Here is a 57,671-nt window from a genome sequence, read left to right as displayed (position 1 = left end):
TGAACGAGGTTTCTCTTCTGCTTCTTTGTTTTCTTCGTCAAGATATGACTGTGGTAAGCATGATGTCTCTTGATCTTACCTGTACCGGTGAAACGGAATCTCTTCTTCGCGCCGGAATTTGTCTTTACTTTTGGCATTTTTGTTTGTTTTTAAATTGTTATTAATAGAGGTGGTAAAGTATATACCAAGACTTTACGCACACATTTCTGTCTTTATTCCCCGGCCGTCTCAGCCAGTTTTTTCAGCGCATCGCCACCTTTGGCATTGGCGAGCAGACCGTTTTTCTCAGCGGCAGCTTCCTGTTCCTGCTTGGCGGCCTGACGGGCAGCATCCTGCTCGGCCTCGCGGTCGCGTTTCTGCTGACTCTTTTTCTGTATGCCAGCCTTCTTCGGAGCGAGATAGAGGAACATCTTCTTGCCTTCGAGAGCCGGCATCGACTCCACCTTGCCATACTCCTCCAAGTCGTTGGCAAAGCGCAGCAACAGCACCTCACCCTGTTCCTTGAAAAGGATGGAGCGACCGCGGAAGAACACATAGGCACGCACCTTGTTGCCTTCCAGCAGGAATTCACGCGCATGCTTCAGCTTGAACTGATAGTCGTGCTCGTCGGTCTGAGGGCCGAAACGAATCTCCTTCACCTCTACCTTCACCTGCTTCTGCTTCATTTCCTTCTGCCGTTTCTTCTGCTGGTAGAGAAACTTGGAATAGTCGATGAGACGACAAACCGGCGGCTGGGCATTCGGGGAGATTTCCACAAGGTCGACCCCTTCCTGGCGAGCCATGTCAAGCGCCTTACGAGTAGGCAAGACTTCTGACCCGTTATCACCAACCACACGAACTTCCCTTACGCGAATCTGCTCATTCACGCGGTACTGACTCTTCATTCTGTCATTCTTCATCCAACTATATTCTATTTAGCGGATGCAAAGGTAATGGTTTTCCGTGAAATAGCCAAAAGTTTCCGATATTATTTTTCTTCTGTATCCCGACATCCCGTCAGAACACATATGAGAGGCTGAAGTTCATGATTCCCCGGTCGTAGTCGTCCACGAACTGATAGTAGGTTTCCGCGTTCAGGTGCAGGTTGCGGGTAATGTTGTACTGCAAGCCGCCTCCGAGGTTCACGCCCACATTGGTTTCTGAATGGTCTACGAGGCCGTTATCGAAGTCATGCCCCGTTATGGTCAGTCCTCCCAGCGGATAGAGCTTGAACTTATTGGTGATGTGGAAGATGTAATGCAGGTTCGCATTCACATCCCATGCCGAATGATCATCAGACTCCGGATAATAGTTCAGCGCCAGTTCTGGCCTGAAATGATTATCGATGTTATATCGGCCTACCAGTCCGACGCCCACATTCGGGTCGTCGAAGCCATAATTTAATTTCACGCCAAACTCAAAGGTTTCCCTCTGTGCAAAGCCGCTCGCGCTCACAAGAGCGAGGGCAAATAATAAAAATAACTTTTTCATAATCTTTCCTTTCTGATGAATAACGATGCAAACTTACACAAAAATCACGAACTCCGGCCACTCCTATAAAGTTTTTTATCTTTCTTTAGGGGAAATACATATTTTAAATCAAGCCCGCACCACTGTCTCCCGACCGCCGACGGCATGGAAAACCGCCTCTTTACTTTTGGAAAACGGCCAGAAGTTTTGTATCTTTGTATGTCAATTTCTAACACACACATCACATGGAAAACAAAACCTTAACGACCGGAATCAGCCTCCGGCATCAGCCGAAGAGCTGGAAGCACTGCTTCAACGAAAACTGTAAACAGAAAGAAAACTGCCTCCGCCATCTGACGGGAGCCGCCCTGCCCGACGACAAACTGTGCGGAATGGCCGTCTACCCCACCGCCTGTAAAGGCGGCGCATGCCCTTTCTTCCGGGAAACCCGAACGATAAACGGCGCGTGGGGGTTCGCCAACCTGTTCAGGAATGTGAGGGAAAAAGACCACGCGGAGCTGCGCCGACGAATGAAGGAATACCTCGGGAGCAACGGCACCTACTACAAATATGAGCACGGCACGCTGCTCCTCACCCCGGATCAACAGGCCTGGATAATCGCCCTCTTCCGCGAGTTCGGATACGAGGAAGGGCTCGCGTTCGAGCACTACGAAGCCGCCGTGGACTTCCGTAGCGGCAACTCGTAGGATTACACACGGCGTGTAATGCCGTTACAAGCAGCGTGTAACAACATTACACGCTGCTTGTAACATTCCCCGCAGCAGCAAGCCGCACACAGAATAAGCCCCGGCAGCTCCATGAGAGCCTGCCGGGGCTTATCGTATAAAGGGATAATAGTTATTCTTCGGCGAGCTTCAGTTGCTCGGCCACCTCGCCGTTGATACGCTGGGCAAAGTCTTCCATCTTCATCGTAGACTGCTCGCCTCCGCCCTGCTTGCGCATGCTGACAAGACCTTCGGCAGCCTCCTTCTCCCCCACGACGACCATGTAAGGCACGCGCTTGAGCTCGTTGTCGCGTATCTTGCGCCCTATCTTCTCGTTGCGGTCGTCCACGAAGGCACGCACATCGCGGCTGTCGAGATATTTGCAAACCTCGACCGCATAGTCGTTATACTTCTCCGAGATGGGCAGGATGGCCACCTGGTCGGGCGTAAGCCAGAGCGGGAAATGACCTGCCGTGTGCTCGATGAGCACGGCGGTGAAGCGCTCGAGAGAGCCGAAGGGGGCACGGTGAATCATCACCGGCGTCTGCTTGGAGTTGTCCTCGGCGGTATACTCAAGCTTGAAGCGCTGCGGCAGGTTGTAGTCCACCTGTATCGTGCCCAGCTGCCAGCGGCGACCGATGGCATCCTTCACCATGAAGTCGAGCTTCGGACCATAGAAGGCAGCCTCTCCGATCTCCTCGCGGGCGTTCATTCCCTTTTCCCTGCAGGCCTCCCGGATGGCGTTCTCGCTCTCCTCCCAGGTCTCGTCGGAACCGATATACTTCTCCTTGTCGGCAGGGTCGCGCAGCGAAATCTGAGCCTCGTAGTTGTCGAAGCCGAAGATGGTGAACACTTTCTGGATGATGTCGATTACATTCTCAAACTCCTGTTTCACCTGTTCCGGACGCACGAAGATATGAGCATCGTCCTGCGTGAAGTTGCGCACACGGGTCAGTCCGTGCAGCTCGCCGCTCTTCTCGTAGCGGAACACCGTGCCGAACTCGGCAATGCGCAGCGGCAGATCCTTGTAGGAGCGAGGCTTGCGGGCGTAGATCTCGCAGTGATGGGGACAGTTCATGGGCTTGAGCATATACTCCTCATCCTCCTCGGGCGTGTGGATGGGCTGGAAAGCGTCCTTCGAATAGTGGGCATAATGCCCGCTGGTAACATAGAGGCTCTTGCCTCCGATGCCCGGGGTGATAACCTCCTGATAATTATAAGGCTTCAGCATCTTGCGCAACAAGTCCTGCAAGCGCAGGCGCAGTGCCGTTCCCTTGGGCAGCCAGATGGGCATTCCCTTGCCCACGCGGTCGGAGAACATGAAGAGTTCCATCTCCTTGCCTATCTTGCGATGGTCGCGTTTCTTGGCCTCCTCGAGCATCACGAGATACTCGTCGAGCATCTTCTTCTTGGGGAAGGTGATGCCGTAGATGCGCGTCATCTGCTCGCGCTTGGCGTCTCCGCGCCAGAAGGCTCCGGCCACAGAGGTAATCTTGATCGCCTTGATCTCGCCCGTCGACATGAGGTGAGGACCCCGGCAGAGGTCGGTGAAGTTGCCCTGCGTGTAGGTGGAAATCGTTCCGTCCTCCAAGTCCTGGGCTATGTGCTCGCACTTATACTCCTGTCCGTCGGCCTCAAACTCCTTCAGGGCGTCGGCCTTGGACACATCCTTTCTCACCACGGGCTCGTCTTTCTTGGCCAGCTCGCGCATTTTCTCCTCAATCTTGGGGAAGTCGTTCTCGGAAATCGTCGTCCCTGCGGGCGGCATTACATCGTAGAAGAAGCCGTTCTCAATGGCTGGGCCGAACCCGAACTGGATGCCGGGGTAAAGCTCCTGAAGAGCCTCTGCCAGCAAATGGGCGCTGGTGTGCCAGAAGGTGTGCTTGCCCTCCTCGTCCTCAAACTTATAGAGGGCGATGGTGGAATCCTTCACGATGGGACGGTTGAGCTCTACCGTCTCGCCATTGACACCGCACGATACAACGGCGCGGGCGAGAGCCGGCGAGAGGCTCTCGGCGATTTGTAACCCCGTTACGCCCTCTTCGTACTCACGAACAGAGCCATCAGGAAAAGTGATTTTAACCATAATACAAAGTAGTTTAATTCTAATCAAATGCAAAAATAACACTTTCTGTCGAGACAAAGGCTATTTTCCGTGAATAATTCCACATTTTTTATTCCGCACGAAGATTTTCCCCGGAAATCCTGATGGGAATCGGGAATTAATCGATACCTTTGTATCTACTTAAGCAACAACCATCACAATTCGGACAATATGAAAAGGCAAATCCTACTTATCGTTGTCATGCTGACGGCTTCCATCCACCTGCAGGCACAACTGAGAGACAAACGAGTATCCCTAATTCCGCGCATCGGCGTGAACATAGCCGACCTCAAACATGTATACGGGTCGGCTGCAGGATCAGGAGCGGCGGAAACAGCTCCGCTGGAAACCAAGATGAAGGCCGGGCTGCTGATAGGCTGCGACCTCGAAATAGAACTTGCCCGCCCGCTCCTGATGGACATCGGGCTATACTACAGCCAACAGGGGTGCAACTTCAAGGATGGTCGCAAGGCTGCTCAAGTAGACTATCTAAATATCCCCGTACTGCTGGGCGTTCAACCCGTGGAAGGACTTATCATCAAGGCTGGCCTTCAACCGGGCTTCAATCTCACAGATAAGAATATTGACAAGGCTACAGTGAGCAAAATCACTCTGGGCATTCCGGTGGGTGTGTCATATGAATACAAGCATGTGGTACTGGATGCCCGCTATGTGATTGGCACCTCACTCATCAAGGCCGACGCAGACCCCGTGGTTAACCAAGTGGCCTCCATCACGCTTGGCTACCGCTTCTCTTTAGGTAAAATGAAAGATGAGCGGCCCAAGACAAAGTATTACATGCCTGCCTCCGACGGCAATTACTAATCCTTCTCAATGCCTCGCCGCCTGCTATCAGGACGGATTTTCGAAACAATCCTCCACCCCGTGGGCAATCCTATGCTGTTCAAGGCTGTGCAAAGAAGACTGCGCAAAGAGGGAAATCCTACCGCCGAGAAGCAGGAAAGCCCCGCATCAAAACTTGTTTGACACGGGGCGGACACTATAAAAAGATTACCGATTGCCGCCAGAAGCGGCGTTTTAAAAGAAGAATTACTTTATCCTATCCGTCAACTTCTTGGGAAGCCGCGGCATCGCACCGCTCTGCGTGCACACGAAGGCACTCACATCCACTGCCAGCTTGTGGGCATCGGGGATGGGCATGCCGGCAAGGATGGCCGAGGCGAAGGCTCCGGTGAAAGAGTCGCCCGCACCCACGGTGTCGGCAACCTCCACCTTGGGCGTTTCCTGGAAGGTCTTCATGTTCGGCGCGAAGACATAAGAGCCGTTGACGCCGCAGGTGAGCACGAGCATGTCGAGATTATACTTGCCCAGAAGGAGCCAGCACTTGTTCTCCATGTCGAGTCCCGGATAGCCAAACATGCGCCCGATGGACACCAGCTCCTCGTCGTTGATCTTGAGGATGTTGCACTGTCTCATCGAGTCGCAGATGACCTCCCGCGTATAGAAATTCTGCCTGAGGTTGATGTCGAATATCTTCAGACAGTCCTTCGGAGTGGCATCCAGAAAGCGGTGGATGGTCTGCTTGCTCACGCTGCTGCGCTGGGCAAGCGAGCCGAAGCACACGGCACGGCAGTTCTTTGCCGCATTTTCTATCTCGGGCGTGAAGGGAATGTGGTCCCATGCCACGCCTTCCTTGATTTCATAGGTAGGCACGCCCTGCGCGTCGAGCTCCACTTGCACGGTGCCCGTGGGATAGTCTACGCGCGGCATGATATACTTTACCTGCTTGCTATCGAAGGCGGCCAGCGTCTCGTCGCCCAAGGCGTCGGTGCCGACGGCACTGATTGCGTAGGTGTCATGACCGAACTGGCCGGCATGGTAGGCAAAGTTTGCGGGTGCTCCACCAAGTTTCTTGCCTTCGGGAAGACAGTCCCACAACGCTTCGCCGAGGCCTACAATTACATGTTTCATAGTGATTCTTTATTTTTTGTTCATTCGTGGAATATAGCTGAAAAGATAGATTACGCCGACGGCCATGACCAGCACGGCACCCATCTGCCCCATGAGGTCGCTCACCCGGCCCATGATCAGCGGGAACACGGTGCCGCCGAAGAGACCCATAATCATGAGTCCGCTCACCTCGTTCTGCTTCTCAGGCACGCTCTGCAAGGCACGGGCAAAGACCATGGAGAAAACATTGCTGTTGCCGTAACCGACGAGGGCTATGGCCGTGTAGAGCACCGCCTTGGTGGTTCCTACCGAAAGGCCGACCATGGAGAGCGCCATCATGGAGACAGAAATGATGAAGAACACCTTGTTGTTCATCACGCGCAGGAAGAACGAGCCCGTAAGACAGCCTATGGTGCGGAAGATGAAGTAGAGCGTGGTGGCAAAGGTGGCGTCGCCCACCGACACATTCAGCCGCTCCATGAGGATGCGGGGAGCCGTGGTGTTGGTGCCCACATCGATTCCCACATGGCACATGATGCCGAGGAAGCTGAGCAGCACGATAGGCATGCCCATCAGCTTGAAGCACTCTATGAAGGTGCTGGGCTTGCCCTGGGCAGGCTTCTCCTCGATAGGCGTGGCGAGCAGCCACAGCGTGGACAGCGTGCCTATCACCGCGAAGATGGGGAAAAGGATGCGCCAGCTAAGTCCCAGGGTGGGAATGGCGGCGGCGAAGCCCCAGCTGAAGATGGTGGGAGCCGAGATAGAGGCGATGGCCTTGACGAACTGCCCGAAGGTGAGCGTAGACGCGAGGTTGCCGCCCTTCAAGACCGTGGCCACCAGCGGGTTGAGCGAAGTCTGCATCAGGGCGTTGCCGATGCCCAGCAACGAGAAGGATATCAGCATCACGAGATAGGACTCGCCGAAGATGGGAGGAATGAGGGAGACCACTGTAACGAGGAGACTGAGCAACACGGTCTTCTTGCGCCCGATCTTGTTCATCAGCATGCCCGTGGGCACGGAGAAGATCAAGAACCAGAAAAAGACGAGCGACGGGAAGATGTTGGCCTCGGCATTGGTGAGCGCCAGGTCTTCCTTCACATAGTTGGAGGCACTGCCTACCAGGTCTACGAAGCCCATGCAGAAGAAGCAGAGCATGACCGGTATGATGGCGAACTTGTTTACTTTAGACATGTTTATGTTTTTAGCTTAAAGGGTTTTGTTTTCTTTTCTATGATGTTTTTTGCCCGTGCGGGCGGTTGCCGCTTTCATTTCAAGGCGTGAATCTTCACCTTGCAGCCCTTGGCGGCTATCCTGTCATACGGCTCGGAGGGGAACACGAGGTTGGTCATGGCCATCTTGCCGTCGGCATCAAAGGCTTCTATACTGCTGTGGTCGACGAAGATCTGCATGGCCTTGACGGCGCCGTAGGTAGGTGCCACGGTCGTACACTTGAAGTCGGTGCTGAAATCGGAGAGGCCGCTTGCGTCGCGATTCATGCTGAATGTCTCGTCCATGCCGTTGTAGGTCATCACCACGCGCTCGCCCTTAGCGTTGCTCAGGGTGATGGAAGCGTTGGTTTTCACATCCGTTACCTCCAGATAGGCCGCGGGAGAAAGCTTGGCAGAAGACTTCGCCACAAACGAGACAAACACCTCCGGCGAGGGCTTCACGCTTACATAGTACTCGCCCCGATAGGTGAAGAGGCCAAGGTCGCGCGGCAGGCCGTTGGCTGAACGGAACTGGCGCGTGGGCACCTGGTTGGCATACTGCCAGTTGCTCATCCACGGCAACACGATGTGGCGGCCGTCGGGAGCGTTGTCGAAGGCCACCGTGGCATAATGGTCTTTCCCATAGTCCATCCACTTGGTAACGCCAGGGGCGGAGTCGCAGGTAAACTTGTGCCCGTCGAATGTGCCCACGAAATACTGCGTGGCAGAGCCTCCGAAAGGTCCGCCGGGATTGATGTTGCACACGAGCACCCACTTGTCGCCCATCCGCAGCAGGTCTGGACACTCCCATACGCCGCCGTGGCTTCCGTAGCCTTCGCCGAAACTGCTCTCGTATTTCCACTCCTTCAGGTCCTTCGAACTGTAGATGTTCATCTGCTGCCCGGCAGCGAGGATAAGGTTCCACTGCCCCAGCTCGTCGTTCCAGAAGGCGTTGGGGTCGCGGAAGTCTGGCATATTGCTCGTGATGACGGGGTTGCCGGCATACTTCGTGAAGTTTTTCCCGTCATCAGTGCTATACGCCATGCTCTGCGTCTGCGACGCCCCGGCCGAGGTATAGAAAGCTACGACGGCATCTTTGCCGAATCCCGCCGTATTCGCCTTGTCCACTACGCAGCATCCGCTAAAGATGGTGCCGAGGGCATCGGGCGTGATGGCTTCCCCTTCATAGGTCCAATGGGTGAGGTCGGTAGAGGTGCTGTGCCCCCAGGTCATGTTCTCCCATTGCGACCCATAGGGGTTATACTGGAAATAAAGATGCCAGACGCCGTCCTTATAGAACATGCCGTTCGGGTCGTTCATCCATCCGTAGAGGGGCGTGTGATGATAAGCTGGGCGATACTTCTCGCGGTTTGTCGTGTCGAAATTGTCTGCCACCTTCATTTCCTGCCAGCAGGCAAAGTCGCGGATGACACCCGTGGTACGCGTATCGCCGGGAAACTGGATGTCGAGCAGCAGGTCGCCGCCGAACTCGCTGAGGTCGAGAGGCACCTGGTAATCGGTCTTGTTGATGGCCAGTTTACAGTTGAACTCCTTCACGAGCCGGTTGTCCTTCAAGACGCGAATGTGGGCGATGCCCTCACTTTCCTCCACGGGGAGGAGAAGATACTTCTCGGTTGTCTTGACGCGCTTCATTGCATGGTTCTGACTCAGGAAGGTCTGTGCGTGCGACAGCGATACGCCGGCGAGGAGGCAGAGTGCCATGGTTTGGATTTTTCTCTTCATGTAGATTTGTTGATAGTTATAGGATTCCTTCTGCAAAGATAGTGATTCCTTTTCGTTTTGAAACGCAAAACCACCCATTCAATGGCATTTTTGTTGCATGAAACAGAAACGCCACTGGATGAACGATTTCTTCTTATTCCTTATTAATTAGTATTATGTCCATAAGTGAAGCAGACTTATCAATATTCGCTGACGGTAAGGTTGCTAACGGTGATGCTTCCTCCATAGGCATTGATGCTCCAGCAGTTCTTCGCAATGCCGCTGATACGCTGGGTGTAAGCACAAACATCGTTGATGTACATCGTGATAACGCTGTTGTCGGTGTAGAGGGTAATGTTGTAGGTATTGTCGGACGGACGGCTGAAAGGATAGCCGTCGATGCCCTCGATGAACCCCTTTCCCTCGGGACCCTCTTCCTCGAAGTTTACCTTGCGGGTGTTCTCATTCTCAGGATTCACCACCATGGTATAGTACTTCTTTGATTCGGAGCCGCGGACAAGCGAGATGCCAAACTTGTCGGTAGCGCTGCCAGTCTTCACAGTGAACGACAGTTTGTTGTGAGCACCCAACCGGCCGAAGAGCGCATAGGCATCGCCTGCAAGAGCATAGCTATCGCCCGACTGGCTTACCCCCCGCTGAGCCTTCAAGGCCACATCCTTTGCCTGATTGTATTTAGCGTCAATGGCCTCGACCTTCCCCAAAGTGAGCGTTCCGTCAGAGTGCTGGATGACCTTGTGACAAACGAGTGCACCGCCCCAGTTAGGCTCGGATGTGCCGACATTGATGTTTTGCTCATAGATATTGGCTCCCGTGCGATAGGGACACCACCCCCAGATGTAGCGGTTGGTGCCGTTAGAAGCCGTCTTGCCGGCATAGAATGCCCGGCTGTCGAGCACTCCTTCATGGCCGTCCTTGGGCCAGTTAGCTCCGGGATCGTTGAAACAAGCCTTCAGGGCATCCCACGACTTGGCCATCATGTATTTCACCTTACGGCTCCATGTGCTCTTATAGGCTTCGCTATAGACGAGATACCACCAGTCGCCCATCTTGAAGATGTCGGGGCACTCGCACATGCGATCCCAGATCATGGGGAACTGCGACTCATACTTCCAGCTCTTCAGGTCGGCAGAGGTGAACTCGGCAAACTTCAGGTTGCTGGCAATGACCATGTGCCAAAGGCCGTCGTCTCCCTTGAATATCTGAGGGTCGCGGAAGTCAACGGAAGAGAATCCGTAGTCGTCGCCCTTCAGCATCCAGGCGTTGTCTCTGGTCCATGTCTTGAAATCGGGCGAAGTGGCACGCATGACAGCTTCGGTGTTCTTGCACCTCGGGTTGTGGCCAGTATAGTAGATATAATAAAGTCCGTCGCTCTCGTTATAGACGCAGCAACCTGTTCCAAGTGCCGCATCCTGGGCCTCGGCGGAAGCATTCACGGGCAGCACCTCGCCTATCGACTCATAGTTGGCACCGTCGTTTGTGGCAACGCCCCAGATGGGATGATAGCGATAACTGTCGTTGATTTCATAGTCCTGCAGGTAGAGCACCTTGAAGTGGGCTGCCTTCTGATCATAGAAAGGCATCGGGTCGCCCACGCGTCCGATAGCGGGCTTATAGTAGGTGGCGAAACCTTTCTCTTCGGTAGAGGTGAAGAACTCGGTGGTACCAGCCCAGTCTTTCTCAGGATCGGCAGCAAAATTGTCGCTGCTGCATGCTGTCAGCGACAGAGCCGACAGCATGACTGCGAATGAATATATCATCTTTTTCATAAGGTTTTTATTTCGTTAGGTAATTGAATGCGTTCTTTGCAATGGTAGAGATGTTCTTGTGGTAGTTCTCCGTATAGCCAGCCTCGAAGGTGTAGGAATACCAGTCGAAACAGCCTGAGCCGATGCATATAATGCCGCCCTTGCCTGCCGTTGCAGGATACTCCCATGCCACGATGGCACCATCGCCGCCCACACCGAGAACTTCGGCACCTGTGCGCGTCGTCCATGCGTTATAGTCGGGATAGTCGCCCCAGTCGGTACCCACATGATACTGTGCTGTAGAGTTGGTGATATGGTAGCCGGCATCGGTGCAATAGACTTCATCGGCATTGTCGCCGGCAATGAGACCCTGCCACAGAGGATGTGCGTTCTGCCCGTTAAAGATACGGAATGTCCACGGTCCCCCACAGAGCTCTGCCTTATCTTCGTCCTGTCCCCAGCAGTTATTGGGCGTTGTCCATTCGTCACTGCCCGTTGCTCCGATGAAAGATGGCAGGTTAGTGGCATAGCGCGTGAGGAACAAAGAACCTCCGTTCTCATAGAACTTGCGCAGCTCATTCTTGGCCGCCAGTGCCCCCTTGGCCTTTGCAGCGAAGGCATCATGGCCATCGACACCACCATCTACATGATAATGCCACCAGATGACCTTGCACTCAGAGAGGTCTACGGATTCGGCCTGCAAATCGGCAAACGATGCATAGAGCGAGCTGGACACATTTGACAGCATCCACAGGCAAGCTTCTTTTGCCTCTGGATCGAGGTCGTTCATGTTGGCTGCGTCGCCTACGAAGAGAGCCTTCGGCTTGTCGATGGCATGGACGGTTACGGTATAAGTGCTCTCGGCCGAATTGTTGGTTACCTTATAAGTAACGGGATTGGTGAAGTCCTGTGGCACGCCTGAAGCCGGTGTGATGGTGGCGTTGGCACTATAGATAATGGTGGGCACCAGACTCTCTACCCCAATCGATGCCGGTACATAGGCTGTGATGGTCTTGGCATCTTGGTCTATGGTGCCTGTATAAATGTCGTTAAGCACAAACTGAGTGATGCGAGCCTCATCGTGAAGCACACTGAGCGTCCAGTCGATGAACACATCGCCATTCTTCACATGGAGTGTCTTAGGAGCATCCATGTTGAGCGTTGCGCCTTCCGATACATCGCAGGTGGCTCCCGGCGACAGTTGGAGAGCCGTTAGCTTCATGGCTGATGTCTCATAGACTTCGGGCAGACGCACGGTAATGGTGCGCGTCTTCAGGTCGACATTGCCTTCATAGCTGTCGAGTTTCAGTGCCTCGACCATACAGTTACCCTCAAGTTGCAGGTCGCTTGTGTTGTCGCTGTTGCAACCTGTCAGGAACAGAAAGGCCAAAAGGCAAAGAGGCAAAAGGTACAGAACCTTTACTACCTTTATTATATATATATTGTTCTTTTTCATTGCTATTTTGTCTTTAAACGATTCATTAATCATTCTTGAATGATAGTTTGTTATCACTCCCGACGATTACCAGTTACCGATGTTCTGGGTGTAGTGTCCGTTGGAAGCCGCAATCTGCGAATAAGGGATAGGCAGGTATTCATCCTTGTTGGCCGTGAACTTGGCGCTGCTGTAGATTGCACAGTCGTTGGCCTCTTCTGCATAATACTTGTTGAGCACGGTGGCTGCCTCGCCCCATCGCACGAGGTCGAAGAAGCGCTCGCTTTCCATTCCGAGCTCAAGTCGGCGTTCCATCTTCACAATCTTGAGAGCCTGTTCTTTGTCGTAGTTGCCGGTATAGTTTCTCACATAGATGTTCACTCCATATCTGCTGTGGTAGTTGGAAATCATCTGGGTACTTCCTGCGGCGCGGGTGCGCAATTCGTTGACGAGCTGTATGGCCTGTCCTGCATTACCGAGCTGTGCATAAGCCTCGGCACGCTCCAGTAAGACATCGGCGTAGCGGAACACAATACGATTCATCGGGCTGGCCCAGTAGGAGCCCTTGATAAGATAGGTACCTATCAAGTCGGGGTCGATGTTCTGCTTCAGCGTAACATAATAACCATAGAGTCCATTTGAACGACTCCAGGTACTGGTGCGATCCATGATAAAGTTGGCATTGAACTCATAGGGAAGCCCGGGCATTCCTACGGTGAGAAAAAGGCGAGGGTCGGCATTGTCGATGGCCTTGTCGTAGTCCCTGGCGTTAAAATTGTCAAGCAAAGGCAGGCCCGAGGCATCGGTGCGGAAAGCATTCACCAGATTCTGCGACGGCTTGTAGAAATCAGTACCGCCGTCGGTAACATCGGGAATGTTGGGCACGATGAGGCCATAGCTCCAGTTGAGGTTACCATAAGTGGAGCCGTCATTGTGCGAGTACTGGATGGCCCAGATGCTCTCCTTGCCGTTCTCGTACTGGTCCTCGGGACGGAAGTTGTTATGAATGTCATCCTCCAGACCATAGTTGGTATAGAGCAAAGGGTCGGTATACTCGATGACTTTCTCCAGATCGCCCTTATCGATAGATGTTACCTGATTGCTCTTCTCGTCATCCTGATGGTAGGCTTTGTAGAGATACACCTTGGCCAGGAAGGCTGCTGCAGCCGCTTTTGTGGGGCGAGCTTTGTCAGCCTGGGTCTGCGGCAGAGTGTTGTAAGCTTCCATCAGGTCGTCGATGATAACCTGCCAGCCTGCATCGTTGCTATATTCCGTATTGGACAGTTGGGTGTAGTCGTCGTAGCTCATGTTCTCGTCGACAATAAACGGAATATGCTTGTAGAGCCGCTTCAGAAGGAAGTGGGCATAAGCACGGAGATACTTCATCTCAGCCAGGCGTTGCTGTTTCATGGTGAAACTGTCATTAGTCTGGTTGAGTAGGGCAATGGCCGTATTCACACGCGAGATGGCATTATAGAGGCGCACCCACATGTCGTTGATATTCCAGTTAGTAGTAAGCACTCCCTGCTCCACCTCTAATTGATGGAACACATCTCCATCGCTGGTTCCGCTTCCGCCCTTGTAGGCATCATCGCTGCGCACATCGAAGTTCCACATGGAGAAGGAGGAGTTGATATCCTCGGCCGAAGTGAATATGGCATAGGCCGAGATAACCATTGCGTCGGCATTCTCAGGCGTCTTCACCTGGTCGTCGCTGAGCGTTCCTTGTGGAGTGTGCTCATCAAGGAAGTTGCTGCATCCGGTAAAAAAGACGAGGGCGAGAAGGCAGAGAGGTAAGACGGCCAGTCCCTTCGCACCTTTGTATATATAATTCGTTTTCATTGTCTTGAATCTTAATGTTGAAACCATGTTGATGCTACACTTAGAATGAAACATTCAGCCCGAAAGTAATGTTCAGAGGAATAGGATAGCCGAAATTCGGATTCTCGGGGTCAACGCCCGTGAAGTTCTTCGACTTGATGGTCAGGAGATTCTGGGCAGAGAGATATATGCGCAGGCGCTCCATATAGAGTTTCTTGGTCAGATTCTCCGGGAAGTTGTAGCCAATCTGCACCGTGCGTAGCTTGGCGAACGAGCCGTCCTCTACGAAATAGCTGCTCACACGCTTCTCGTTGTTATTGTCCATCGTGCTGACGGCCGGTATGTTAGAGCCCATATTGGTGGGACTCCATGCGTTGAGCAGGCGGCGACCCTTGTTCAGATTCGAGATATTGAGTCCGCTCCACAGGTCAGTTTCCTTCTTCAGGTCGGAGATGACATCCACGCCCTGCACTCCCTGCCAGAACATAGTGAAGTCAAGGTTCTTGTATTGCAGGTAGATGTTCAGACCCCAAGAGAAATCCGGCACGGGAGTATATATCCATTGCTGGTCGCTCTCGTTGATGACATCGTCGTGGTTGAGGTCCTTCCAGCGTATGCGACCCAGTCCGGCGCCGTTCTGCTGGGCATGGTTGTCGATTTCGGCCTGGCTCTTGAAGATGCCGTCATAGACATAGCCCACCTGCGCACCCATGGGATGGCCCACGACGCTCTTCACGCCGTTTCCGCCGAAGGTGCCGTTGGCTGCGATGGTCTCGGGGAGCTTGGTTATCTCGTTGCGATAGGTGCCGATGTTGCCGGCGAGGTCATACTGGAAGTCGCCCATCTTTCCGCGGTATCCGAGATTGAGCTCAATACCCTTGTTCACCATCTCGCCGGCGTTGATCCACTGCGACGAGCCCTCGCCCATGACACCGATGCCGGGCATATACACGAGGATGTCGGTGGTCTTCTTATGATACCATTCGAAGCTTCCATATAATGCCGACCTGAAGAAACCGAAGTCGAGACCAAGGTTGGTCTGCGTGGTGGTCTCCCATTTCAGGTTATCATTGCCTATCTGATTGCGCTTGAATCCACTAGGAAGAGTCTTTCCCCCGTTGGTTCCTTCGATATCGTAGCTTGTTCCGTAGCTCTGCCCGCCGAATCCTGCTTCTCCATAGTTACTCACATAGAGCGTGTAACGGGCGATATTGGATATTTCCTGGTTACCTGTCTGCCCCCAGCTGACACGGAACTTCAGGTTGTCGATCCAGCTGAATTTCTTCATGAATTTCTCTTCACTGATGCGCCAGCCCGCACTTACGGATGGGAAGGTACCATAGCGGTTGTTCTTTCCAAAACGGCTGGAGCCGTCATGGCGCACGGTGAAACTGGCCAGATAGCGGTCGTCGTAGGTATAGTTGAGCTTGCCGAAGAAGGAAACCAAGGTGTAACCTTCGCCTCCGCCGTAGGCTTCAGCCTCTCCTACACCGGCATTGGGCCACATATAGTCAGGATTGAGAACCGAATAGTCAAATTTCTTACCGCTGAAGTTGGTATCGTCCTCGCGGTTGAGCTCCGTACCTATCATGACATCGCCGCGATGCTTGCCCATTTCCAGATTATAGGTGGCGATGGCGTTCCACATCCATTTGGTCCAATGCTCCTGCTTGGCTTCTACGGCATTGGTGGGATTGGCCACCGTTCCCTCGGTTATGGGATAGGTGAAGATGCGCTGTTGCTTCTGCGCATAGTCGAGACCGAAGGTCGACTTGATGTTAAAGTTCTTGATGGGGCTGATGTTGATGTAGGCATCGCCGAACACGCGCCAGTAGCTGTAGCGGTTGTCAGCGTTGCGCTTGAGGCGCGCCACGGGATTCTCACGGTCGGGATAGCCGCCCACAGGACCTGCATATTCGCCGCTCGTGGTGTAGACGGGGAGCGATGGATTGAACTGAAGCACATTTTCCAAGAAGCCCCCGGGAGCCTGCACCTCGGAAGTGCGGTTCAGCGTAAAGCTCTCGCCGATGGTGATGATGTTGCGCTCGGCAATCTTCAGCAGGTTGTAGCTGGTATTCATACGGGCGGAGAAACGCTCGAAGTCGGAGTGCTCAATGATACCCTTGTTCTTATAGTAGCCCAGCGAGAAGAACGATGTCCCTTTGTCAGACCCATTGCTCATCGACACATTATACTGCTGGATGATTCCCGTGCGGGTGGTCTGGTCGAGCCAGTCGGTGTCGGCAGCGGGCGTGGTTCCGGCCGCATCCAGATACTTGTTCATGGTGATGCCGTTCAGAACGGGATTGCCCTGGGCATCGTAACCCCAGTCATAGCGGTAGCCAAGCCCGTTGGAATTAGGGTTCAGACCGTCGTTCACATAGCCCTGCCACATCACCTGTCCGAACTCCTTGGCGTTGAGCACCTCCATCTCGTGGGCATAGGTCTGTGCCGACACGCTGGCATCGAAATTGATCTTCACCTTTCCGTCCTTTCCGCTCTTGGTGGTGATGATGATTACACCGTTGGCAGCACGGCTACCGTAGATGCTTGCCGAGGCTGCATCCTTCAGCACCTGTATGCTCTCGATGTCGTTGCCGTTGAGCTCGTGCATGCCAGCCTTGGTGGGCACACCGTCAATAATGTAGAGAGGGTCGTTGTTGTTCAGTGTTCCGATACCGCGGATACGCACGGTAGCTGAGCCTGATGGCGAACCGTCGGCCGAGATGTTCATGCCCGGCACCCGGCCTTGCATGGCCTTGATGGGGTTGTTTTCATTCTGCTTGGCGATGTCGTTGACGCTTACTACTGAAATGGCACCCGTCAGGTCGGCCTTGCGCTGCGTGGTATAGCCCGTTACAACGACCTCGTTCAGCTCCGTGGAGCTTTCCTGCAGGGTGATGGTAAGGTTTTCGCCTGCCTCCACTTCCTGGTCTGCGAAGCCGATGTAGGAAATAGTGATCATCGAGCCCTTGGGAGCCTTGAAAGAGAAATGTCCGTCAATGTCGGTCACGGAACCGTTGGAAGTTCCCTTTTGCATGACCGTCGCACCGATGACCGGTTCTCCCGTCGGGTCGACAACGGTACCGGAAACAGGAATGTCCTGCGCATTCGCGAGACTGCAGAACATCATAAAGAGCATTGCGCTCAGAAAGATTTTCCTTAGGTTTTCCATTAGAAAAAATGTTAGAAGTTAGTATTTTGGTCTTTGTAATCTGCCGCAAAGATACTTTCTTCTAACATTCCGGTCCTGAAAAAATCGTTCACAGCATGCAAATAATGTTTCATCATGACGGAATTCGCAGCAAATGAACGATTTTTTAAGCCCTGACAGGCCTCACTCCCTACTGCCGGGATTCTTGCCGAAACGCTCCCTGTAGCACTTCGTGAAATAGCTCGGCGTGGAGAATCCCACGGCATAGGCCACCTCGGAAATGCTCTTGTCGGTGGTCTCCAGCAGCCTTTTCGCACGCTTGAGCCGCGCCTCGCGTATCACCTCCACGGGAGAATAGCCCGTGAGGGCCTTGATCTTGCGGTAGAGCTGCGCCCGGCTGATGCCCATGTCGCTGCTCAGCTGGTCTACATTCAGGTCGGGGGCGGCGAGTTTCTCCTGCATCAGCCTGCGGAACCGGTCGATAAACTCCGTCTCCATGCTCTTCGGCTCGGCCGACGCCGCCGGCGAGTCGGCCCTGGCATGGTCGCCCTCGGCAGCAAAGGCCAGCTTCATCCGCTTGCGATTGAGCAGCAGATTGCCGATGCGGGCTTTCAGCACTTCACTACTGAACGGCTTTGTGAGGTAGGCATCGGCACCCTGCTCGTAGCCCTGTGCACGGTGTTCTTCCATGATGCGGGCCGTGAGCAGGATGACGGGGATATGGCTCGTGATGGGGTCGGCCTTGATGCGCCGGCAGAATTCCAAGCCGTCCATGACGGGCATCATGACATCGCAGACAATCAGGTCGGGCACATCGCGCAGGGCGCGACGCAGTCCCTCGGCTCCGTCGGCCGATTCCGTAACCTCGTAGGAGTCCGACAATACGGCCATCATATAGGCGCGGATGTCGGCGTTGTCGTCTATGACGAGGATGGAAGGCTTCTCCTCGGCGCCCTCGGTGATTCTGTCTACCATCACCTTCGACTTCAGGTCGTCGGCCGACTGGTCGTCCCTGGTGGGACCGGAGGCAGCCGGTGAGGCGGCAGAAGCCGTAGATTCAGCAGCGGAAACCACCTGCAGGGGAATCGTTACGGTGAACTCGGTCAGCCCGCCGGGGTCGCTCGTCGCCCTGACCGTGCCGCCCTGCAACTCGGCAAAGGCCTTCACCAAGGCAAGCCCGATGCCGGTGCCGCCCTTGGCATTACCGGCCTGATAGAACCGCTCGAACACGCGCGACAGCTCCTCACGGGGAATCACCTGCCCGTCGTTGGCCACGCGGATGCAGGCGTTGCCGCCCTCCTCGTGCGCCGACACGACGACGCGGCTGCCCTCGGCGCAGTATTTCACGGCGTTGTTGAGCAGGTTATAACAGATGCGCTCCACCTTATATATATCGGCGTGCATCATCAGCCGCTCGGGCAGCTCCAGTGAGAGCACGGCCTTCTTGGCGGCGGCAGCCTCCTCGAACACCTCCGCCCACTGGCGCAGGCTTATCGCCAGGTCGAAGTCGGAGAGGCTCAGCGTCATCTTGCCGTTCTGCACCTTGCGGAATTCCAGTATCTCGTTGACCAGCCTCATCAGCACATCGATGTTCCTGTGCACGATGCGCAGCATGTCCTGCTGCCGCGGAGTGAGGTTGTCGGCGTGCTGCAGATGGTCTATGGGGTCGGCGATGAGCGTGAGCGGCGTGCGTATCTCGTGGCTCACATTGGTGAAGAACTGCAGCTTAGCGTTGGTGGCCTTCTCCTCCATCCGCCGCTTCAGGGCGAGCGTGTGGTAGATGTAGGCAATCAGGCCGATGAGCAGCAGGATGATGATGGCCGACAGCAGCATGTATATCTGCTGGTGATTATATTGCGCCAGATAGTCGTTCACCTTGCCGTGGAGCGATTTCAGACGGCTGCTTTGCTTGTCCAGTTCTTCGTTCTGAAGGAGTAGCACGCCGGCGTTGTCGCGCGTAACGAGCGCCCCCTTCAGGTAATTGTCGCGGCGGTAAGGCTTTCCCTCGAGGATGTTGAGCGCCAGCTGCATGACGATGTCGCCACGGGTGGGATAGATGTAAGACGCCACCAAGTGGCCGTCGCGCACCTGCTCCAGTCCGCCCCCGCGGCTGGGAAGGGCGTCAATACCCACGAAGCGGATGTTCTTGGCGCCGTGCTTCCATGCCGATTGCCGCGCGCCGATGCCCATACGGTCGTTCTGGGCAAACACATAGTCGACCTTCGTGCCTGCCAGAAGGATGCTGTCCATCTCTACCCTGCCCCGTTCCTTCAGCCATCCGGCATATCTGCGGGCCACCAACTTGATTCCCGGATAGCGGCTGATGGCATCCATGAATCCCTTATGGCGCTCTATGGCCGGCGAGGAGCCCTTCAGGCCGCATATCTCGGCAATGTTTCCCCTGCCGCCCAGCTGCCGGGCGATGAAGTCGCCCATTTGCCGGCCAACCTCATAGTTGTCTGCCCCGATGAAGGCGGTATAGTTATTGGAGTCGGTCTTGCGGTCGAAGAGGATGACGGGAATGCCCTTTCCGTAGGCCTTGTCGATGACCGACGAGATGGTGTGAATCTGGTTGGGCGAGACGATGATAAGGTCTACGCCCTCGTCTATGAACCGCTGTATCTGCTCGGTCTGGAGCTCGTCGTTGTCGCCGGCCGACGCAAACTCCAGCTTTACATTCTCATGCTGGTAGGTACTCATGACAAGCTCGCCGTTGAGCTTGTCCCGCCAGATGTCTTCCGAACACTGCGACACCCCGATGACATATTGCTTCTCGCCCCTTCCGCAGGCCGTGAGCAGAAAGAGAGCAACCGTGAATAGGAATAAGAAACGACGCTTCCTCATTGTATTTTTTAGTCATTTGTTTAGGCTCTTTTGCAAATATACAAGATTTTTATTGAATTTCGCAAGAAAAACAAAAGATATTTTCCTGCCGGTGAGGGGCACGAAGCGGAACGGGAAACGGGCACCGGCGGGACGGCGGGCGGCTCTACCTGAAACAAAAGGCGGCCACCCGTGATGCTACAAGCCGTGTGTAATCGTGTTACAAACGGCGTGTAATCGCGTTACACGCCGCTTGTAACATTCCTCCCGGCTACCTCGGGCATTGCGGCGGGCGGCTCCCGCCTTCGGAAACCATCGCCTGAACGGATGCTAACGACCACCGGCAGCCGGGCCTTTCTCCTTGTTAAACTGCTTGATAACGCTGTAGGAGTTGTAGATGCCGAGCTCTCCGGCACGGCTCAGGTCGCGCACTCCACCCGTTTTTCAAGAAAAGAAGAAGAGGCAGAGAAAGAAATCACGGTGAATGTCCATGGTTTCCGAGAAAATATATTATATTTGCGAGATAACTGAGAATCGGCAACCGTAAACAATATTAATATGAAAAGAACACTTATATCTTGGGGCCTGGCAATGCTTTGCGGAGTAACGGCAGCGCTCCTGACGGCTTGTAGTGAACAAAAGACGCTCACCGAGGCTGCAAGAAGCATGGTGCCGGACTACGATTTGAGCAAGGCGGAGAAGCTGCTGATAAACAAGGAAAACGACTTCTCACTGCGCCTCTTCCGGCAACTCGCGGCAGGCAAGGACGGCAAAAACCAGGTATATTCGCCCCTGGGAGCATTATATCTGCTCAACATGACTGCTACCGGGGCAACGGGGGAAACTCGCGGGGAAATATGCAAGGCGCTGGGCATCAGCGAAAAGGAGATAGAAGCGTTCAACAAGTTTGCCCACCGGCAGATGCTCTCCCTGGCCATAGACAGTCCGCAGGTAAGCGTGGGCTCTGTCTTCATGAATCGTTCTTACCTGAAAAGTGCAAATATAATTGCCACGGAAGGCAGCGACTATTTCAAGGAAGATTACCGGGCAAAGATGGAGCAAGACTATTTTGCAGGAGTCATAGAGGGCAGATTTGACGAAGAAATGCAGAAGAGGCTTGACGATTGGTGCAATGAACAGACGGCGGGCATGATTCCCCGCATGCCCCTGAAAGTTGACCGGGACACGAAATTACTGCTCGTAAATGCCAACAACTTCGCCGGCGTATGGCCGGAAGAATTCTCAGAGGCAAGGCCGAAACCGTTCTACGAAGGTACGAGCAGCAAGGTAAGCATGATGAGCAAGATAGACAAAGAGAAGTATAGCAGCGTCTGCAAACACGCAAACTTCAGCCTTCTGAACACGCATTACACCGGTGGATTCAACATGCAAATCATCTTGCCGGACAGCCTTGTCGACCTCCGGGCCTTCATAGATCGGCTGTCCATGGAAGAACTGCGCGCTGCACAAGGAAAGCTAAAGACCTATGAAGAGGTGCATATATCCATCCCTAAGTTTGAGGCAGCAACCGACATGTCGCTCAAAGAGCCGCTACGGCAACTGGGCATGCACAAAGCTTTCGGCGATGATGCCGAGCTGGTAAACATCAGCGACAAGCCCTTAAAGATAAACAAGATACAGCAGCAAACCAAAATCAAGGTGGATGAATGGGGAACAACGGCCGAATCGGTTACCGGCACGGAGTTTGCGGAACTCTCGCTGGTCATAGCAAAAGAGGAGAATATCGCCTATTTCGAAGCCAACCGGCCGTTCGTCTATTTGATATACGACCCCTTTGGGGCTATCTGCTACATCGGCACCTACCACGGAGAATAAACAGAAGATAAATCAGACTTATCTAAATACAGACGCAGAAATACATACGGGCGGTTTTAACGATTATCAGCAGCCAGGCCTTTCTCTTTGTTAAACTGCTTGATAACGCTGTAGGAGTTATAGACGCCAAGCTCTCCGGCACGGCTCAAGTCGTGCACTCCACCCGCCCTGTCGCCGTTATAATAGCGAGCAAGACCGCGGTTATAATAGGCTTCGGCCAGCTTCCCGTCGAGTTCTATCGCCTTCGTATAGTCATCGATGGCATTGGCATATTCCTTACGGACGGCATGAAGATTGCCACGGTCATAATACAGATAGGCATTCTTGGGACTGAGCTTCACGGCGCGGTCGAGGTCGTCTCGCGCCTTCATCATCTTTATTTCGATATCTATTCCATGTGAAGCGTTGAAGTTGTTCATCATAATCTGGCACACGGCACGCTCCCAATAGCCCATGGCAGAAATGCTGTCGAGGTGAATATAGGCCGTCAGGTCGCTGATGGCTGCGTCAAAGTCCTGCACCGTGCCGTAGGCAACGGCACGGCGAATAAGCAACCCTTTCGCCTTGTCGACACCTTTCGTGGCCTCTATCCGTGCGGAAAGGCTGTCTATCAGCTGGAAAAAGGCCGTAGACTGAGCCTCGTCGAGCTGCACGGGGTTGCAGTTCACATAGAGCTTCTCCCGCGAGTTCTCCGTGCGGTTGAACTCCTCCACCTCGGGGTCGAAGGCCTGATAGGACTTCACGCCGTTGTTATACTGGAAGTAGGAAAGGCCGTAGAGGGGCATGAAGGCCACCTCGACGGCGCGGTTCTGTATCTGTCCGCGGTAGGCACTCTTGTATTCATGCTCCACTTCGTTCTCGTCTTCCTGCACGAGTTGATTGTATTTCTCCGGGTCAATCTCACTGCGCTTGCGCACATCCTTACGCTTTCCCTTGCTCCATCGCGGCTGTATGCCCTGGTGTTTGTTCATCTGGGCCTTGAAGATGCGGAACTCGTCGAGTTCGGCCTTGGCCGTCATGCCCAGCCGCCGATAGGCGTTGGCACGATAAGAGAGGCCTGTCCAGAAGTTGGGAAACTGGTCGATGACCGTGGTATAGTCGCGTATGGCGTCGCGCAGGTTGCCCGTGCGGTCGTTGAGGAGAGCCCGGTTGAAGATGGCCATGAAGTTCTTGGGCTCCATGCGGATGATGAAGTCGAAGTCGCTGATGGCCCGGTTGTCGTCTCCGAGCTGCATGCGCAGCTGGCCGCGGTTATAGTGGGCGAGGAAATTGTTGGGGTCGAGGTCGATGGCAGTATCATAGTCCGCCATCGCTCCGCGCAGATTGTTGTAGTTGTAGCGAGCCAGGGCGCGGTTGACATAGTTTCCCACGGTCTTGGGCTTCAGGTGGATGGCCTCGCTGAGATACTTGTCGGCCTCCCTCCACTGCCTTCGCGACAGGCTGATATAGGCTCGCGTAGTCCACGCATTCCCGTCGTAAGGGTCGAGTTCCAGGCTTTTGTCAAGCCATTTTACCGCTTCTGTAGTGTCTTTCTCGTGCAGATAGACCTCCGCGTTGAGGGAATAGGCGTTGGCGAACTGGCTCCAACGGGCGACGATCGTGTCTACATCGAGATGAGCCTGCCTGTAGTCCTTCGTGTTCATACGACAGATGACGCGGTTAAACCAAAAGTTGCGCTGGCCAGGATTCAGCCGGATGGCCTGCCCGTAGTCGTCAATGGCATCACTATACTTCTCTTGCCGGATACGGGAAATAGCCCTCAGATCATAAATCTGGTCAATATAGGGATTAATGCGGATGGCCTGTGTGGCATCGTTTTCCGCTCCTACGAAGTCTTCTAAATAGAACTTCGCCACGGAACGGTAATACCAAGGCTGGTAAAGATAGGGCTTCAGGGCTATGACCTGATTGAAATACTGAATCGACAACACATAGTCCTCATAGTGGAGAGCCACCTCCCCACTGGTCAGCAGCCTGTCGGTATTGTACTGGGAGAATCCGGGGAGGCTGAGCAACGACACCAGGAAAACTATGATATGCCGGCGCATGGGGCAGCTATCGATGCAAGGGTTTTGTACGATAGGCACAACGATACTTGCCTTGTATCATTGCCTTCAGCTTGTTGCGTATGAGTTGCTTGCGCAAGGGCTTGACCCTGTCGACAAACATCGTGCCGTCGAGGTGGTCGAACTCGTGCTGCATCACGCGGGCGAGGTAGCCTTCCACCCACTCGTCATGCTCCTTGAGCTCTTCGTCGACATACTTCACATGGATGCGCGTGGGGCGCGTTACGCTCTCGTGGATGCCCGGCACGGAGAGACAACCCTCCTCCAAAGTCTCCGTCTCGGTGTCGTCATACTCGAGGATGTGCGGATTAATGAAGGCACGCCGAAAGTTCTCATACTCGGGAAAATCGTCCTTCAACACATCAAGGTCAATCACTACTACACGGATAGGCTTGCCTATCTGTGGCGCGGCGAGCCCTACGCCGTCAGAAGCGTGCATGGTCTCAAACATATCCTGTATCAGCTGCTTCAAGTCGGGATAGTCGAGGGGAATGTCCTCTGCCGTCTTCCGAAGCACTGGTTGTCCATATATATAAATAGGTAATATCATTCAATCTCCTTTAAAAGCTGATTTCTACTATCTTTTTTCTAAAGTATTTCTATCCTACTTGCGGGATTTCATCCAATCCTGAAGGATTATCGTGGCGCTTATCTCATCCGCCAGGCCCTTGTTTTCCCTGCGGACCTTCTTGCCGATGCCGCTCTCGAGGATGGCGCGATGCGCCAGAACCGAGGTGAATCGCTCGTCGTAATACTCAATCGGAACATCCGGGTGCAGCTCCTTCCATCGGTTTACGAACTGCTCCACACGCACCATGTTCTCGCTCGGACGCCCATTGGGCTGCATGGGTTTCCCTATGATGATCCGCTCAACCGGCTCTCTCTGGATATAAGCGGCCAGATATTCAAAAATTTCGGATGTAGAAACAGTGGCCAAACCATTTGCAATCAGTTGCAAAGGGTCGGTCACTGCTAATCCTGTGCGTTTCTTACCGTAGTCTACGGAAAGTATTCGCATCAGTTATTTCTTATAGAGCAGCCAGGCGTCTGGATAATTTCCACCGCGGAACTGATTGCGGCTTGCAACGGCCGAAGCCTTGTCAGAATGCGTAGAAGCCACCACGCGATACATATTGCGAGCTGAGTTGTAAGCAATCTGGGCATCATAGCCGGCAGACTTCAATGTATTCTGCAGCCCTTCCGCATTAGCTTTCAGCGAGAAAGAGCCTACTACCACGCTATAAGACTGGAGTCCTGCGCCGCTGACGAGGGTAACATCCTCCGTACGAACGGTTGCATTATCAACATTGTCTACTACTGTAGTCTGTGTCGCAGGTTGCTGAACGATAGGTGCCACGACAGGGGCTTGGGTAACAGGCTGCTGATCCTGAGCCACCTGCTCCTGAGCTTTTGCTTTCTCGTAGGCCTTCTTATAAGCACTTTCCTTGCTTGAGCCGCAACTTGCTAAGACGAGGGCGACGCAGAAACCTGCGCACATAGCCAAACTTTTCTTCATCATTTTCTGTTCTTATTGAAATTAAACTTAAATACTCATTTTAGTGCAACAAAGTTACGAATAATATCGAAAACACAAGCGAAAATGGCGCATAAAGTTTGTTAAATCAACAAAATAGAAACTATTTAACAAAAAATGGCTACCGTTTTCATTGCCGTTCTCATTTCTTTTCTTATATTTGCGAGTGAATATCGTCCGCCAGCCGGACGAAGAATGTTAAACTATTTAATAAATTATTTGGTTATGAAGACATTAGGTTATATCGGAGCTTTCATTGGCGGAGCCATTGCAGGTGCTGCCGCAGGTTTGGCTTTTGCCCCGGAAAAGGGTGTTGACACACGCAACAAAATCGCAGATGCCGTGGATGAATTCTGCAAGAAGCATGACATCAAGCTATCGCGTAAAGAGGTTGACGACCTTGTAGACGACATCAAGGACGCTGCAGCAGAGGTCGTTGAATAATCGCACAGATGTTCTCGAACGACAGAAACATAGAAACGATAGGGCAGCTTGTCGAAGTGCTCAAGCACTATATCGGCCTTCAAAGCGAATATGTGAAGCTCGATATGGCAGAAAAGGTCGTGCGCCTGCTCACCGTGGCCACGATTACCGTTGTCATCTCGGTCTTGCTGATGCTTACCCTTATCTACTTCTCGTTCGCCCTGGCTTATGCACTCGAGCCCAGCATGGGCCTGCCCTGGGCTTTCTGCGTTGTCGGAGGAGTGTATCTGCTGGTGCTGATATTGTGTGTCATTTTCCGCCATAGATGGATAGAGCGCCCGCTCGTGCATTTCCTGGCGAGTCTTTTAATGGAGAAATAAGCCTATGAATACTGACGACTTATCAACCTATCGTTCACTTTCTGACATACATCTCAGGAAGGAGATGCTCCTGAAAGACATTCGCAAAGACGACGAGCAGATTCGCTCCATGTGGAAAGAACTGTTCCATAAACCGGAACCAACGGCCGCCCTGACCCCGTCAAAACGATTCAACACATTGATGAACACGGGAGCCGGGATTTTAGATGCCGTCATCCTGGGATGGAAACTCTACCATAAATTCAGCGGAAAACAACTTTTCAATACAAAGAAAAAGAAAAGATAGTTTTTAGACTGTCTTCCCCCTATTCTGTTCATTTGACAAGTCTGAGCTATGCCCGTTAGCGGCAAGCACCTGTCAAATGGACAGAGTTGTTTGCATGCCTTTCTGAAGGCATACCTTGCCGCCACAACTCCCAGCCTCCGTGATATCCCCAAGGTAAAAGTCAGGATATAAAAAAATGGGACTCCGCTGAGTCCCTACCTTGTTAACCTTAAATCTAATACTATGAAAAACACACTGCAAATTTAAACATAAAATAGGAATATGCAAATTTTTAAATGTGTGAACGCACACTTATAACATTGTTTAAGTAAAACAATGGCCATTTTATCACTTTTAACCTTTTTCTATCAATTCACTTACAGATTGACTTTCAAACCGTCGTAAGCGAATTGAAATCCAACCGGAAGCTGCCGGTTAGCATCATCATGAAAGCCAATCTCATGAGTCATGTGTGTAAAATAGGTAGATTCAGCCCCCACCCTGCGAGCAAACTCGATAGCTTCTCCCACCAGCATATGGCTGTGATGCTCCCGTTCCCACCGCAAGGCATTCAGCACAAGGGTATCCACTCCTTCCAGATAGGGCATCTCCGTCTCCCCGATAGTCTTCATATCGGTGATATAGGCAAAGTTCCCGACACGGAAACCGAGTATCGGCAGCCTGTCGTGCATCACCTGAATCGGCATGATCTCCAAGTCGCCAATCGCAAAGGATCTATGAGGCGCAATCACATGCAACTCCAATCGGGGAACCCCGGGATAAAGTTCCTCGGTAAAGCAATAGGGCATCGTATGCCTTAAACCGTGCTCCGTCGCCTTATTGGCATAGACATGAATATCGCCGAAAACGCAGAATGGACGCAAGTCATCCATCCCCGCGACATGGTCGTAATGAATGTGGGTTACGAGCACACCGTCTATCGGTTTGAAAGGCAGCGGCATGAGCTGCTGGCGGATATCAGGGCCGCAATCTATCAGAACGCGCGTGTTTCCGCTCTCCAACAAGGCAGCCGAGCGCAGCCGCTTGTCCTTGGGATTCTTGCTGCGGCACACTTCGCACTGGCATCCCAACGCCGGGACGCCCCCCGAAGTACCCGTTCCAAGGAAAGTAAGTGTCATCGGATGTTCACCTCCGGATAAATCTCTATATCAAACTTATGCTTCACATCCGCGCGGACAGCCTCGCAAAGATTCAAGATATCGGTGCCCGTGGCACCTCCGAGGTTCACCAGTATCAATGCCTGCTTGCTATGAACTCCGGCCTTGCCAAGGGGACGCCCCTTCCAGCCGCACTGCTCAATCATCCAGCCTGCCGGAATCTTCTCGTGCTCACCGTCAATGGTGTAATGGGGCATGCCCGGGTATTCCGCCGCCAGCTGCTCGTATTTCTCACGGAAGACAATAGGATTCATGAAAAAGCTGCCTGCGTTCCCCAAGATTTGCGGGTCGGGCAACTTCTCCCGGCGGATTTCTATAATCACATCCCGAAGCTGCTGCGCCGTAGGCTGCCCTATCCCCTGCTCCTTGAGCTTCATGCGGATATTGCCATAGTCAAGCTTCGGGACAAAGGCTCGTGAGAGTTTATAAGTAACCTGGACGATGAGAAACTTGTCTTTCCACGCATGCTTGAACTTGCTCTGCCGATAACTATACTCGCAATCATCATTGCTGAAGACGACCATGTTTCCCGTTGCAATCTCAACAGCCCGCACTTCATCGATGAAATCCTTGGCTTCAGCCCCGTAGGCACCGATATTCTGAATGGCCGAAGCTCCCACCTGTCCCGGGATAAGCGAGAGGTTTTCCATGCCATAATAGCCCTGCTTCACGGCATAGGCCACCACATCGTCGAAAGTCGTGCCCGCCCAGCAATGCAGATAGATGCCGTCAGCCTCGTCTGCATCTTCTGACTCCACGACCTCAAACCGGTTTTCAGGAGTGATCACAGTGCCATGATAGTCGCCCGTAAGCAAGAGGTTGCTCCCTCCCCCCAACAGGAGCAGGGGCTGGTCGGTTTCCTTCAGGCCGCGGACGATTTCCACGGCCTCTTCGGCGGATGCGTATTCGAGAAATCGGTCGCACCGGGCATCAATGCCGAATGTGTTGTGCCGCAGGAGAGAATAAGACTTCAGGTCCTTCATTTAGCTGTTGAATTTCACGAGTTTCCACGCCCCGCCCTTCTTGCGGAATGTCATTTCCATCTCCAGACCATTGGCTATACCGCGCACCATGAGAATCTTCTGGGTGCTCTCGGTATATTTCTGCCCATAGAGGATATTGTAGATAACGCCCGTAGGAATGATGGCCGGCTTGAACATCGGCCACTGCTCGGGAACCATTTCGCCCGTAATGCTCTTGAAGTCGTCGTCCGGATCAGGAGCGGTGAAGGTAACCATGTCGTTCATGCTCGCTATCTGGAAAGTCGAGTCGGAGCTGAATTTATCATAGAATGTCAGGAAACTGGCATTCATGTTTTGTGAAATAGGCTTGTAATGGATGGCCGTGAGCATCCAGAGGCCGTCTACCCGGTCAAAGAGATACTGCTTCACGGTCTTGCTCTTAAAGTAAATCTTCTCCACGGCAACACGGTTCACGCTGGTATCCTTTACCAGATTAATCTGCTTGCGGTTGTCGAAGATGAGCGTATAGTATTCCTGCCGCATGAAGAAATGGTCTACCTGCCAGCCCTTCTTCTGTATAGGCTTCTCCGGCCTGCCGTTACGGACGACGGCAAGGGGAAACCGGATGCGCTTCACCTGCAATCTCCGGTTGCCCGCGAAATTGAAGAAGAAGTCGTCAAACAGTTCGTCGGCAGCCTTCGGCATCGGCTGTTCCTCTAACATTGTCTCCAGCGTGTCCGTCGTAATACTGTCGGCCACGGAGTCTACCACCGCGGAGTCTGTGGCAACCGGCTTCCTGTCGGAACATCCTATACTGGAAAAACCCACCATGGTGAGGATTAGCAATCCCATGAAAAACCAAGCACATTTCTTCATCTTAGGCCTTTTTTATATCTGTTTGCCTCTCAAATTGTTATGCAAAATTACAACTTTATTTTGAGATATTTCTTATTTTACGGTAAAATTATTACCTTTGCACGAAAATTGTAACTTTATCGAAAATATGATACTGGATAAAATTGACGAGCTTCTGAAAGAAGTGGGTGCCCTCCAGGCAAGGAATGCTGAGGAAATAGAGCAACTGCGCCTGAAATACCTGAGTAAGAAAGGAGAAATCACAGCCCTCATGGCCGACTTCCGCAATGTGGCAGCCGACCAGAAAAAGGCCGTGGGAATCAAGATCAACGAACTGAAACAGACGGCTCTCAGCAAAATTAATGAGCTGAAGGAACAGGTGGAGATCTCAGAGGAAGAGAAAGACGACCTCGACCTCACCCGCACGGCCTACCCCATCCAGCTGGGCACACGCCATCCGCTCACCGTGGTCAAGAACGAGATTATCGATATTTTCAGCCGCATGGGCTTCACGCTGGCCGAAGGGCCGGAGGTAGACGACGACCTCCATGTCTTCACCAAGCTCAACTTCGCGGCAGATCATCCGGCACGCGACATGCAGGACACCTTCTTCATCGAGCAGAATCCGAACGATGTAACCAAGAACATCATCCTCCGGAGCCACACCTCCGGCGACCAGGCTCACTACATGGAGACCCACCAGCCGCCGCTGCGCATCATCTGCCCGGGCCGCGTCTACCGCAACGAGGCCATCTCGGCGCGCGCCCACTGCTTCTTCCACCAGGTGGAAGGGCTGTACATCGACAAGAATGTGAGCTTCACCGACCTCAAGCAGGTATTGCTCACCTTCGCCCGTGAAATGTTCGGGGCCGACACGAAAATCCGCCTGCGCCCCAGTTACTTCCCGTTCACCGAGCCGAGTGCGGAGATGGATATCTCCTGCAACATCTGCGGCGGAGAGGGCTGCGGGTTCTGCAAGCACACCGGATGGGTGGAGATTCTCGGCTGCGGAATGGTCGACCCGAATGTGCTCGAGGCATGCGGCATCGACTCCAAGGTATACACCGGCTATGCCTTCGGCATGGGCGTGGAGCGCATCACCAACCTGAAATACCGCGTGAGCGACCTCCGCATGTTCTCCGAAAACGACACCCGGTTCCTCGAGGAATTCAAGACGGCGCGCTAAAATGGCAAGGGCGTTCCGCAAGGCCACGGCAGAAGACCTCTACCGCATCCTGCAGCTCATCGACTACGGGCGGCAGAAGATGCGCCGGAGCGGAAACATGCACCAATGGACGGACGGTCAGCCTTCGCGCGAAACGATATTACAGGATGTCGCCATCGGCAACAGCTATCTTCTCGAAGAAGACGGCATGCCGATAGCGACATTTGCCTTTGTGCCGGGACCCGACATCACTTATAGGAAAATTTACGAGGGGAAATGGCTCAACGAGGAGCCTTACTATGTGGTGCACCGCATGGCAAGCATGCCGGGAAGGCACCATGCGTTCAACGACATACTTGACTTCTGCTTCACGCAGACCGACAACATCCGCATCGACACCCACCGCGACAACACCGTCATGCAGCACCTCATCCTGAAATACGGGTTCCACTATTGCGGAATCATCTACCTTACGGACGGCACCGAGCGGTTGGCCTACCAGAAGACCACGGCTCCCGAGAAAGTTACAAGCAGCTTGTAACATGATTACACGCTGCTTGTAACACGATTACACACGGCTTGTAACACGATTACACACGGCGTGTAACATTCCTGCCGGCGGCCTTCTTCCTTTCAGAAGGTTTCCTTTTCGGCCACCGCAAACAGGTAATCGGAAAGCCGGTTCATGAATTTCATGACCTCATCGGCTATCGGCCACCACTCCCTCACCGCCCAGAGGCGGCGCTCGGCAGTACGCGCCTTGGTACGGGCCACATGCAGGAACGCCTCCTGCCGCGAACTTCCGGGAACCACGAAGCCGAAAGGAGCCGCGGAAGCAAGGGCGTCTATGCGCGCCTCCATCCGCTGCGTGAGGGTTTCCAACCCCTCCGGACTGACCGAGTCCGGCATCACCACATGGCCCATCACCCGCATCAAGACAAGTTGGATTTCCTTTATAATCAGCGCATCCTTATCTTCTTCCGGCAACAGCGTGCGCACTACGCCCAGCAGGGCGTTGAGCTCGTCTATCTCGCCATTGGCCTCTATGCGGATGTCGGTCTTGCTCACTCGGTCGCCGCGGCCGATAGCCGTCTGTCCGTCGTCGCCTTTTTTCGTGTATATTTTCATCTTCCTGGGTTTATTTCTTTCGTATAATCACATAGATAATCACGGGAGCACCGATGAGGGGGGTTACCGCGTTGAGCGGAATCATACCGCTCTCTCCGGGCAGATAGCAAATCAGGTTGCACAGCAGGGCCACGGCCGACCCCGTAAGGAGCGTTGCCGGAAGGAGCTGCCGATGGTTGTCGGTGGTAAGGAGGAGGCGCGCCATGTGGGGAACGGCCAGTCCGATAAAGGCTATCGGCCCGCAGAAAGCCGTCGTAACGGCCGTCAGCACTCCGGTGATGACGAGCAGCCCGTTGCGCAGCCGGCGAGTATTCACCCCCAGGCTCTCGGCATACTGCTCGCCGAGGAGCAAGGCGTTGAGCGGCTTGATGAGCAACACGGAGGCCATGAGGCCGACCACCGTTACGCCGGCGAATGCCGGCAACTGATGCATCGACACTCCGCCGAAGTTGCCCATGCCCCAGACCATATACGACTTCACCCCCTCTTCCGTGGCGAAAAAGTTCAGCAAGGAGACGGCAGAGGAAGCCAGATAACCCGTCATGATACCGATGATGAGCAGCATGACATGGCTCCTGACTATCGTGGCAAAGAAAAAGATGAGTGCCGTAACGGCCATGGCACCGGCAAAGGCTGCCAGGATCACCGACACCGTGCCGTAAAACCAGGCCACGGGAGCCAGCATCACGAGAGCCACGCACAGTCCGGCCCCGCTACTGATGCCGAAGATGTCAGGTCCTGCCAGCGGATTGCGGAATGCCGTCTGCAGCATCAGTCCACTCACGGCGAGGGCAGCTCCGCAAAGGGTGGCCGTAACGGCCTGCGGCAGACGCGACTCAAGGATGATGAAACGCCAACTTTCGTGGGCAGCCCCGCCGCCTGTCAAAATCTCAAACACATCCCTCGCCGGGATGCGGACGCTCCCGACAAAGAGACTGAGCGCAAACAGCACGATGACCAGCAGCGTCAATCCCAGGCAATATCCCACCCCTCTATTCAAGCTTCGTGTAAAACTTTAAGCCTCCTAAATTCGCCTCAGGATGAAGGAGTTGTATGAATTCCCTCAACAAGAAGTCAGGACGGAAGGCCACGGTCTCGAAGTAAGGCACGACCGCAGTATTGCATTCGTAGATTTCGCCGTCGCGAAAAGCCTTCAGTCCGCTATATCCATGGAACTCCTCCAACAGGTCGGCCTTCGACAAAAGCTTTGCCCCGTTGTACTTGAAGGCCCATACCTCCGTGTCTCCTGCCTTGTCGAGCACCTGCTCGAACGGCAGGGCCAACGACCCGGCATGGTCGTCGGCCGCAAAGGCATAGCCTCCGTGGGCATCGCGGATAAGCTGCCCCACGGAACTTCTACCTCCGGGCGTATACCATACGCTGCCTGTCTTGCGCTCCGTAAGTATCGACCTTCCCTTCGGAAGCTTCGAGGCATAGGCCTTCAGGGCCTGATAGCTACTGTCCACGACCTGGAACAGCGAGTCGGCTTCGCGCTCCCGTCCGAAGAGCAGGCCGTAGAACCGCATCCACTCTGCCCGTCCGAGTGCCGAAGTCTCCATGTAGTCGGCCGCCTCGATGATGGGAATGCCCAGCCTTTCGAGCTTTCCGTAGCCTCCGGAATTCTCAAACGGAGAGACAACGAGGGCGTCGGCCCTGGCGTCGACCATCTTCTCCGTCATCGGCGAGAGGCCGTTGCCACAGTCCACGATGCGCCCGTCTCCGACCCGCTTCCGGATTTCCGGAATGAGGATATACTGCAAGTCGCAGACCCCCTTGACATTTTCCTCCGCCCTTAAATCGCAGAGCAGCTGGCAATGAGGCGAGGTGAACACCACCGCACGACGGAAAGGCTTGTAGACATCGTATTCATGCAGCACCTTGCCTTGCTGCCACGGACTCTTGATGGAGACATGGATATGGTCGGCATAGCGCACCATCGTGAGGAGCGTGGCATACTTCATGGGAATGGTGTCGCCGACATCCTGCACGGAAGAGGCCACCCTCCCCCCGCAGGAACACAGCAATGCCAAGGCCGAAAGGAAGACTGCCGCCCGCCTCATCATGGCTTCTCGATTACCTCAACATGGTCGTTGAAGACGATGGTGCCGGGGCTCACGCCAATCGTATACTTCTTCTTCAGACTCCCCCAACTATTGTAACGGTAGAGAATACCATCGGTATCATAGCTTGCGGATGAAGGATAGTCGGGATTGGGACTGAGCGAAGACACATAGACATCGTTGGAAATCGGGTCTACGGCTATGGAATAAGGGAACTGGGGAGCCTCTGAAGGAGTCCATGTTTGTGCCTTTCCGTTTGACACACTATACACTCCGTAGGTCGGCGTGCCGCCGTAAGGGGCATTCGCATAGATAATATTGCCGCCCATATCATAGGCCATCATCGTGGCCTCGAAGAGTTTCTCCACCTGCAAGTCCGTGGAGCGGATGGCTTCCACATGCGCCTTTATATCCTTATAATTGCCCATGCAGACCACATAGACATACCGCCCGTCGGTGAGCAGCTGCGTGGGATTCAGCCCTACGGTGATGTCGGCAACCTTTGTGAGGGTTTTCTTGTTCAAGCGACACACACTTTTCAGGTAATAACCAGGGTCAGTATACTGTTTGGTGGCATCCGTGGAATTGGCCACATACACATAGTCGCCCAAGACAGCGATACCCTCGAGGTGAGAACCCACAACCTCAGAGGTTTTCTCCAGCATACGATTCTCAGCATTGATCATGCTCACCTTGCCCGTGTAGGAAGACACATAGACATGCTCGCCGTCCGTAGCCAGCTCGCGGGGAGACTCTATCGTTACATATCCAAGGCTCTTAAAGGTTCTGGAATGAATCATCTCCACGCGCCCTTCGTCGGCACAAGCGATGTAAAGCGTGGAGTCAACAAGCACGGCATTATTGGGAGTGCCGCCCAGAGAGCGGCCGTTAGCACTCGCAAAGACACCTCGCTTCACATGGTCGGCTGAATAGTCGAGATAGTCCAAGGTGCCATTAATCTGACTATAATAGCTTCCTTCATTCAGGATGAATACTCCGTCGGATACGACCTTATATTCCCTGTCAGGCAAATAGTTGTCGTCGTCATGACACGCGGTAAAGACCGCCAAGCCTAACAATAGGCAAAGAATACTCGAAAAACTCTTTTTCATACTGCTAATATTTTTATATTTCTAATGTGATTGATATTCTCCACGAACGGCCGGGCATGGGATAATGAGCCACAAGGTCATATTGCTTGTCGGCTATATTCATCATGGCTGCCCGTGCCGTGAGTGTATATTTCTTCAAAGGGAAAGTGCGCCAAAGACTCGCATCCATCTCCACGAAGCCGGGGATGCGGGTTCCGGCACTATGGCTGTTGGTTGTCCACCGCTCGTCCATGCCGTCAAAGGCGCAGGTGAAGTTAGCCCAGGGATTATGCCATGTCATCGTAGCACAGAAGGTATGCTCCGGCGTATAGGCTATCTGATTCTTGTAATATTCCGAATTCTTATTCGACTGGTTTTCTGCCCGCTGCCAACTATAGTTGCCATTGAGCTCCAGAGCATGCCGGGCAGCGAGGCTATATCTGGCATTTGCCGTGAAATCGACCCCATAGACCGTAACCTTTGCAAGGTTCATCATATGCCATACAAACATGTTGAACGGTATGGCAACTATCTTGTCATCGACTCTGTTGAGATAGCCATCAAGAGTAAGACTGGTCTCAAAGCGTCGCTGTCGCTTGGCATAGGTAACTCCCAGATTCAACTGCCGCGTCTTTTCCGGGCGCAGGTCGGTGCTTCCGATATGGTAATAATAGAGTTCGTTGAAGGTAGGCATGCGGAAGATGCTCTTCCAGAATGCCCTGATATACAGTTCCTCTGCACTCAACAGCCTATAAGAAAGGCTTATGGAGGGAGAAAGACGACGGCCGTCCTTGCCGGTTTCGCCCGCCCGCACCTCATTTATATAGTTACTCCACAAAAGCCGCGAGACAACGGTAAGCCGACCCGTGGCGACTTTGGCCGAAAGGGTCTGCAGGAGGGAGTGTCTCGAGGGATGGCCGGAAGCAGTCTGACCGGTTGTAAGGGCATTATAGAAATAGTCTCCCGCATAGCTGAAGGCCAGCCAGGATTTCGGACTATAGAGAGCTGCCACGGAAGCATAATACTCCTGCTGATAATACCGGCCGTCAGGGATTCCCGAGGCGGGATTTCCATTGCGGTAATCACTCTTTGCCCAATTATACTTCAAATTGCCCTGCAAAGAGAACCTGTCAGACAGCGTGGCATAGTAGCCTGCCTGTGCGAAGGCGTTCTGATCATGCAGCGTCTCGCTGTTTTTATTATTATACAGATGCACGATTCCGGGCAGCTGACGATTGTTGTCATAGTAATAGAGTTTCCCGGAGAGGGTCTGCCGGTCGGTTATTTTCCACAACAGGTTCGTTTCGAGATGCCCCGAATTCATCTTGCTGTTCTGCCGGCGCTCCTTCGTTAGAAGCTTTACATTATATATCTTGAAAGGATAATCGTTGTCGGAATGGGTAAACTCGCCCATCACGGAAAGGGAAAGCCTGTCAGAAAGGCTCTGCCCGTAATATAGCGAGGGCACGACCGTATTCCAGGAGCCATAGGTGAGCCGGGCTTTCAGGTGCGCAGAGTGGTCTTCGGTGGGACTTTTCAGATTGTCAATCACCAAGGCCGCCGCGGAAGAAGTGCTTCTTGCCGGCAGGAAGATGTTGTCGTCTTCACCGATAACCATCTTCAGCATGCTCACATTATCCAGCGAATAGCGCGAGAGGTCGATTTCTCCCGTCTGACAGTCGCTCAATGCAATACCGTCGTATATCACCCCCGTATGGCGACTTCCGATGCCGCGAACAGAGACCGTCTTCATCCCCCCTGCCCCGCCATAGTCCCTGACGGTAATCCCCGCGATATGGGTGAGGGCGTCGGCCAGGGTCATAATGCCCAGATTCAGCATTCTCTCTTCGGTAATCATTTGAACAGGAACCGTAGCGGCAACCGTCTTGTTTTTCAAAGACACTATCTCCACGCCCTGCAAAGCATGCACTCTACTGGCAATCGAATCAGTTTGAGCCTGAAGACCCAGCACCGACATCATCAAGGGAAATATAATCGCTCTTCTACCCATAAAGACCTTTCATTTTCTTCCTCGAGAAAAATGAAACTCTAACTTGCAACGGCAGGTCTTCTGACTTGCGGCCGAAAAGGCTGCCTTCCCATTCTTGTTCAGACAGTGGCACCCATGCCTTTCGATAATGCCGCATACAGCAGCGGGACTGTTCAGGACTCTCACCTGATTCCCATTTTAATCACCTTCAGTGAACCAAATGCAGAGACAAAGATACAAAATTAACCATATAAATAAAAACTTACACTTGTTTTTTTTCAAACAGAGCCACTTTTTAACTATTATCCTTTCCTAATTGTAGGGAATTTAGTACCTTTGTTCCCCAGAATAAATATCTAAACTAAACAACTAAAATGTCAGAAGAAAAAGAAAATCAATTGAGTAGTCGCATCTCGGCAAAGAAGGTTTGGGAGCTTCTTGCCATCATTGCGGCTACCCTGATTGTCTGGAATCTCCCAACCGACTTCTTCGGAATCTCGGGATTAACGATTGTGCAGCAACGAATGATTGCCATCTTTGTGTTTGCAACACTTTCCTGGCTCCTGGAAGCCATTCCCTCGTGGGCCACATCGCTGGTTATCATTACTGTCATGTGCCTAACTATTTCCGACAACTCTATAGCCCTATTCAAGGGAGACGGCAGTACATTTGGCGAGCTGCTAAAGGCAAAAGACATCATGGCGACCTTTGCCAATCCTGTCATTATCCTGTTCTTGGGTGGCTTTATCTTGGCTATTGCCGCGACAAAGTCGGGTCTGGATGTACTTTTAGCCAAGAATCTCATCCGCCCGTTCGGCCATAAGAGTGAGAATGTGTTATTGGGCTTTCTCCTTATCACGGGATTCTTCTCCATGTTTGTCTCCAATACTGCCACGGCAGCCATGATGCTTACCTTCCTCACCCCTGTATTTGCCGCTCTGCCTGCAAGCGGAAAAGGGCGCGTGGCATTGACCATGAGCATTCCTGTAGCTGCAAACATTGGAGGTATGGCCACCCCGATAGGCACCCCTCCGAATGCTATCGCACTTCAGGCCATGACGCAACAGCTCGGCATAAACCTCAGTTTCGGGCAATGGATGATGTTCATGTTCCCATTGGTAATTCTTCTGCTCTTTATAGGCTGGCGAGTGATTCTAAAGCTCTATCCATTCACACAGAAGTCCATTGACTTGGAAATCACCGGAAATATTGCCCATGGATGGCGCATGTGGATAGTAGCAGGCACATTCTGCATTACAATCCTAATGTGGTTGCTCGACCGTGTTACGGGCGTAGATGCCAATACGGTAGCACTTATTCCTATTGGTATCTTTGCCCTTACTGGTGTAATCACCGCAAAAGATCTGCAGAAAATAGACTGGTCGGTCATCTGGATGGTGGCGGGAGGCTTTGCCCTTGGTCTGGGCATGAATGCTTCAGGACTTGCAGACAACGCCATAGAAAGTATTCCCTTCGGCAGTTTCTCGCCAATTCTTATCCTGCTCATGTCAGGCCTGATATGCTATTTCCTCAGTAACTTCATCAGCAATACGGCTACAGCGGCCCTGCTTGTTCCGATTCTTGCCGTAGTATGTACGGGCATGGGCGACAAACTAAGCTCCATCGGCGGCACGCCTACTGTTATTATAGGTATTGCCCTCGCTGCCAGCTCTGCCATGTGTCTGCCGATATCTACGCCCCCCAATGCTATTGCCTACTCTACAGGCCTTGTAGAACAGAAGGAAATGCTGAAAGTGGGACTATTGGTAGGTGTTGTCTCCATGGTTTTAGGCTATACCATGCTCTACTTCATCGGAAAGGCAGGATTCTTTGCATAGATAAGTCTTCATAGTTTTTGAGGCAACTATAACAATAAAGGAGCTTGGAAAAACCGAGCTCCTTTATTGTTACAAACCTCTTTGGATACCTCCAGGTGAAATCAGAAGAACATCCTTGCCTCGCATTAAAAAACGATTTTGGCAAATACCGGGTAATGGTCTGAAAGCACATGCCGTACCTTCTCGCCGTCAGCCCCGGCGCGCCAATCGGTATCGTTCAGAATGGCATAACGCTGAACATCAACGCTCTTGCTTACAAAAATATGGTCAATACGCCGGTCCGTGTACTGTCCTGTTTTGAAATCGTTGAATGATCCATTGGGAGCAAAGCAATATCTGGCACTCGCATAACAATCCTTCAGCAAGTCCGACTCTGAGAAGATGGCATAAACCTCGTTATACTGGTCTACATTGAAGTCGCCAGTCAGCACCACCGGCTCGTCCGTCTTCATGAGTTCCTTCATCTTCTTCATGATAAGCTTGGCACCTTCCCGGCGCGCTATCACCCCAATATGGTCCATATGCGTATTGAAGAAGTAAAACTTCCGCTTGCTTTTCTTGTCTTTAAAGTATCCCCATGTACATACACGCTTGCAGGCGGCGTCCCATCCCATGACCGGTTTCGTGGGATCTTCGGCAAGCCAGAATGTGCCACTGTCAAGCAGTTTGAAGCGGTCTTTCTTATAATAGACGGGGGAATATTCTCCTTCTTCCTTCCCATCTTCCCTGCCCACGCCCAAGTAAGCATAGTCCGGCAACAAGGCCAGCATGTCCACTATCTGCTGATGGGTAGCCTCCTGGCAGCCAAACAAATCAGGATAGATGAAGTTTATCTCCGCACACATTGCTTCCTTGCGCTGATTCCAGCCGTCAAAAATCTTATAGTCGCCACGATTATTGTTACGAATATTATAGGTGCCTACCGTAAGTTCCTGTCCATTGACGGCCAAGACGGCAATCACACTTAAAATTAAAAGGAAATGTTTTTTCATCTCAGATTATTTATTAAAAGTTTTATAAATGCTATTTTCACATATCTCTCATCCCATATACTTAAAAAAGAAGATGGCAGCCGCCAGAAGAACGACTATCAAGATGAAGCCTATAAATCCGTCTAAGGCCCGATTGGAAAACCATTCCGGATCCCGGGGAAATATATCCAGATCCAAAGAGTCCAGCTCTCCGGCTGCCTTCATCATTTCCAAAGCTTCCGCTTGGGTCATTCCTTCCTTCTCAAGAGATTCCAGCTCTGCTTTCAATTCGGCACTAAGCCGTTGAGGCAGGCTTTTCCCCAGTTGCTCCGATTTCCACTTATCAAAAGCCTCCCGATAGTGTCCCGGTTTGTAATTGAGGTCCGGAGCGTCTGTTACCAGCGAATGGAAGCTATACCCATCGCGCTTCAAGAGATGGTAAATATAGCGGATACCGGCACCCAAGAAGATGCATGTATACCTGATAAAGCCATTCAGCAAGTCTCTAAACATGAGTTTCCTTGGAAATCTCTACGACAACAAGCCTTGTCCCGGCATTGTGGACAACCAATAGGCAGCCGACTTTAAAGTCCGGGCATGTCTCTTCTCAACTACTGCATATCATAGACTATCTGCATCAGCTGCTTGCCTATGCGGTCAGCCTCGTCCATGGAAGAAGCCTCGCTATAGACCCGGATGATAGGCTCCGTATTGCTTTTACGCAGATGCACCCATTTATCAGGAAAGTCTAATTTAACTCCGTCAATATCGGTTACCTGCACATCCGGCTCCGCCCCATACTTCTGCTTGACCCGTTCAAGGATGGCATCCACATCGGTGGAAGGTGTCAGGTCGATTCGATTCTTAGCAATAAAATACTCAGGAAATGTTTTGCGAAGCTCTGAAGCTTTCAATCCTTTCTGCGCCATACTGCTCAAGAACAGTCCGATACCCACAAGGGCATCGCGTCCATAGTGGCTCTCAGGATAGATTACCCCGCCATTGCCTTCGCCGCCAATAACCGCAGCCACTTCTTTCATCTTGGTCGTAACATTCACCTCGCCCACAGCGGAGGCATAATACTTGCATCCATGCCTCTCGGTTACATCGCGCAGAGCCCGGGTGGAACTCAGATTGCTCACCGTGGCACCCTTCACATGATCGAGAACATAGTCTGCAACTGTTACGAGCGTATACTCCTCGCCATACATCCTGCCGTCTTCCTGAATGAAGGCAAGGCGGTCTACATCGGGGTCTACGACGATGCCGAGGTCGTATCCGCCCTTTGCCATCTCGTCCATGATACCGCCAAGATTCTTCTCCAACGGCTCCGGATTATGTGCGAAGTCGCCCGTGGGCTCCCCGTTGAGGAAAGTATACTCCACCCCCAGCGCATCCAACAGCCCCGGAAGGATAATACCCCCTACCGAGTTAATGGTATCTACCGCCACACGGAAATGCGCCTTCCGGATGGTTTCAACATCCACAAGGTCGAGTGCCAATACGGATTGTATGTGTTTCTGGTCAAACGAGCCATCTTCCTGATAATGACCCAGATGGTCGACATCGGCATAATGGAAGTCTTCCTGCTCTGCAATGGAGAGCACCTCGTTGCCCTCGTCCTTCGTAAGGAACTCCCCCTCACAGTTAAGCAGCTTCAGGGCATTCCACTGGCGGGGATTATGGCTGGCAGTAATGATGATACCTCCTTCAGCTCCCGTCCTGCGAACGGCAAGTTCCGTGGTAGGAGTCGTGGCAAGGCCGATGTTTATGACATCATACCCCATGCCCATCAAGGTGCCGCAAACCACATTCTCGACCATCTCGCCTGATATACGGGCATCCCGACCCACTACGATCTTATTACTGTCCGACTTGCCATTGCGGCGGATAAATGCAGCATAAGCTGAAGTAAACTTTACGATATCCAGCGGATTAAGCGTATCGCCCGCAGTTCCGCCAATCGTTCCCCGGATTCCGGAAATAGACTTTATCAGTGTCATAATATAATCAAGATAAAATGTTTGTGCCTCTATCAGCGTCCGCGCTCATAGGTAATGTCGTAAAGGCAGGGATAGGTATTCACCGTGGCATGATACTGCCCCTGGGAAGCAGGAACGATGAGACGCACCTTGGCAATCTCCTCCTCGGCTGTTGTCTGGCGTCCTACCTTGATATAGGCAAAAGGAGTCAGCCACCCCGAAGGAACCGATGTGCTGCCATAGGCATTGAACATCAGGCTGTTGTCGCCACCGGTGAAGGCAGCCGTAAAGGTTCCGCTCGTATTCCTTACCGACATTTTCTCAGGAAAGGAAGCGTTGGAAACCCCATAATCGTTGTTAAGCTGTACGGAATCCGTCATCAGGTTGCGCTCACGGAAGCGGCAGAGCACATTCACGGTCTCACCGTCCTTGATCTTTTCACCACATCCCCCACGCATGATTTGCATATACACACCACTACTTGCAATGAGCACGAACTCGTTTTTCCTTACATCCGTAGTGTAATTCTGCTTCTCGAACTGAGCCTCGGATATCACCGTAACGGCAGAATCGTTAAGATACTTGCTGATGGCCGTACGCTCCTTTTCCAGTCGCTCTGCATAAGTCTCCGTATCGCTGCATGATGCCACCACGATAACAGACATCAAGACAAGGAATATATAGCAAATTCTCTTCATCACCTTTATTATTTTATACAATCGGTTGCAAATGTACTAAAAAGATTACACACACGGAAAGCTTTTTAGTTTTTTAACCACCCTGGATCATGCCTTCAGCCTGTCCGCGTAATAGCGGAACGCTTCGCGGGCCACATTCTCGGCCTCTTCTATCGTGCAGCTCAGACTGCCGCCACTCGCATTCAGGTGGCCGCCGCCGTTGAAGAACTTCTGCGCCACCTCGTTACACGGAAAATCGTCCACCGAACGCAGGCTCACCCACACCTGATTATCCACGCGGTCGTCCTCGCGAAGGGATATCGACAACTTCAATCCCTTGATTCGCAACGGCTCATTGACCAGTCCTTCGGCATCGCCCTTGATGAAATGATAGTCGCGCATATCCTCGCGGGTGATGGTGAAGTAAGCCGCATGAAGGTCGTTGAAGTAATTCAGCTTCTGCGACATGATGTATCCCCGGAGCCGGATGGCCCAAACGCTGTAGTTGTTATAGACATTCCGGTAGATTTTATCCTTGTCGAAGCCCTTTGTCAGCAGTTTTCCGATGATGTCGAAGATTTCCGGACGCGAGCTGTTGAAGGTGAAGCCCCCCGTATCGGTCATCATTCCGCAATAGATCTGTACGGCATTTTTCTTCGACATGGCGTCGAAACCGCCCATCTGCCAGATGATGCGGAACACCAGTTCGGAGGAACTGCATGCGTCCGGATACGAGGCGAGCAGGTCGAGCCCTTCCATATCAGGGTTCAGATGATGGTCTATCATCACCTTGTGAGCCGGGCATGCCGTCAGCACGGGAGCCATGGACTCCACGCGCGAAGCCTCGTTATAATCGATGCAGAATACCAGTTGCGCCTTCTTGAATGCCTCTTCCACCACATCCGGACGCTTGTCGTACCGCACGATGCGCTCCGTATTCGGCAGCCATTGCAGGAAATCGGGATAGGCATCAGGCATGATGACCACCGGCATCTTGCCCCGCTGCGAGCGAAGGTATTCTGCCCAGGCCAGGCAGGATCCTATCGCGTCGCCGTCAGGAGTCTTGTGGCCCGTGATGACAATGTGCTCGGATTCCTCTATCAGTTGGTTCAGAGTAGCCAGTTCGCCCTCTGAGAGAATACTTAAGTCCACAAGCCCTTAGAATAATTTGTTCGGATAAACACCCTCGTCGACAAGTTTCTGGATTCTTTCCACCGTGCCGGGACGGTCGGCAGCATAGGTTACGCCAAACCACTTGCTGGCCGTGTCGAGCACCTTCACGGTGGCCGTACCCTCATTGACGAGCTTGTTTACCATCAAGGGGATAAAGAACTCCGCCTTCAGGTTGGCCATGTTCTTCGAGTCTGAGAGGAATTCCCTGAAGTAGGCCTCGCTGTATGCGAAGTAGTCGGGCGTGAATCCCCATACATTCATCGACACGGGCGTATGTTCTTCCACGCTTACCCATTCGCCGTTCTCATCCTTATACTGGATGTCGGCACCGTGCCGCTCTATCTCGGTGCGCTCCACCACGGTCGTCAGGTGTCCCTCCGCATCCTTCGAGCAGATGCCGCGAGCCACCGTGCCGTTATCTGAAAGGGTGTTGCCTACGCGGAATCCCACCATGGCATAGCGGTTCCGGCTGTTCTCCGGCAGGTCGGCGAGGAACTTTCCGATTACCTTGAAGCAGTCTCGGTTATAGAAGTCGTCGCAGTTGATGACGCAGAAAGGTTCCTTGATGACATCCTTTGCCATCAGCACAGCATGGTTGGTGCCCCAGGGCTTTACGCGCCCCTCCGGAACCCGAAAGCCCCCCGGCAGGTCGTCAATAGACTGGAAGACAAGCTCTGCGGGGATGTGCCCCTCATACTTGGAGAGCACCTTGTCGCGAAACTCCTGCTCGAAATCCTTGCGGATGACGAAGACTATCTTGCCGAACCCTGACTGGATGGCGTCGTAGATACTATAGTCCATGATGGTCTCGCCGTTGGGACCCAGACCGTCGAGCTGCTTCAAGCCGCCGTAACGGCTGCCCATGCCAGCAGCAAGCAATAGCAATGTTGGTTTCATATGTTCTGTTCTTTTAAGTTTTCCTAAGTTGCAAAGATACGAAAATAAATCAAAAAGCGATGGCCGGAGTCTCATTTTTTCAGGTCAAAAGCATTTTTACTGCACCGTGGAGACGGCCTCCGCTTTTTTCACCTTCCTCCTCCCCTCTTCCGTTCGACGGCTAAAAGCCTGACAAAATCGGCGAGTTTGTCCGACAAAATCGCCGAAATCACACGACAAAATCGCCGATTTTATCCCCCTTGCCGCTGCCTCTCGTTCGCCGGACTACAGACTGCTGCCAAGGGAAAGGCGTCAGAAAGGATAGCCCACGGCCAGATGCAGGCTCTGCCCATCACGAAAACTTGGAATATTATAGAAGCCTCCCTTACCCGTATCATAAGGCACATGCAGGCCTATTCCCCAGTCGAGGCGAACCACGAACATGCCCACATCATAGCGTAGGCCCACTCCCGTGCCCAAGGCCATCTGCCGGAGGAAGCTCTTAGCCTCGAACTTCGCACCCTGGCGGGTGTCGTCGCTATGCATCGACCATACATTGCCGGCATCGAGGAACAAGGCTCCATAGAGGCTTCCGAAGAGGTGCGGACGGTATTCAAGGTTGGCCTGGAACTTCAGATCGCCGATCTGCTCGATATAGGAGAGCTTAGAATTAGAGGGGAAATACTTTCCCGGCCCTACGGAGCGCACATTGAAGGCACGCACGCTGTTGGCACCGCCGATATAGAACTGCTCATAATAGGGGGGCTGTGCGGCGTTGCCATAACTGAAAATCGCACCGGCGGCGAGATGTCCCACCAGCGAGGAACGCTCCGAGAAGCGCCATTCTTTCGTGAAATCGGTCTCCACCTTGAAGAACTGGGCAAAGGGATTCTTGAACATCGTCTTGTCCTTGGCGCTCCATTTCTCGCCAAACAGCGCATAGCTTGCCGCCAACACATTGCCCGCCTCACTGACCGTGCTCGACCAGGTGATGGGATTGCGGCTGGTGGCAGCCGTGGAATAGGTGTAGGTATAGCTCATCTTGGGCACGAACTGGTCGCGCATCGAGACGCTCAGATATGGGTTCTGCTCCAGCAGCTGCAGGAATTCGGCCGTCCGCGAATGCATATACTGATAAGAGAGGGTAAGCGGACTGAAGGAATGGTGCGACCGTGCCGAGGTCCAGTAGTCGTAGGTAAGCTCGCCGGAGATGACATGTCGCTTGAAATAACTTGCCCTGTTCAGAATCTGCATGGAGGCTTTCAAGGTTGTTGTCGGTGTCTGGTAGAACTCATGGCGCGGTCTGCGAGCCCTTTGCCGGCGGCTAAGATTTCTCTGCCAGCTGCGAAACAGGCTCTGCGGAGTTACCAGCCGGGGGAATAGCAGCGACACGCTGCCGCCATACTCATAAGAATTAATGCCCGACGACGAACCTTCCGCATGGTGTCCCGTCGTCCATTCATACGATCCGTTCAGCTTGATGTCGAGCTTCTCGCCGCCGCGCAGGGCATTGCGCTTGGTCAGGCCGAGCACCAGCTCAGGCCCCAGCCTGCCCGTGGTCTTACCTTTGGCATTGGCTTCGATATAGAAATCGTAGGGCTTGTCAAGCACCAAGTCAAGCCTCATGTCGAGCGTATCGCAGGTCAAGGACGAGTCGCGGGGAACAAACTGCAGGGAGGTGTAGCTGTAAAGGCCGGTATTGAGCAGATTGGCATTGGTCGCCTGCTCGTTGGCATAGCTGTAGAGGCGGCCCGGCCGGAGCTTGACATCGTGCAGCAAGGCACCCATGCGGAGAGGGGGGCGGCGACCGTTGAAGTGCACGCTGATGCGGCGGCGCCGAATGGAATCCCCCAGCTGCTCCATAAACGACCTGCGATAATTCACCTTCAGCGTGCCGATATACCATTTCCTCGTAACCCGCGGCTCCAGACTGTCTGCCATCTGGAGGCGGACCTGAACCTTTCCCGGCACATTCACCGTGTCTGCAAGATAGGAGGCATCGCCCGGCTTATAATAGTAATAGCCGTTGTCGCGAAACAGCATGCCCACGCGTTGGCGTTCGGCCTCCAGCTTGGGAACGCTGAAGGGGTCGCCCCGACGGATGAGCCTTTCCGGCTCATGGGAGCGCATGAGGCTGTCGGTACTCGGCGGAAAATTCACATATTGGATGGAGTCCAGCGTCCATAAGTGCCCCATGTTCACCGTGTAAGCCACCTTGGCTTTCTTCGGATTGTCCTGCGTTATGATGCTGTGGGCGATCTTCCCGTTGAAGTATCCGAATTTCTTCAACTGCGACTCGGCCACCAAGGCACGCAGTTCCGGATTCACCCGGCTCATCAGCTTGGGCTGCGACCCGAACGCCCTGACCATCCACTTGCCAAACTTAGACTCGCTCTTGGAAAAGGCGTTCCACACCCAAAGGCGGAACTGGAACGGACTGCGATAATAGCTGCTGCCGAAGAGGGCGCCGTTGGGCGCGGAAGCCAGCGCATATTCCATCTCCTCCTGGGTGGCAACAGCGTGCTCGCTCTTCTCATAATTGGTGTATTCTATCTTCTTCAGTCCCGTGAAGAGTTGCTCTCCCTCGGGAATGCCGCTGGTAGACGAACAGGCTGACAACAGCAGCGAAAGCATCAGCAGCAGGCCTATGCTATATTTGTTTCTTCTCATTTTCCTTTCACTTTAGTGGTATCGGGAGCTGTAGGAACCCGGTTTTCCTCCTCCGTCTTCAACCGGAAGATGTCCCTGAAATGGCGTAACTTGCGCTGCCACTTGAATCCCACGCCATATTCTCCCAACATGCCTTCGAGCCAGTCATACTTGTTGTTGTTATAGAAGAGGCGCAGATACTTGCTCGACTTCTGGTCCAGGCGATACTCCAGTTCAACATTGTCAAAGAAGGAGTCGTTCGTCTGCCCGTATTCAAGCTCGGCACCGGTCGACACCTTGCCGCCCACAATGATGCGCAGGCGGTTGTTCCAGAGCCTCTTGGCAAAGCTGAAGTTGTAATCGGTGTGAATACCGCCGTTCGAAGTGGTGGCATTGTCGATGCTCATTCCCAAGTCAAGGCCGAGCGAACGCATGGCATTACCGGCCACATTATTGATTTCCGACTGCAAGAACGAGCTCAAGGCACTGTTCATGGAGAAGCCCCGGGTATTGCCGTCGGCAAGATACATTCCCGATGCGAGCATGGTGATGGCCACCTTCGAGCGGCCTTCCGCCGTCATGGTGTTCAGCTCATCCTGTATGCTTACATCACTGGGAGCATCGATGATAAACTGCAATCCCAACTTGTCGAGCGTCTGCGAGAGCTTCACGCCACAGTCAAAGTCCACCAGACGCCCCGTCCCCGTACCCTCGTTTACGGCAGCTTTCTCCCGCTCCGTAGCCGTGATATGCAACTGCGGATTCATCGGATCGCCCTGAAATTCCACATAGCTGCCATTCTGAATCGTAAAGGTTTTCAGCGGAATGATGGGCAGGGAATATTTCATCGTACCGCTCGTAAGCGTGTATCGGCCCGTCAGACGCAGGTCGTCGACCGTATTATAGGTCAGGCGCAAATTGCCTCCGCCCTGCTGATCGATATAGTTGGTATGGTCGGCATTCAGCATACAGGCGATATGGGCTCCCTCGTCCACCGTGACGGAGAGGGCCATGTCGAAGCCTGTCAGCGGCGGCCGGTTCACCACGGCCACCTTCGTCGTATCCCTGAAATCCGTAAACTTCACGAGTTCCTCAAGCTGGGTGTCCCTTGCGAGTTCCGTATCACGCAGCACATAGGTCATGTCCGTATTGCCCAACACATCGAGCCTGCCCCGCATCCTGAGGCTCTCGAGTGGTCCGCGCATGATCGCGAAGAAATCGACGAAGGCCTTTCCATAGGCCTCGGAGCGAGGATTCTCCCGGGCGTCTATCAGCTGGAAGTTCCGGGCTTGCATGCGGATGTCGAGCATCATGCGGTCGAGATTGGTGAAGTCGAAGCTTCCCGAAATGTTGAGAGGCTGCTCATTGTTGGCATACAGCTCAAAATTCTCGAAGAGGAGCTTGCTTCCTACGATGCGGACAGGGTCATTTGCGAAGCGCATTTCCATTCCGTAAGGCTCACTATACAGGTAACAGGAATCGAGATAGACCTCTCCATTCACCTGGGGAGCTTTCAAAGATCCTTTCACATCCAGCGTCCCGTCGCCATAACCGCGGAGGCCCAGGATGCGGTCGGGCACAAACCCGTTCACAAACTGCATGGGCAAGTGCTCCAAATCAAGCTCCGCGTCAAGATAGCCGCCGTTCTCCGACCGGTAGGTACCCGTCAGACTGGCTACCTCTTTGCCGTCATGGGTCAGGATTCCATCCACATAATGCGAGCCGTCATGCCTCGGCATGTAGACGAATTCCGCCCCCAGATTACCCATCGGACATTGTTCATAGACCAGATTGGCAATGTCCATGTCAGACGATACCGACAGTTCATCCTTCGTCATGACCAGATGATAGTCGCCATTCATCACGCCTGAGAGGTCCGGGGCATAGGGAATGATAGAGAGCACCTTCTCCAAATCAAATTTATTGAGCGATATGGTTACATCCTGCAACGCCTCGGCATTCTCGTCATTGGTATAGATCTGCACGCCCATGCCGTCGGCCGCCTTGAGCTTCAGGTCGGCCGAAACGCGACGGTCGTCGCCCAGGAAGACATAGTTGCTATCGTTTACGGCGAATGTCTTATATCCCAGGACCGGATTGTCGCCATACATGTGGAAACGGATGCCATTCCGCTCCATCTCTCCCTGTACTCCGAGGGCAAGCCCGAGCTTGTCGTTGGCATCATAAATGCGGGCTTGCATCCGGGTACCATTTTGGATGACGGCTCCGTCGACAAAGGCATTGAAGCTATAGTCGGGATGCTGCTTTCCGTTCTTCACCTGTGCATGATAGGCCATTCCAAGCGCGTCTGACACCAGCGAGAGGCGCACCGTGTCGAGCCGGATGCCGTCAACAATGAGCGAATCGGCCGAAACTTTCCCGTTCAATCCCGTCTGCGGGGAAGAATCGAGGTCGACGAACAGGCTGGCAAGGTCGTATCCCTGCCTGCGCATCAGCCCACAGAAGAAGTTGTCGCGACCCGTGGTCAGATATATCCTTGCCTCAGGGAGCCGCTCCCGTATGCGCACCTGGTCGATAATCTTACCCTTCAACTGCTTCTGCAACTCGCCCGCAAGCTTGTCTGTCTGTCGCAGGAGGTGCTCATATCCGCCTCTTGCATCGGCTCGCAGATGAAAATCGCCGCAGTCGACAGCAGCATGCGTGGTATCACGGGTGGTCAGGATGTCGAGCACGACATCATCCGGGCGATAATAGGTGCCGTTCTCCAGGATGGCGATATCGCTCACCGAGCCCTGCACCTTGTAGTAGTGCTTAAAATCGGAATTGATGTCTATATGCCCGCAGAGCGACGCGACGACAGAGTCGCGGGTAAGCCCCAGACGGAAGAGGTCGGCCTTGGAGAGATCGCATGACAGCGTTCCCCGCATCGCCTTGCTGCTTGTGAGCCCGTCGAAGGTGATGAGTCCTTTCAGCAGACTGTTCTTGCTGTCCACATCGGCATGGATTCTCCCGCCGCTGACGGTGGCTACGGCATTCATCTGATCAAGGCTGTAGCCCTGATAACGGAACTTCTGGATTCGGGTCTTTGCCTTGATGCGCGTCCGCGGCGACAGAATATCCGTGCCCACGCCATCGGCTTCCACATAGCCCGTGAAGGCCGACAGTCCCTTGCCGGGCAGGAAATGCTGGAGCGGGAGACTGACGGCATTCAACCTGGCGGTATAGGCCATGCGGGCGGCATCCAGCCGGGCCATGCCCTTCAGGCTTCCGCCTCCCTCGGTGGCCGTGAAGTTTCCGGCATATTCCTGTCCGTCGACATTGAAGTGTCCCTTCACGCCGATGCCATGAGGAATGCGTACCTGCCGCTTTAATTCGGGCGAAAGGGCATCTACGAGGAAGCCTATGTTATATGTCTGTGCGTCGATGTCAAGGTCGGCCTTCAGTCGTTCAGGGGCATCCAGATTCCCGATGAATCCATCGGAAGTGATTCTGAAAGCTGTCGGAAGCTCCATATGAAGGTCGGAAACGCGCATCTTCCTCATGTTTCCGCTTACCGTTCCGTCTACTTGCAACGGATAATAAGGCCACCTGCGCATCAGTTTCTTAGCCGAAGAGCCTAAGAACACCGCCATATCCTGTTTGCCGACGCGGCCATGGACGCTGGCCCGGAGGGTGCCCGGAGCCTTGTCGGAGAAAGCGTCGAGAGCCATATCGTATCGCACGGAAAGGGTGCTGACCGGTGTCCGGAGCTTCAGGTCGGGCAGCGAGATACTCGTGGAATCCAGCGCGAACCGCCCTTCGAGGCGATCGATTTTCAAGCCGCTCTTCTCCCGGAACGAGCATTCGCGGATATTGATGTCAAGCCTGGAGTCGCAATAGCTGAACGAGTCGGCCTTCAGGGTGAGGGCGTTCAGGGCCAGATGGCTGTAGTCGATGCCTTCTACAGGCTTGCTGAAGTTGTTGTCGTAGTCGAGCCGGCCGTTCCTCCAGTCAATCTTTCCGACCCGGTACAGCCCCTTGTGCAGGTCGAGGAAGCCGTCGCGGGCCGTGGTATTGCCCATGTAGGCATGCACGGAGAGGGTGTCTCCCGGCATATGGAGGGTGAAATCGGTCTGGTGGAAATGAACGGAATCGAGCTGAATCTTCCAGAAATTGGTGCTCGGAGTGGTATCCTCGGGCACGGTATCGCTCAGTTCCACGCTGATTCGGGCATTCTTGAAGCTGGCTTCGTCGAGCTTTACGAACGACTCGCCGAGGTCAATGCCGTGCGATTTCAGGGAGAGCCGGCCCACGGCTGCCCGTATGCGGGTAGTATGGATGAGGCCGGCGGTGTTCACCTTCATGTCCTCAAAGGTAAGCTCGTCTATCTCCACCTGACCTTTCAGCAAGGGGAGCAGGCGGACATCGGCAACCACATGGCGGACATCGGCAATCGTATCCTTCGCTCCGGAGGAGGAATCGCGGGGCTGGAGAACCTTTACGCCGTCGACGCCGAGATTGAGCGGGAAGTCGAGACTCACATGCCCGACGCTGATTTCCATGCCCGTCTGCGCCGAGGCATAGGCCGCCACCTGCCTCACCGCCCAGTTCTGGAAAGGCGGAAAGTAAAAGAGACCAACCAATATGAGTATCAGCAGGATAGGAATCGCAAGGATAATGCCCACCCGCCTGGCAATTCTGTTCATAAGCTCAACGGCGAGTGCCACTTGTTTTCATAGTGGCTCTCTGGTTTATGCAAAGTAAATCATTTTTTTCGAAATAATGAACTTTTTGACTGCTTTTTTGTAAATACAGCCTAAAATAAGGGTTGGAATCGGCAGAAAAGCAACCTGTAAAATAGGTTAAAACCACGACTTCCACCAAGAAGGACACTTCAAAATGCGGCGAAGAGTTTTCTCCGGAGCCCTACCGGAGGTAAAAACGACCCGAAATCTGTGCTTTTAATAAACATCTGATAACCATAAAGTTAGCAAAGATCGTTACTAATAATCTTCCAAAAACATTCTCCGGAAGAGGCAGAATGCCGCCTTTTACACGGCAGATGGCGGCCTTTTACTCGCCTGTTTGCCGCTTCCAGCAAAGTAAAAGGCCGTTAAAAGCCTCGCCGTTTGCCACTTCCGAGGGGCTTAACACTCCCAAAACGAGGAAAAACAAGCTCCCGGAAACTAAAAAACCGGCGGTTTCCCATTGTAGAAGAAGCCGTCGGAATGACTTAATTTTTGTATAGTTTTCTAAAATTTTGCTAACCGTCAACAATGGCCGTGCCTAATGCCTGCCAGAGAGTATCGTCCGGCAAGGGAGCCTCGAGGCTGATTTTCTCCTTGGAAACGGGGTGCACGAACTCTATCGTGCGCGCCAAGAGCGAGATGCTCCCGTCGGGGTTTGAGCGCCGGGCACCATACTTCAGGTCGCCTTTTATCGGACAGCCTATGGCCGCCAACTGACAGCGAATCTGATGGTGGCGCCCCGTAAGCAACTGCACTTCCAGCAGATGGTAACGGTCGGTGTGGGCTATCTCACGATATTCGAGGACTGCCCGCTTGGAGCGGGGCACCTCGTGGTCGTAGGCATAGCTCTTGTTCTGCTTCTCGTTTCTCACCAGCCAGTGCTCGAGCCGTCCTGTCGGTTCGGCGGGGGCGTCCTTCACGATGGCCCAGTAGGTCTTGCGTACCTCGCCCTCACGAAACATGTCGTTCAGGCGGGAAAGGGCTTTCGAGGTGCGCGCGAAGACCACCAGCCCGAACACCGGGCGGTCCAGACGGTGCACCACGCCGAGAAACACGCTCCCGGGCTTGGCATACCGCTCCTTGATATAGGCCTTCACGACATCAGCGAGAGGGCGGTCGCCGGTCTTGTCGCCCTGCACGATCTCCCCACTCTGCTTGTTGACAACGATGATATGATTGTCTTCGTAAACGACTTCCATCGTTTTTTGCTCATCAATAATCCTTATATCTTTGTCCCGCCGGCTTACATGTTCATGCCGCCGTCTACCTGGATAACCTGTCCGGACACATAGCTCGAGAGGTCGGAAGCCAGGAAAGTGGCCACATTGGCAATGTCCTCCACCTGACCGCCACGGCGAAGAGGAATCTTGCTGATCCACTCCTTGCGGATATCGTCGGACAAAGCCTGCGTCATCGCGGTATCAATGAAGCCCGGAGCAATGGCATTCGCACGGATGCCCTTCGGCCCCATCTCCTGTCCGATGCTCTTGGCGAGGGCTATCAGACCGGCCTTGGAAGCTGCATAGTTGGCCTGACCGGCATTGCCGTGAACGCCTACCACGCTGGCCATGTTGATAATCGAGCCGCCGCGCTGGCGCATCATCACCGGCACGCAGGCATGAATGAAGTTGAAGGCGCTCTTCAGGTTGACCGCAATCACTGCGTCCCACTGCTGCTCGGTCATGCGAAGCATCAGGCCGTCCTTCGTGATTCCGGCGTTGTTCACCAAGATATCGATGGAGCCGAAATCCTCCTTTACGGCCTTCACCACCTCCTCGGTCTGCGCGAAGTCAGCCGCATTGCTGGCATAGCCCTTGCACTTCACGCCGACGGCGGCAATCTCACGCTCCGTAGCCAGACCGCCATGCTCCTCGTCGATGAAGAGGTCGGTGAAGGCGATGTTGGCACCTTCGGCTGCAAACTTCAAGGCAATAGCCTTGCCAATACCACGAGCGGCACCTGTAATCAGGGCCGTCTTACCTGCTAATAATCCCATAATTTCTGAATATTAAAGATTTATAATTAATTTTCATCCTGACTTTCATTTTAGCCGGAATGGCTATTTTATCAAGCTTTTTCCAAGTGCGCCGTAGACGACCTTGGCCACCTGGGGCTTGCTCGACTCCACATCAAGTCCATGGCCGAGACGGCCATAGATAAACGGAACCTCAAGCCCCTTGATGCAATAGTGCGTAATGTCGGCAACGAGCTCAATGTTCTCGATATCAAACTCGCCTGCCTCCTTGCCCTCGGCATACACCTTGCGGAAGATCTCAAGCTCGTCTTCGTCAAAGTTTTTCCTCACCTTCTCCACCATCCATATATTCCGGAAGAACTCGGCGCGGAGATTTCCGTTCCTCACCACTGTCTCACGGATCATGCTCAGATGGGTATAGATGAGCTCGATGATCTTGTCCTGGGGGCGCATCTTCTTTGCCGCGACCTCGTCAAGCCGGTCGGACAAGCGCTCCAGCTCGGATTCTATCACGGCATAGTAAATGTCTTCCTTACGATTGAAATAGGTATAAAGGGTGCGGCGACCCTTTCCAGAAGCCACGGCAATGTCGTTCATGGTGGTATTTGCCACTCCGTTTTTTGCAAACAACTGTCTGGCGACATCCACCAGAGTCTGTCTCGTCTTAGATATTGACATGCTCTTTATCCTCCTGCTTTAAGGACTGCACACACTTGCAATCATGTGCAAATGTATCATTTTTATTCGAACTACGCAAGGGATGGCACCTTTTTCACATTTATTCACAAAATAGGGGCGCATAAACTTGCACATCTCGGAAAATAGTCTTACCTTTGCATCTGTAAACAAAGAAATATCGCGGAGTGGAGCAGTTGGTAGCTCGCCAGGCTCATAACCTGGAGGTCGCATGTTCGAGTCCTGCCTCCGCAACAAAGAAAGCGTAAGATTCGAGGGAATCTTACGCTTTTTCCATCTTAGAACTGCTCCAATATGGCGATTCGCTTCTCGGTATCGGGATGAGTGCTGAACAGCGAGTTCATGAACTCGAGTATGCCCGAGGCCATCTCATCGGGCTGGATGATGAAGAGCTGAGCCACATCCGCCCGCTTCACATTGTCCAGTCCCGGATCCTTGGAAATCTTCTTCAGTGCCGAGGCGAGTGCCAGCGGATCTCCGCACAGCTCTGCCCCACCTGCATCGGCCATATACTCGCGCTTGCGGGATATGGCAAACCGGGTTATCAGCGTGAAAAAATAGGCGATTGCACTGCATATCAGCCCTACGAAAAGTATCACGACTATAGACAGCCCGCTATCCTTCCCGTTACTACTGCGGCTTCTGCCACCGCCATAATAGAATGAATTATAAAGCATGCGCACCACCAGACTCATGACCGTAGAGATGATTCCCACGAAGATGATGCTCGTAATGAGCAAGCGGGTATCATGGTTGCGGATGTGCGTGAGCTCATGGCCTATCACACCGGACAGCTCTCTGTCGTCCAGTTTGGCCATGAGCCCCGTGGTAACCGTTACCGTGTAAGAATTCTTGTTAATGCCGCTGGCATAGGCATTAAGCTGCGAGTCGTCCACGATGTTTATCTTCGGCATGTCCATCCCGCAGGTCATGCAGAGGTTTTCCACGATGTTATAGATGCGGGGATTCTCCTTCCGGGTTATGGAGTAGGCACCGGTTGCCTGCTGAATCATCCTGGTGTTCATGAGATAAGCTATCAGGAACCAGACCGCCACTCCCCCGACGACCCACGGAAGGGATGTCAGGAAATAATAGTTCACGGTCTCTATATCCAACTGATGCACCACATTCCCATACTCATCGTAGTTGCCATTCCCGAAAAAATTCAAAAGAGCAAGGAATACCCATACCATTCCCAGTATGATAACGGGAAACATAAGGAGCAGCAATATGCTCATCATATTGTTGCGCCTTATCTGGGTCAGCATTCCGACATACCTCATCCGATCAGAACTTTACCTCCGGTGCCTTGTCGTATTCTGCCCGCTGCTCCTCGGGAACTTCTATCATCGGTTCCCGCTTAAACCCGAACATATTGGCAAAAATGTTTGAAGGGAAGGTCTGAACGGCATTATTGAGCTCTCTGGTCGCAGAATTGAAGAAACGACGAACGGCAGCAAGCTTGTTCTCGATATCCGACAACTCGGTCTGCAACTGCAGAAAATTCTGGTTGGCCTTAAGCTCTGGGTAGGCTTCCACCGATACCTTCAGACCTTGCAGCGCACTCGTCAGGGCATTCTCTGCCTCGATCTTGTCATCGATGGTGTTCGCGCCCATAGCAGCCGTACGCGCGGCAGTTACCTTCTCGAAAACTTCTTTCTCATGAGTGGCATAGCCCTTAACGGTTTCCACCAACTGGGGAATCAAGTCGTGGCGCTGCTTCAACTGGACATCAATGTTCGCAAACGCGTTCTCACGATTGTTTCTCAACCTGACAAGATTGTTATAAATCCCTATTGCCCAAAGGACTGCCAATACGGCAACTACTAAAAGAACAATTCCTACAATCATAATATTTACAGTTTTAATTATATATTTGATGACAAAGATACAAGAAAAGTTGGCAAGGATATTACTTTTTTAGAAAAATTAAGAAAACAAAAGAGGGCTGGTCTGCAAATACAAACCAGCCCTCCTGTTATTTTAGTGAATAAGCTCCATCACCTTGTCAAAATAGCGTTGTGTATGTTTAATACTGTAATTCACCCCGCCATTCCATGACCTGATTGCCTTCTCTATGTTATTCCGAGGATTATATTTAGACTGAACAAGTAAAAACATCTCCTTGGATTTCCTGATACTCAGGCGATCCGACAGCCTATAGCGCTTCTTATTACCACGGCCCTTAAGAATAGAGTTACATTCTGCAACCATTATCGGAGTTATCTGCATAGCTCCTACCTGATTCCCGTTCTTAGCGGATTGGTTACCGCCACTCTCCACCTGAATGATAGCATCCATCACCGGATTCCAGTCAAAGTCATCAGAATGACCCTCACTACCTGCTGCCAAAGCAGACAGCGAAGAAATTGACACAAAAAAAAGACTTAATACTAATACCTTAAATATCCTCATAAGCGTTTTTTTATGGAACTCGAACTTCAGCAATTACCGAGGTTCACGACAAGGGATATAGAGAATTATCGTCCGCATTGTCTCAGTCCCGTTAATACTTGGCTACTTTTCTGTAAAAAGAAATAGTCAACCATTATCTTCTGCAAAGATACTAAATATCAATGAATTATACAAGGAAAAGTTGTTATTATATCTATCCAAATTGTAAAAAATATAAAAACAGGGCATACACAGTTATATGATTACTATATATAAGCAAACCTCCACTCCCGTCCCCGCCCGCCGGGCACGACGCAAAGGAGAGCAGGAGAATAAAGGAATAAGAGAATAAAGGAATAAGAGAATAAAGGAATAAGAGAATAAGAGAATAAAGGAATAAAAGAATAAAGGAATAGGAGGATAAAGGAAGGACGAAAAAGGAGCCCCCGTTCCTCACCGGCGGGGGAACGGGGACTCCTGGTATGGAAAGGGGGCGGCGGCCTACTCTCCCGCATCGTACTGCAGTACCATCGGCGCTGGCGGGCTTAGCTTCTCTGTTCGGAATGGGAAGAGGCGGGACCCCGCCGCCACGGCCGCCCGGATGGGGCGACACGTCGGGCACGGGCAAGGGACGAAGAACACGGGAAGGGCCCCGGAGGGGGCCGGAGGGACGGACGCGCGCGGAAAGGTTCGGGCAATTA

General features: G+C 53.0%; 47 protein-coding genes, 1 tRNA gene, 1 rRNA gene and 1 riboswitch (1 of these 50 running past the window's edge). Of the genes, 10 read left to right on the top strand and 39 right to left on the bottom strand.

Annotated features, from left to right (window positions below; genetic code table 11):
- From rpmI to BM114_RS06620, 3 genes are all read right to left on the bottom strand, one after another.
- Positions 1–137, bottom strand: partial view of a 50S ribosomal protein L35 gene (gene rpmI, locus BM114_RS06630; RefSeq protein WP_092111675.1) — the 5' portion only. The gene continues 61 nt to the left of window position 1, outside the view; the window shows 137 of its 198 coding nt (coding positions 1–137); its start codon is at positions 135–137; the stop codon falls past the left edge of the window.
- A 75-nt stretch (positions 138–212) separates the two neighbouring features.
- Positions 213–899 (bottom strand): translation initiation factor IF-3, encoded by a 687-nt coding sequence (gene infC, locus BM114_RS06625; protein ID WP_092111673.1) that lies wholly within the window; start codon positions 897–899, stop codon positions 213–215.
- 97 nt (positions 900–996) lie between these two features.
- Positions 997–1,470 (bottom strand): porin family protein, encoded by a 474-nt coding sequence (locus BM114_RS06620; RefSeq protein ID WP_092111671.1) that lies wholly within the window; start codon positions 1,468–1,470, stop codon positions 997–999.
- Positions 1,471–1,694: 224 nt separating this feature from the next.
- Between BM114_RS06620 and BM114_RS06615 the strand changes: the two genes are divergently transcribed.
- Positions 1,695–2,156, top strand: a complete 462-nt coding sequence (locus BM114_RS06615; RefSeq protein WP_092111669.1) for a DUF6078 family protein — start codon at positions 1,695–1,697, stop codon at positions 2,154–2,156.
- A gap of 151 nt (positions 2,157–2,307) precedes the next feature.
- Here BM114_RS06615 and thrS read toward each other — a convergent pair whose 3' ends face one another.
- Complete coding sequence (thrS, locus tag BM114_RS06610) at positions 2,308–4,260, bottom strand: threonine--tRNA ligase (RefSeq protein WP_092111667.1); 1,953 nt, start codon at positions 4,258–4,260, stop codon at positions 2,308–2,310.
- A 189-nt stretch (positions 4,261–4,449) separates the two neighbouring features.
- On the opposite strand from thrS, the gene BM114_RS06605 reads away from it, so the two are divergent.
- Positions 4,450–5,103, top strand: coding sequence for a porin family protein (locus tag BM114_RS06605; protein WP_092111665.1), 654 nt, complete (start codon positions 4,450–4,452; stop codon positions 5,101–5,103).
- A gap of 225 nt (positions 5,104–5,328) precedes the next feature.
- Here BM114_RS06605 and BM114_RS06600 read toward each other — a convergent pair whose 3' ends face one another.
- The 8 genes from BM114_RS06600 to BM114_RS06565 all read right to left on the bottom strand — a co-directional run bounded on the left by BM114_RS06600 (position 5,329) and on the right by BM114_RS06565 (position 20,139).
- On the bottom strand, positions 5,329–6,210 hold the full coding sequence (locus BM114_RS06600) for a carbohydrate kinase family protein (RefSeq protein ID WP_092111663.1): 882 nt from the start codon (positions 6,208–6,210) through the stop codon (positions 5,329–5,331).
- A 9-nt stretch (positions 6,211–6,219) separates the two neighbouring features.
- Positions 6,220–7,380 (bottom strand): MFS transporter, encoded by a 1,161-nt coding sequence (locus BM114_RS06595; protein WP_092111661.1) that lies wholly within the window; start codon positions 7,378–7,380, stop codon positions 6,220–6,222.
- A 74-nt stretch (positions 7,381–7,454) separates the two neighbouring features.
- Positions 7,455–9,140, bottom strand: coding sequence for a glycoside hydrolase family 32 protein (locus tag BM114_RS06590; protein ID WP_092111834.1), 1,686 nt, complete (start codon positions 9,138–9,140; stop codon positions 7,455–7,457).
- Positions 9,141–9,319: 179 nt separating this feature from the next.
- A complete protein-coding gene (locus BM114_RS06585) occupies positions 9,320–10,906 on the bottom strand; it encodes a glycoside hydrolase family 32 protein (protein ID WP_092111659.1) in 1,587 nt (528 codons plus the stop codon).
- 7 nt (positions 10,907–10,913) lie between these two features.
- Positions 10,914–12,341 carry a DUF4960 domain-containing protein gene (locus tag BM114_RS06580; RefSeq protein ID WP_092111832.1) on the bottom strand — a complete coding sequence of 476 codons (1,428 nt, stop codon included), beginning with the start codon at positions 12,339–12,341 and terminating at the stop codon, positions 10,914–10,916.
- Positions 12,342–12,407: 66 nt separating this feature from the next.
- Positions 12,408–14,162: a RagB/SusD family nutrient uptake outer membrane protein gene (locus BM114_RS06575; protein WP_092111657.1), complete on the bottom strand. Its 1,755-nt coding sequence runs from the start codon at positions 14,160–14,162 to the stop codon at positions 12,408–12,410.
- Positions 14,163–14,202: 40 nt separating this feature from the next.
- On the bottom strand, positions 14,203–17,316 hold the full coding sequence (locus BM114_RS06570; protein WP_092111655.1) for a SusC/RagA family TonB-linked outer membrane protein: 3,114 nt from the start codon (positions 17,314–17,316) through the stop codon (positions 14,203–14,205).
- Positions 17,317–17,478: 162 nt separating this feature from the next.
- Entirely contained in the window at positions 17,479–20,139 is a 2,661-nt protein-coding gene (locus BM114_RS06565) for a substrate-binding domain-containing protein (protein ID WP_092111654.1), read from the bottom strand.
- Positions 20,140–20,676: 537 nt separating this feature from the next.
- Here BM114_RS06565 and BM114_RS06560 point away from each other — a divergent pair.
- Entirely contained in the window at positions 20,677–21,954 is a 1,278-nt protein-coding gene (locus BM114_RS06560; RefSeq protein WP_092111652.1) for a serpin family protein, read from the top strand.
- Positions 21,955–22,010: 56 nt separating this feature from the next.
- On the opposite strand, the gene BM114_RS06555 is transcribed toward BM114_RS06560, so the two are convergent.
- The 4 genes from BM114_RS06555 to BM114_RS06540 are packed head-to-tail and all read right to left on the bottom strand — an operon-like array spanning position 22,011 to position 25,536.
- The gene (locus BM114_RS06555; protein WP_092111651.1) at positions 22,011–24,002 is read right to left on the bottom strand and encodes a tetratricopeptide repeat protein; all 1,992 of its coding nucleotides are present in this window, start codon (positions 24,000–24,002) and stop codon (positions 22,011–22,013) included.
- Positions 24,003–24,009: 7 nt separating this feature from the next.
- Positions 24,010–24,570, bottom strand: a complete 561-nt coding sequence (gene def / locus BM114_RS06550; RefSeq protein WP_092111649.1) for a peptide deformylase — start codon at positions 24,568–24,570, stop codon at positions 24,010–24,012.
- 54 nt (positions 24,571–24,624) lie between these two features.
- Positions 24,625–25,041, bottom strand: a complete 417-nt coding sequence (gene ruvX, locus BM114_RS06545) for a Holliday junction resolvase RuvX (protein ID WP_177207069.1) — start codon at positions 25,039–25,041, stop codon at positions 24,625–24,627.
- A complete protein-coding gene (locus BM114_RS06540) occupies positions 25,042–25,536 on the bottom strand; it encodes an SPOR domain-containing protein (protein WP_092111830.1) in 495 nt (164 codons plus the stop codon).
- A gap of 243 nt (positions 25,537–25,779) precedes the next feature.
- On the opposite strand from BM114_RS06540, the gene BM114_RS06535 reads away from it, so the two are divergent.
- The 3 genes from BM114_RS06535 to BM114_RS06525 are packed head-to-tail and all read left to right on the top strand — an operon-like array spanning position 25,780 to position 26,643.
- The gene (locus BM114_RS06535; RefSeq protein ID WP_092111828.1) at positions 25,780–25,998 is read left to right on the top strand and encodes a YtxH domain-containing protein; all 219 of its coding nucleotides are present in this window, start codon (positions 25,780–25,782) and stop codon (positions 25,996–25,998) included.
- Positions 25,999–26,006: 8 nt separating this feature from the next.
- Positions 26,007–26,357 carry a phage holin family protein gene (locus BM114_RS06530; RefSeq protein ID WP_092111644.1) on the top strand — a complete coding sequence of 117 codons (351 nt, stop codon included), beginning with the start codon at positions 26,007–26,009 and terminating at the stop codon, positions 26,355–26,357.
- A 4-nt stretch (positions 26,358–26,361) separates the two neighbouring features.
- A complete protein-coding gene (locus tag BM114_RS06525; RefSeq protein ID WP_092111642.1) occupies positions 26,362–26,643 on the top strand; it encodes a hypothetical protein in 282 nt (93 codons plus the stop codon).
- A 356-nt stretch (positions 26,644–26,999) separates the two neighbouring features.
- Here the strand turns inward: BM114_RS06525 and BM114_RS06520 are convergent, their stop codons facing one another.
- Genes BM114_RS06520 through BM114_RS06510 form a run of 3 tightly spaced genes read right to left on the bottom strand, consistent with a single transcriptional unit; the run spans position 27,000 to position 29,638 of the window.
- Positions 27,000–27,761, bottom strand: coding sequence for an MBL fold metallo-hydrolase (locus BM114_RS06520; protein WP_092111640.1), 762 nt, complete (start codon positions 27,759–27,761; stop codon positions 27,000–27,002).
- Entirely contained in the window at positions 27,758–28,783 is a 1,026-nt protein-coding gene (gene murB / locus BM114_RS06515) for a UDP-N-acetylmuramate dehydrogenase (RefSeq protein ID WP_092111638.1), read from the bottom strand. The genes BM114_RS06520 and murB overlap by 4 nt, the downstream gene beginning before the upstream one ends.
- Positions 28,784–29,638, bottom strand: a complete 855-nt coding sequence (locus BM114_RS06510) for a DUF4348 domain-containing protein (protein WP_092111636.1) — start codon at positions 29,636–29,638, stop codon at positions 28,784–28,786. It abuts the gene before it with no gap.
- Positions 29,639–29,765: 127 nt separating this feature from the next.
- Here BM114_RS06510 and pheS point away from each other — a divergent pair, with 127 nt between their 5' ends.
- Positions 29,766–30,803, top strand: coding sequence for a phenylalanine--tRNA ligase subunit alpha (gene pheS / locus BM114_RS06505; protein ID WP_092111634.1), 1,038 nt, complete (start codon positions 29,766–29,768; stop codon positions 30,801–30,803).
- A 1-nt stretch (position 30,804) separates the two neighbouring features.
- On the top strand, positions 30,805–31,323 hold the full coding sequence (locus BM114_RS06500; RefSeq protein ID WP_092111632.1) for a GNAT family acetyltransferase: 519 nt from the start codon (positions 30,805–30,807) through the stop codon (positions 31,321–31,323).
- 92 nt (positions 31,324–31,415) lie between these two features.
- On the opposite strand, the gene BM114_RS06495 is transcribed toward BM114_RS06500, so the two are convergent.
- From BM114_RS06495 to BM114_RS06475, 5 genes are read right to left on the bottom strand one after another with little or no spacing between them, the layout of a single operon-like run.
- Complete coding sequence (locus BM114_RS06495; RefSeq protein WP_092111630.1) at positions 31,416–31,910, bottom strand: cob(I)yrinic acid a,c-diamide adenosyltransferase; 495 nt, start codon at positions 31,908–31,910, stop codon at positions 31,416–31,418.
- A gap of 10 nt (positions 31,911–31,920) precedes the next feature.
- Entirely contained in the window at positions 31,921–32,910 is a 990-nt protein-coding gene (locus tag BM114_RS06490) for an iron ABC transporter permease (RefSeq protein WP_092111628.1), read from the bottom strand.
- Positions 32,903–33,973 (bottom strand): ABC transporter substrate-binding protein, encoded by a 1,071-nt coding sequence (locus BM114_RS06485; protein ID WP_369808406.1) that lies wholly within the window; start codon positions 33,971–33,973, stop codon positions 32,903–32,905. The genes BM114_RS06490 and BM114_RS06485 overlap by 8 nt, the downstream gene beginning before the upstream one ends.
- Entirely contained in the window at positions 33,970–35,082 is a 1,113-nt protein-coding gene (locus BM114_RS06480) for a YncE family protein (RefSeq protein WP_143089270.1), read from the bottom strand. Before BM114_RS06480 ends, BM114_RS06485 begins: the two co-directional genes overlap by 4 nt.
- Before the next feature lie 13 nt (positions 35,083–35,095).
- Positions 35,096–37,072, bottom strand: a complete 1,977-nt coding sequence (locus BM114_RS06475; RefSeq protein ID WP_092111624.1) for a TonB-dependent receptor plug domain-containing protein — start codon at positions 37,070–37,072, stop codon at positions 35,096–35,098.
- Between the two features lie 32 nt (positions 37,073–37,104).
- Positions 37,105–37,287, bottom strand: a riboswitch (cobalamin riboswitch).
- Positions 37,288–37,425: 138 nt separating this feature from the next.
- Between BM114_RS06475 and BM114_RS06470 the strand changes: the two genes are divergently transcribed.
- On the top strand, positions 37,426–38,889 hold the full coding sequence (locus BM114_RS06470; protein WP_092111623.1) for an SLC13 family permease: 1,464 nt from the start codon (positions 37,426–37,428) through the stop codon (positions 38,887–38,889).
- Positions 38,890–39,014: 125 nt separating this feature from the next.
- On the opposite strand, the gene BM114_RS06465 is transcribed toward BM114_RS06470, so the two are convergent.
- The 11 genes from BM114_RS06465 to BM114_RS06415 form a co-directional block, all read right to left on the bottom strand.
- Positions 39,015–39,881 carry an endonuclease/exonuclease/phosphatase family protein gene (locus BM114_RS06465; protein ID WP_092111620.1) on the bottom strand — a complete coding sequence of 289 codons (867 nt, stop codon included), beginning with the start codon at positions 39,879–39,881 and terminating at the stop codon, positions 39,015–39,017.
- 48 nt (positions 39,882–39,929) lie between these two features.
- Positions 39,930–40,373, bottom strand: coding sequence for a hypothetical protein (locus tag BM114_RS06460; RefSeq protein WP_092111618.1), 444 nt, complete (start codon positions 40,371–40,373; stop codon positions 39,930–39,932).
- Between the two features lie 98 nt (positions 40,374–40,471).
- Positions 40,472–41,863: a phosphoglucosamine mutase gene (glmM, locus tag BM114_RS06455; protein WP_092111616.1), complete on the bottom strand. Its 1,392-nt coding sequence runs from the start codon at positions 41,861–41,863 to the stop codon at positions 40,472–40,474.
- Between the two features lie 32 nt (positions 41,864–41,895).
- The gene (locus tag BM114_RS06450) at positions 41,896–42,540 is read right to left on the bottom strand and encodes a DUF4827 domain-containing protein (protein ID WP_092111614.1); all 645 of its coding nucleotides are present in this window, start codon (positions 42,538–42,540) and stop codon (positions 41,896–41,898) included.
- Between the two features lie 87 nt (positions 42,541–42,627).
- Positions 42,628–43,671 (bottom strand): DHH family phosphoesterase, encoded by a 1,044-nt coding sequence (locus BM114_RS06445; protein ID WP_092111612.1) that lies wholly within the window; start codon positions 43,669–43,671, stop codon positions 42,628–42,630.
- Between the two features lie 6 nt (positions 43,672–43,677).
- On the bottom strand, positions 43,678–44,589 hold the full coding sequence (locus BM114_RS06440; protein WP_092111609.1) for a glycosyltransferase family protein: 912 nt from the start codon (positions 44,587–44,589) through the stop codon (positions 43,678–43,680).
- Between the two features lie 291 nt (positions 44,590–44,880).
- Positions 44,881–47,238: a translocation and assembly module lipoprotein TamL gene (locus BM114_RS06435; RefSeq protein WP_092111607.1), complete on the bottom strand. Its 2,358-nt coding sequence runs from the start codon at positions 47,236–47,238 to the stop codon at positions 44,881–44,883.
- Positions 47,235–51,863: a translocation/assembly module TamB domain-containing protein gene (locus tag BM114_RS06430; protein ID WP_092111824.1), complete on the bottom strand. Its 4,629-nt coding sequence runs from the start codon at positions 51,861–51,863 to the stop codon at positions 47,235–47,237. Before BM114_RS06430 ends, BM114_RS06435 begins: the two co-directional genes overlap by 4 nt.
- A gap of 557 nt (positions 51,864–52,420) precedes the next feature.
- A complete protein-coding gene (locus BM114_RS06425; protein WP_092111605.1) occupies positions 52,421–53,104 on the bottom strand; it encodes an RluA family pseudouridine synthase in 684 nt (227 codons plus the stop codon).
- Positions 53,105–53,148: 44 nt separating this feature from the next.
- The gene (gene fabG / locus BM114_RS06420) at positions 53,149–53,901 is read right to left on the bottom strand and encodes a 3-oxoacyl-[acyl-carrier-protein] reductase (protein ID WP_092111603.1); all 753 of its coding nucleotides are present in this window, start codon (positions 53,899–53,901) and stop codon (positions 53,149–53,151) included.
- Between the two features lie 63 nt (positions 53,902–53,964).
- Positions 53,965–54,558 carry a TetR/AcrR family transcriptional regulator gene (locus tag BM114_RS06415; RefSeq protein WP_092111601.1) on the bottom strand — a complete coding sequence of 198 codons (594 nt, stop codon included), beginning with the start codon at positions 54,556–54,558 and terminating at the stop codon, positions 53,965–53,967.
- Positions 54,559–54,737: 179 nt separating this feature from the next.
- On the opposite strand from BM114_RS06415, the gene BM114_RS06410 reads away from it, so the two are divergent.
- Positions 54,738–54,810: transfer RNA gene (locus BM114_RS06410), tRNA-Met, on the top strand.
- A 44-nt stretch (positions 54,811–54,854) separates the two neighbouring features.
- On the opposite strand, the gene BM114_RS06405 is transcribed toward BM114_RS06410, so the two are convergent.
- The 4 genes from BM114_RS06405 to rrf all read right to left on the bottom strand — a co-directional run bounded on the left by BM114_RS06405 (position 54,855) and on the right by rrf (position 57,571).
- The gene (locus BM114_RS06405) at positions 54,855–55,859 is read right to left on the bottom strand and encodes a M48 family metallopeptidase (RefSeq protein ID WP_092111599.1); all 1,005 of its coding nucleotides are present in this window, start codon (positions 55,857–55,859) and stop codon (positions 54,855–54,857) included.
- A gap of 4 nt (positions 55,860–55,863) precedes the next feature.
- The gene (locus tag BM114_RS06400) at positions 55,864–56,424 is read right to left on the bottom strand and encodes a LemA family protein (RefSeq protein WP_092111822.1); all 561 of its coding nucleotides are present in this window, start codon (positions 56,422–56,424) and stop codon (positions 55,864–55,866) included.
- 135 nt (positions 56,425–56,559) lie between these two features.
- Positions 56,560–56,952, bottom strand: coding sequence for a transglycosylase SLT domain-containing protein (locus BM114_RS06395; RefSeq protein ID WP_369808405.1), 393 nt, complete (start codon positions 56,950–56,952; stop codon positions 56,560–56,562).
- 506 nt (positions 56,953–57,458) lie between these two features.
- Positions 57,459–57,571: ribosomal RNA gene (gene rrf / locus BM114_RS06385) — 5S ribosomal RNA — on the bottom strand.
- Positions 57,572–57,671: the final 100 nt, after the last annotated feature.

Source organism: Prevotella sp. KH2C16, from assembly GCF_900113305.1.
Classification (GTDB): Bacteria; Bacteroidota; Bacteroidia; order Bacteroidales; family Bacteroidaceae; genus Prevotella.
Note: the sequence above shows the minus strand (reverse complement) of the source record. Positions and strands in the feature narration are given on the sequence as shown.

Bases quoted from the DNA above. Each gene is read 5' to 3' on its own strand.
- BM114_RS06600 (WP_092111663.1), bottom strand. From the start codon at position 6,210: ATGAAACATGTAATTGTAGGCCTCGGCGAAGCGTTGTGGGACTGTCTT.
- BM114_RS06530 (WP_092111644.1), top strand. From the start codon at position 26,007: ATGTTCTCGAACGACAGAAACATAGAAACGATAGGGCAGCTTGTCGAA.
- glmM (WP_092111616.1), bottom strand. From the start codon at position 41,863: ATGACACTGATAAAGTCTATTTCCGGAATCCGGGGAACGATTGGCGGA.
- BM114_RS06485 (WP_369808406.1), bottom strand. From the start codon at position 33,973: ATGATGAGGCGGGCGGCAGTCTTCCTTTCGGCCTTGGCATTGCTGTGT.
- BM114_RS06510 (WP_092111636.1), bottom strand. From the start codon at position 29,638: ATGAAGAAATGTGCTTGGTTTTTCATGGGATTGCTAATCCTCACCATG.
- BM114_RS06560 (WP_092111652.1), top strand. From the start codon at position 20,677: ATGAAAAGAACACTTATATCTTGGGGCCTGGCAATGCTTTGCGGAGTA.
- BM114_RS06535 (WP_092111828.1), top strand. From the start codon at position 25,780: ATGAAGACATTAGGTTATATCGGAGCTTTCATTGGCGGAGCCATTGCA.
- BM114_RS06480 (WP_143089270.1), bottom strand. From the start codon at position 35,082: ATGAAAAAGAGTTTTTCGAGTATTCTTTGCCTATTGTTAGGCTTGGCG.
- BM114_RS06495 (WP_092111630.1), bottom strand. From the start codon at position 31,910: ATGAAAATATACACGAAAAAAGGCGACGACGGACAGACGGCTATCGGC.
- infC (WP_092111673.1), bottom strand. From the start codon at position 899: ATGAAGAATGACAGAATGAAGAGTCAGTACCGCGTGAATGAGCAGATT.
- BM114_RS06525 (WP_092111642.1), top strand. From the start codon at position 26,362: ATGAATACTGACGACTTATCAACCTATCGTTCACTTTCTGACATACAT.
- BM114_RS06565 (WP_092111654.1), bottom strand. From the start codon at position 20,139: ATGAGGAAGCGTCGTTTCTTATTCCTATTCACGGTTGCTCTCTTTCTG.
- BM114_RS06570 (WP_092111655.1), bottom strand. From the start codon at position 17,316: ATGGAAAACCTAAGGAAAATCTTTCTGAGCGCAATGCTCTTTATGATG.
- BM114_RS06475 (WP_092111624.1), bottom strand. From the start codon at position 37,072: ATGGGTAGAAGAGCGATTATATTTCCCTTGATGATGTCGGTGCTGGGT.
- BM114_RS06405 (WP_092111599.1), bottom strand. From the start codon at position 55,859: ATGAGGTATGTCGGAATGCTGACCCAGATAAGGCGCAACAATATGATG.
- BM114_RS06575 (WP_092111657.1), bottom strand. From the start codon at position 14,162: ATGAAAACGAATTATATATACAAAGGTGCGAAGGGACTGGCCGTCTTA.
- BM114_RS06500 (WP_092111632.1), top strand. From the start codon at position 30,805: ATGGCAAGGGCGTTCCGCAAGGCCACGGCAGAAGACCTCTACCGCATC.
- BM114_RS06595 (WP_092111661.1), bottom strand. From the start codon at position 7,380: ATGTCTAAAGTAAACAAGTTCGCCATCATACCGGTCATGCTCTGCTTC.
- BM114_RS06435 (WP_092111607.1), bottom strand. From the start codon at position 47,238: ATGAGAAGAAACAAATATAGCATAGGCCTGCTGCTGATGCTTTCGCTG.
- murB (WP_092111638.1), bottom strand. From the start codon at position 28,783: ATGAAGGACCTGAAGTCTTATTCTCTCCTGCGGCACAACACATTCGGC.
- BM114_RS06440 (WP_092111609.1), bottom strand. From the start codon at position 44,589: ATGAAACCAACATTGCTATTGCTTGCTGCTGGCATGGGCAGCCGTTAC.
- fabG (WP_092111603.1), bottom strand. From the start codon at position 53,901: ATGGGATTATTAGCAGGTAAGACGGCCCTGATTACAGGTGCCGCTCGT.
- BM114_RS06460 (WP_092111618.1), bottom strand. From the start codon at position 40,373: ATGTTTAGAGACTTGCTGAATGGCTTTATCAGGTATACATGCATCTTC.
- BM114_RS06620 (WP_092111671.1), bottom strand. From the start codon at position 1,470: ATGAAAAAGTTATTTTTATTATTTGCCCTCGCTCTTGTGAGCGCGAGC.
- BM114_RS06520 (WP_092111640.1), bottom strand. From the start codon at position 27,761: ATGACACTTACTTTCCTTGGAACGGGTACTTCGGGGGGCGTCCCGGCG.
- BM114_RS06585 (WP_092111659.1), bottom strand. From the start codon at position 10,906: ATGAAAAAGATGATATATTCATTCGCAGTCATGCTGTCGGCTCTGTCG.
- pheS (WP_092111634.1), top strand. From the start codon at position 29,766: ATGATACTGGATAAAATTGACGAGCTTCTGAAAGAAGTGGGTGCCCTC.
- BM114_RS06605 (WP_092111665.1), top strand. From the start codon at position 4,450: ATGAAAAGGCAAATCCTACTTATCGTTGTCATGCTGACGGCTTCCATC.
- BM114_RS06430 (WP_092111824.1), bottom strand. From the start codon at position 51,863: ATGAACAGAATTGCCAGGCGGGTGGGCATTATCCTTGCGATTCCTATC.
- BM114_RS06450 (WP_092111614.1), bottom strand. From the start codon at position 42,540: ATGAAGAGAATTTGCTATATATTCCTTGTCTTGATGTCTGTTATCGTG.
- BM114_RS06615 (WP_092111669.1), top strand. From the start codon at position 1,695: ATGGAAAACAAAACCTTAACGACCGGAATCAGCCTCCGGCATCAGCCG.
- BM114_RS06470 (WP_092111623.1), top strand. From the start codon at position 37,426: ATGTCAGAAGAAAAAGAAAATCAATTGAGTAGTCGCATCTCGGCAAAG.
- def (WP_092111649.1), bottom strand. From the start codon at position 24,570: ATGATATTACCTATTTATATATATGGACAACCAGTGCTTCGGAAGACG.
- BM114_RS06580 (WP_092111832.1), bottom strand. From the start codon at position 12,341: ATGAAAAAGAACAATATATATATAATAAAGGTAGTAAAGGTTCTGTAC.
- BM114_RS06425 (WP_092111605.1), bottom strand. From the start codon at position 53,104: ATGGAAGTCGTTTACGAAGACAATCATATCATCGTTGTCAACAAGCAG.
- BM114_RS06540 (WP_092111830.1), bottom strand. From the start codon at position 25,536: ATGAAGAAAAGTTTGGCTATGTGCGCAGGTTTCTGCGTCGCCCTCGTC.
- BM114_RS06555 (WP_092111651.1), bottom strand. From the start codon at position 24,002: ATGCGCCGGCATATCATAGTTTTCCTGGTGTCGTTGCTCAGCCTCCCC.
- thrS (WP_092111667.1), bottom strand. From the start codon at position 4,260: ATGGTTAAAATCACTTTTCCTGATGGCTCTGTTCGTGAGTACGAAGAG.
- BM114_RS06590 (WP_092111834.1), bottom strand. From the start codon at position 9,140: ATGAAGAGAAAAATCCAAACCATGGCACTCTGCCTCCTCGCCGGCGTA.
- BM114_RS06465 (WP_092111620.1), bottom strand. From the start codon at position 39,881: ATGAAAAAACATTTCCTTTTAATTTTAAGTGTGATTGCCGTCTTGGCC.
- BM114_RS06415 (WP_092111601.1), bottom strand. From the start codon at position 54,558: ATGTCAATATCTAAGACGAGACAGACTCTGGTGGATGTCGCCAGACAG.